The organism is Paenarthrobacter sp. UW852, from assembly GCF_024608385.1.
Taxonomy (GTDB): Bacteria; Actinomycetota; Actinomycetes; order Actinomycetales; family Micrococcaceae; genus Arthrobacter.
Genome location: NZ_JAMSGY010000005.1, coordinates 55,372 through 111,265 on the forward strand (window position 1 = coordinate 55,372; position 55,894 = coordinate 111,265).

General features: G+C 62.7%; 56 protein-coding genes (2 of these 56 running past the window's edge). 24 read left to right on the plus strand and 32 right to left on the minus strand.

Annotation, left to right across the window (positions count from 1 at the left end; translation table 11 throughout):
* A protein-coding gene (locus NEK97_RS10265; RefSeq protein WP_257369816.1) for a hypothetical protein crosses the window boundary here: on the plus strand, positions 1-60 show its final stretch. 177 nt of this gene lie to the left of the window's left edge; only the last 60 of its 237 coding nucleotides appear in the window; its start codon lies off the left edge, out of view; the stop codon is at positions 58-60.
* Positions 61-83: 23 nt separating this feature from the next.
* Here NEK97_RS10265 and NEK97_RS10270 read toward each other — a convergent pair whose 3' ends face one another.
* Positions 84-371 carry a MoaD/ThiS family protein gene (locus NEK97_RS10270; RefSeq protein WP_257369818.1) on the minus strand — a complete coding sequence of 96 codons (288 nt, stop codon included), beginning with the start codon at positions 369-371 and terminating at the stop codon, positions 84-86.
* A 7-nt stretch (positions 372-378) separates the two neighbouring features.
* The gene (locus tag NEK97_RS10275) at positions 379-1,605 is read right to left on the minus strand and encodes an exo-alpha-sialidase (RefSeq protein ID WP_257369819.1); all 1,227 of its coding nucleotides are present in this window, start codon (positions 1,603-1,605) and stop codon (positions 379-381) included.
* A 255-nt stretch (positions 1,606-1,860) separates the two neighbouring features.
* Between NEK97_RS10275 and NEK97_RS10280 the strand changes: the two genes are divergently transcribed.
* Complete coding sequence (locus NEK97_RS10280; RefSeq protein WP_257369820.1) at positions 1,861-3,066, plus strand: GGDEF domain-containing protein; 1,206 nt, start codon at positions 1,861-1,863, stop codon at positions 3,064-3,066.
* Positions 3,067-3,118: 52 nt separating this feature from the next.
* Here NEK97_RS10280 and NEK97_RS10285 read toward each other — a convergent pair whose 3' ends face one another.
* Positions 3,119-4,114, minus strand: a complete 996-nt coding sequence (locus NEK97_RS10285; RefSeq protein ID WP_257369821.1) for a S1C family serine protease — start codon at positions 4,112-4,114, stop codon at positions 3,119-3,121.
* Between the two features lie 223 nt (positions 4,115-4,337).
* Here NEK97_RS10285 and NEK97_RS10290 point away from each other — a divergent pair, with 223 nt between their 5' ends.
* Positions 4,338-4,481, plus strand: a complete 144-nt coding sequence (locus tag NEK97_RS10290; protein WP_257369822.1) for a hypothetical protein — start codon at positions 4,338-4,340, stop codon at positions 4,479-4,481.
* A gap of 177 nt (positions 4,482-4,658) precedes the next feature.
* Positions 4,659-5,438: an isocitrate lyase/phosphoenolpyruvate mutase family protein gene (locus NEK97_RS10295; protein ID WP_257369823.1), complete on the plus strand. Its 780-nt coding sequence runs from the start codon at positions 4,659-4,661 to the stop codon at positions 5,436-5,438.
* A gap of 60 nt (positions 5,439-5,498) precedes the next feature.
* Here the strand turns inward: NEK97_RS10295 and NEK97_RS10300 are convergent, their stop codons facing one another.
* Complete coding sequence (locus NEK97_RS10300; RefSeq protein ID WP_235518296.1) at positions 5,499-6,422, minus strand: LysR family transcriptional regulator; 924 nt, start codon at positions 6,420-6,422, stop codon at positions 5,499-5,501.
* Positions 6,423-6,601: 179 nt separating this feature from the next.
* On the opposite strand from NEK97_RS10300, the gene NEK97_RS10305 reads away from it, so the two are divergent.
* Positions 6,602-6,943, plus strand: a complete 342-nt coding sequence (locus NEK97_RS10305) for a hypothetical protein (protein ID WP_257369824.1) — start codon at positions 6,602-6,604, stop codon at positions 6,941-6,943.
* Between the two features lie 95 nt (positions 6,944-7,038).
* Entirely contained in the window at positions 7,039-8,073 is a 1,035-nt protein-coding gene (locus tag NEK97_RS10310) for an LLM class flavin-dependent oxidoreductase (RefSeq protein WP_257369826.1), read from the plus strand.
* Here NEK97_RS10310 and NEK97_RS10315 read toward each other — a convergent pair.
* Complete coding sequence (locus NEK97_RS10315; RefSeq protein WP_235518290.1) at positions 8,070-8,270, minus strand: hypothetical protein; 201 nt, start codon at positions 8,268-8,270, stop codon at positions 8,070-8,072. The genes NEK97_RS10310 and NEK97_RS10315 overlap by 4 nt on opposite strands.
* 111 nt (positions 8,271-8,381) lie before the next feature.
* Here NEK97_RS10315 and NEK97_RS10320 point away from each other — a divergent pair, with 111 nt between their 5' ends.
* Positions 8,382-8,882, plus strand: a complete 501-nt coding sequence (locus tag NEK97_RS10320; RefSeq protein ID WP_257369828.1) for a universal stress protein — start codon at positions 8,382-8,384, stop codon at positions 8,880-8,882.
* A gap of 315 nt (positions 8,883-9,197) precedes the next feature.
* On the opposite strand, the gene NEK97_RS10325 is transcribed toward NEK97_RS10320, so the two are convergent.
* Genes NEK97_RS10325 through NEK97_RS10340 form a run of 4 tightly spaced genes read right to left on the minus strand, consistent with a single transcriptional unit; the run spans position 9,198 to position 14,208 of the window.
* On the minus strand, positions 9,198-10,589 hold the full coding sequence (locus tag NEK97_RS10325; protein ID WP_257369830.1) for a GntP family permease: 1,392 nt from the start codon (positions 10,587-10,589) through the stop codon (positions 9,198-9,200).
* A 23-nt stretch (positions 10,590-10,612) separates the two neighbouring features.
* On the minus strand, positions 10,613-11,248 hold the full coding sequence (locus tag NEK97_RS10330; protein WP_257369831.1) for a bifunctional 4-hydroxy-2-oxoglutarate aldolase/2-dehydro-3-deoxy-phosphogluconate aldolase: 636 nt from the start codon (positions 11,246-11,248) through the stop codon (positions 10,613-10,615).
* Positions 11,245-12,888, minus strand: coding sequence for an amidohydrolase family protein (locus NEK97_RS10335; protein ID WP_257369833.1), 1,644 nt, complete (start codon positions 12,886-12,888; stop codon positions 11,245-11,247). The genes NEK97_RS10330 and NEK97_RS10335 overlap by 4 nt, the downstream gene beginning before the upstream one ends.
* 6 nt (positions 12,889-12,894) lie before the next feature.
* Entirely contained in the window at positions 12,895-14,208 is a 1,314-nt protein-coding gene (locus tag NEK97_RS10340; protein WP_257369834.1) for an alanine racemase, read from the minus strand.
* Between the two features lie 171 nt (positions 14,209-14,379).
* Here NEK97_RS10340 and NEK97_RS10345 point away from each other — a divergent pair, with 171 nt between their 5' ends.
* The 3 genes from NEK97_RS10345 to NEK97_RS10355 are packed head-to-tail and all read left to right on the plus strand — an operon-like array spanning position 14,380 to position 16,564.
* Positions 14,380-15,405 (plus strand): sugar kinase, encoded by a 1,026-nt coding sequence (locus NEK97_RS10345; RefSeq protein WP_257369836.1) that lies wholly within the window; start codon positions 14,380-14,382, stop codon positions 15,403-15,405.
* Entirely contained in the window at positions 15,402-16,163 is a 762-nt protein-coding gene (locus NEK97_RS10350) for an IclR family transcriptional regulator (protein WP_257369837.1), read from the plus strand. The genes NEK97_RS10345 and NEK97_RS10350 overlap by 4 nt, the downstream gene beginning before the upstream one ends.
* Positions 16,160-16,564: a RidA family protein gene (locus NEK97_RS10355; protein WP_211710100.1), complete on the plus strand. Its 405-nt coding sequence runs from the start codon at positions 16,160-16,162 to the stop codon at positions 16,562-16,564. The genes NEK97_RS10350 and NEK97_RS10355 overlap by 4 nt, the downstream gene beginning before the upstream one ends.
* Positions 16,565-16,662: 98 nt before the next feature.
* Here the strand turns inward: NEK97_RS10355 and NEK97_RS10360 are convergent, their stop codons facing one another.
* The 3 genes from NEK97_RS10360 to NEK97_RS10370 form a co-directional block, all read right to left on the minus strand.
* A complete protein-coding gene (locus NEK97_RS10360; RefSeq protein WP_306672971.1) occupies positions 16,663-17,463 on the minus strand; it encodes a polyprenol monophosphomannose synthase in 801 nt (266 codons plus the stop codon).
* 41 nt (positions 17,464-17,504) lie between these two features.
* Positions 17,505-18,818 (minus strand): LssY C-terminal domain-containing protein, encoded by a 1,314-nt coding sequence (locus NEK97_RS10365; protein WP_257369838.1) that lies wholly within the window; start codon positions 18,816-18,818, stop codon positions 17,505-17,507.
* 67 nt (positions 18,819-18,885) lie between these two features.
* Positions 18,886-19,863 carry an NAD(P)-dependent oxidoreductase gene (locus tag NEK97_RS10370; protein WP_257369839.1) on the minus strand — a complete coding sequence of 326 codons (978 nt, stop codon included), beginning with the start codon at positions 19,861-19,863 and terminating at the stop codon, positions 18,886-18,888.
* A 125-nt stretch (positions 19,864-19,988) separates the two neighbouring features.
* On the opposite strand from NEK97_RS10370, the gene mtr reads away from it, so the two are divergent.
* Entirely contained in the window at positions 19,989-21,413 is a 1,425-nt protein-coding gene (mtr, locus tag NEK97_RS10375) for a mycothione reductase (protein WP_257369840.1), read from the plus strand.
* 80 nt (positions 21,414-21,493) lie between these two features.
* Here mtr and NEK97_RS10380 read toward each other — a convergent pair whose 3' ends face one another.
* The gene (locus tag NEK97_RS10380; protein WP_257369842.1) at positions 21,494-21,898 is read right to left on the minus strand and encodes a DUF1801 domain-containing protein; all 405 of its coding nucleotides are present in this window, start codon (positions 21,896-21,898) and stop codon (positions 21,494-21,496) included.
* A 278-nt stretch (positions 21,899-22,176) separates the two neighbouring features.
* Between NEK97_RS10380 and treS the strand changes: the two genes are divergently transcribed.
* The gene (gene treS / locus NEK97_RS10385) at positions 22,177-24,456 is read left to right on the plus strand and encodes a maltose alpha-D-glucosyltransferase (RefSeq protein ID WP_257369844.1); all 2,280 of its coding nucleotides are present in this window, start codon (positions 22,177-22,179) and stop codon (positions 24,454-24,456) included.
* 68 nt (positions 24,457-24,524) lie between these two features.
* Here the strand turns inward: treS and NEK97_RS10390 are convergent, their stop codons facing one another.
* The 3 genes from NEK97_RS10390 to NEK97_RS10400 form a co-directional block, all read right to left on the minus strand.
* On the minus strand, positions 24,525-25,190 hold the full coding sequence (locus NEK97_RS10390; protein WP_257369846.1) for a hypothetical protein: 666 nt from the start codon (positions 25,188-25,190) through the stop codon (positions 24,525-24,527).
* A complete protein-coding gene (locus NEK97_RS10395) occupies positions 25,187-25,711 on the minus strand; it encodes an RNA polymerase sigma factor (protein WP_257369847.1) in 525 nt (174 codons plus the stop codon). The genes NEK97_RS10390 and NEK97_RS10395 overlap by 4 nt, the downstream gene beginning before the upstream one ends.
* Positions 25,712-25,883: 172 nt before the next feature.
* Entirely contained in the window at positions 25,884-26,420 is a 537-nt protein-coding gene (locus tag NEK97_RS10400; RefSeq protein ID WP_257369849.1) for a GNAT family N-acetyltransferase, read from the minus strand.
* A gap of 151 nt (positions 26,421-26,571) precedes the next feature.
* Here NEK97_RS10400 and NEK97_RS10405 point away from each other — a divergent pair, with 151 nt between their 5' ends.
* Positions 26,572-28,590, plus strand: coding sequence for a glycoside hydrolase family 3 protein (locus tag NEK97_RS10405; RefSeq protein WP_257369851.1), 2,019 nt, complete (start codon positions 26,572-26,574; stop codon positions 28,588-28,590).
* On the opposite strand, the gene NEK97_RS10410 is transcribed toward NEK97_RS10405, so the two are convergent.
* The 5 genes from NEK97_RS10410 to NEK97_RS10430 form a co-directional block, all read right to left on the minus strand.
* Positions 28,587-29,597 carry a YdcF family protein gene (locus NEK97_RS10410; protein ID WP_257369852.1) on the minus strand — a complete coding sequence of 337 codons (1,011 nt, stop codon included), beginning with the start codon at positions 29,595-29,597 and terminating at the stop codon, positions 28,587-28,589. The two genes, NEK97_RS10405 and NEK97_RS10410, sit on opposite strands and share 4 nt — an antisense overlap.
* A gap of 25 nt (positions 29,598-29,622) precedes the next feature.
* On the minus strand, positions 29,623-30,633 hold the full coding sequence (locus NEK97_RS10415) for a LacI family DNA-binding transcriptional regulator (protein WP_257369853.1): 1,011 nt from the start codon (positions 30,631-30,633) through the stop codon (positions 29,623-29,625).
* A gap of 19 nt (positions 30,634-30,652) precedes the next feature.
* Positions 30,653-31,552 (minus strand): carbohydrate ABC transporter permease, encoded by a 900-nt coding sequence (locus NEK97_RS10420; RefSeq protein WP_257369855.1) that lies wholly within the window; start codon positions 31,550-31,552, stop codon positions 30,653-30,655.
* Positions 31,553-31,554: 2 nt separating this feature from the next.
* Positions 31,555-32,520: a carbohydrate ABC transporter permease gene (locus tag NEK97_RS10425; protein ID WP_257370072.1), complete on the minus strand. Its 966-nt coding sequence runs from the start codon at positions 32,518-32,520 to the stop codon at positions 31,555-31,557.
* 87 nt (positions 32,521-32,607) lie between these two features.
* Positions 32,608-33,933 carry an ABC transporter substrate-binding protein gene (locus tag NEK97_RS10430; protein WP_257369856.1) on the minus strand — a complete coding sequence of 442 codons (1,326 nt, stop codon included), beginning with the start codon at positions 33,931-33,933 and terminating at the stop codon, positions 32,608-32,610.
* A 191-nt stretch (positions 33,934-34,124) separates the two neighbouring features.
* Between NEK97_RS10430 and NEK97_RS10435 the strand changes: the two genes are divergently transcribed.
* The 3 genes from NEK97_RS10435 to NEK97_RS10445 all read left to right on the plus strand — a co-directional run bounded on the left by NEK97_RS10435 (position 34,125) and on the right by NEK97_RS10445 (position 36,983).
* Positions 34,125-36,167, plus strand: coding sequence for a beta-galactosidase (locus tag NEK97_RS10435; RefSeq protein WP_257369857.1), 2,043 nt, complete (start codon positions 34,125-34,127; stop codon positions 36,165-36,167).
* A gap of 128 nt (positions 36,168-36,295) precedes the next feature.
* Positions 36,296-36,505 carry a hypothetical protein gene (locus NEK97_RS10440; protein WP_257369858.1) on the plus strand — a complete coding sequence of 70 codons (210 nt, stop codon included), beginning with the start codon at positions 36,296-36,298 and terminating at the stop codon, positions 36,503-36,505.
* Between the two features lie 40 nt (positions 36,506-36,545).
* A complete protein-coding gene (locus NEK97_RS10445; protein WP_257369860.1) occupies positions 36,546-36,983 on the plus strand; it encodes a VOC family protein in 438 nt (145 codons plus the stop codon).
* Positions 36,984-37,000: 17 nt separating this feature from the next.
* Here the strand turns inward: NEK97_RS10445 and NEK97_RS10450 are convergent, their stop codons facing one another.
* The 6 genes from NEK97_RS10450 to NEK97_RS10475 are packed head-to-tail and all read right to left on the minus strand — an operon-like array spanning position 37,001 to position 43,064.
* The gene (locus NEK97_RS10450; protein ID WP_257369861.1) at positions 37,001-37,405 is read right to left on the minus strand and encodes a rhodanese-like domain-containing protein; all 405 of its coding nucleotides are present in this window, start codon (positions 37,403-37,405) and stop codon (positions 37,001-37,003) included.
* A complete protein-coding gene (locus tag NEK97_RS10455) occupies positions 37,402-38,217 on the minus strand; it encodes an IclR family transcriptional regulator (protein WP_257369863.1) in 816 nt (271 codons plus the stop codon). Before NEK97_RS10455 ends, NEK97_RS10450 begins: the two co-directional genes overlap by 4 nt.
* Complete coding sequence (locus NEK97_RS10460) at positions 38,218-39,840, minus strand: beta-N-acetylhexosaminidase (RefSeq protein WP_257369864.1); 1,623 nt, start codon at positions 39,838-39,840, stop codon at positions 38,218-38,220.
* The gene (locus NEK97_RS10465) at positions 39,837-40,748 is read right to left on the minus strand and encodes a carbohydrate ABC transporter permease (RefSeq protein WP_257369866.1); all 912 of its coding nucleotides are present in this window, start codon (positions 40,746-40,748) and stop codon (positions 39,837-39,839) included. Before NEK97_RS10465 ends, NEK97_RS10460 begins: the two co-directional genes overlap by 4 nt.
* Positions 40,745-41,737: a carbohydrate ABC transporter permease gene (locus NEK97_RS10470; RefSeq protein WP_257369867.1), complete on the minus strand. Its 993-nt coding sequence runs from the start codon at positions 41,735-41,737 to the stop codon at positions 40,745-40,747. Before NEK97_RS10470 ends, NEK97_RS10465 begins: the two co-directional genes overlap by 4 nt.
* Positions 41,738-41,771: 34 nt before the next feature.
* On the minus strand, positions 41,772-43,064 hold the full coding sequence (locus NEK97_RS10475; RefSeq protein ID WP_257369868.1) for an extracellular solute-binding protein: 1,293 nt from the start codon (positions 43,062-43,064) through the stop codon (positions 41,772-41,774).
* A 280-nt stretch (positions 43,065-43,344) separates the two neighbouring features.
* Between NEK97_RS10475 and NEK97_RS10480 the strand changes: the two genes are divergently transcribed.
* The 3 genes from NEK97_RS10480 to NEK97_RS10490 are packed head-to-tail and all read left to right on the plus strand — an operon-like array spanning position 43,345 to position 46,306.
* Positions 43,345-43,710, plus strand: coding sequence for a metal-sensitive transcriptional regulator (locus tag NEK97_RS10480; RefSeq protein WP_257369870.1), 366 nt, complete (start codon positions 43,345-43,347; stop codon positions 43,708-43,710).
* Between the two features lie 49 nt (positions 43,711-43,759).
* Positions 43,760-43,993 (plus strand): heavy-metal-associated domain-containing protein, encoded by a 234-nt coding sequence (locus NEK97_RS10485; RefSeq protein WP_026541102.1) that lies wholly within the window; start codon positions 43,760-43,762, stop codon positions 43,991-43,993.
* Between the two features lie 9 nt (positions 43,994-44,002).
* The gene (locus NEK97_RS10490; protein ID WP_257369871.1) at positions 44,003-46,306 is read left to right on the plus strand and encodes a cation-translocating P-type ATPase; all 2,304 of its coding nucleotides are present in this window, start codon (positions 44,003-44,005) and stop codon (positions 46,304-46,306) included.
* 27 nt (positions 46,307-46,333) lie between these two features.
* Here the strand turns inward: NEK97_RS10490 and NEK97_RS10495 are convergent, their stop codons facing one another.
* Positions 46,334-46,606: a DUF2277 domain-containing protein gene (locus NEK97_RS10495; RefSeq protein WP_257369872.1), complete on the minus strand. Its 273-nt coding sequence runs from the start codon at positions 46,604-46,606 to the stop codon at positions 46,334-46,336.
* Positions 46,607-46,763: 157 nt separating this feature from the next.
* On the opposite strand from NEK97_RS10495, the gene NEK97_RS10500 reads away from it, so the two are divergent.
* Positions 46,764-47,027: a WXG100 family type VII secretion target gene (locus tag NEK97_RS10500; RefSeq protein ID WP_018779397.1), complete on the plus strand. Its 264-nt coding sequence runs from the start codon at positions 46,764-46,766 to the stop codon at positions 47,025-47,027.
* A 68-nt stretch (positions 47,028-47,095) separates the two neighbouring features.
* Here the strand turns inward: NEK97_RS10500 and NEK97_RS10505 are convergent, their stop codons facing one another.
* Positions 47,096-48,130 carry a DMT family transporter gene (locus NEK97_RS10505; RefSeq protein WP_257369874.1) on the minus strand — a complete coding sequence of 345 codons (1,035 nt, stop codon included), beginning with the start codon at positions 48,128-48,130 and terminating at the stop codon, positions 47,096-47,098.
* 71 nt (positions 48,131-48,201) lie between these two features.
* On the opposite strand from NEK97_RS10505, the gene NEK97_RS10510 reads away from it, so the two are divergent.
* From NEK97_RS10510 to NEK97_RS10525, 4 genes are all read left to right on the plus strand, one after another.
* The gene (locus NEK97_RS10510) at positions 48,202-48,750 is read left to right on the plus strand and encodes a CGNR zinc finger domain-containing protein (RefSeq protein ID WP_257369875.1); all 549 of its coding nucleotides are present in this window, start codon (positions 48,202-48,204) and stop codon (positions 48,748-48,750) included.
* A 269-nt stretch (positions 48,751-49,019) separates the two neighbouring features.
* Entirely contained in the window at positions 49,020-51,650 is a 2,631-nt protein-coding gene (locus NEK97_RS10515; RefSeq protein ID WP_257369876.1) for a SpaA isopeptide-forming pilin-related protein, read from the plus strand.
* An 89-nt stretch (positions 51,651-51,739) separates the two neighbouring features.
* Positions 51,740-53,224, plus strand: a complete 1,485-nt coding sequence (locus NEK97_RS10520; RefSeq protein WP_257369877.1) for a SpaH/EbpB family LPXTG-anchored major pilin — start codon at positions 51,740-51,742, stop codon at positions 53,222-53,224.
* A gap of 109 nt (positions 53,225-53,333) precedes the next feature.
* A complete protein-coding gene (locus NEK97_RS10525) occupies positions 53,334-54,290 on the plus strand; it encodes a class C sortase (protein ID WP_257369878.1) in 957 nt (318 codons plus the stop codon).
* Here NEK97_RS10525 and NEK97_RS10530 read toward each other — a convergent pair.
* The 3 genes from NEK97_RS10530 to NEK97_RS10540 all read right to left on the minus strand — a co-directional run.
* Positions 54,287-54,736 (minus strand): hypothetical protein, encoded by a 450-nt coding sequence (locus NEK97_RS10530; protein WP_257369879.1) that lies wholly within the window; start codon positions 54,734-54,736, stop codon positions 54,287-54,289. The genes NEK97_RS10525 and NEK97_RS10530 overlap by 4 nt on opposite strands.
* Positions 54,737-54,916: 180 nt before the next feature.
* Positions 54,917-55,264, minus strand: coding sequence for a hypothetical protein (locus NEK97_RS10535; protein WP_257369880.1), 348 nt, complete (start codon positions 55,262-55,264; stop codon positions 54,917-54,919).
* A 69-nt stretch (positions 55,265-55,333) separates the two neighbouring features.
* Positions 55,334-55,894: the 3' portion of a DUF308 domain-containing protein gene (locus NEK97_RS10540; RefSeq protein WP_257369881.1), read on the minus strand. It continues 24 nt past the right edge of the window; 561 of the gene's 585 nt are visible here — the last part of the coding sequence; its start codon lies off the right edge, out of view; the stop codon is at positions 55,334-55,336.

Genomic DNA, 55,894 nt, shown 5'->3' on the forward strand with positions numbered 1-55,894 from the left:
GTTTCAGGCATGAGAAAAGCAATCAATACCGATGAATGCAGTGTTTGGCGCGTCGCCTGAACAGGGCTGGACCCCAACGCTCCTCAGCCGCCGGCCACGGACTGGATAATCAAGACCTCCTGGCCAGCCGCAACCTCCGTATCAAGCCCCTTCAGACGCCGGACTTCATCCCCGTTCACGTATATATTCACGAAACGGCGAAGCGCACCGGTCTCATCACGCAAGCGCCTGGCCAGCACCGGATACTCTCCGGTGACTGAGTCCAGCAACTGTCCCACGGTCACAGCCCCGTCGGCGGACGCAGTCAGATAGGACTGTCCGCCGACGAGCGGCTGCAGGACGCCAGGCAACAGGACCCTAAATTCAGCCACAGCGGACCTAACCAGGTACCGGGGCGTCGGGTTGGTCTTCGGGAGACGCAGCCGTCTCGGCAGCCGCATCCACAATGACCGCGGCCTCCGCCAGCACTGTCGCTTCCGCTGCAGCCAGCGGGGCTTCCGCCCCTGCCGGGTTTCCAACCACGACGGCGGCACGCACGCTAAGTACGTCCGGCAAGTGTGCTGCCACTTCAGTAAAGGTCACGCCCTCATCGTCGCTGGCGTAGACGGTGCCGCCGCGGGTGCCGAAATACACGCCAACAGGCTCGGCCGTGTCCACCGATGCGGCGTCACGGAGGACCGCGTTGTATTCGTGGTCCGGGAGTCCGGCGTGGAGTTCAGTCCACGTATTTCCTGCGTCATGGGTCCGGTGCACGCTGAGCTTGCTGTCCGGTGGGATACGTTCGCCGTCGGCTTTGAGGGGAATCACCCAGGCCGTACCCTCGCGCCGGGGATGCGTCAGCATCACGAACCCGAAGTCCGCGGGGAGGCCCTCGGCAATGGAATTCCAGTTCTCGCCGTCATCATCGGTCCGGTACACGCCGTGATGGTTCTGCGCATAAAGACGACCGTCGACGGCGGCGTCCGCAGCAATCTTGTGGACGCACTGGCCGAACTCGGGGTTGGGATCCGGCATGAAGTAGGCCGATATCCCCTTGTTCCGGGGCTCCCAGGACGCACCGCCGTCGAGCGATCTGTAAACGCCACCCGTGCTCATGGCTACGTGGACCTTCTCGCCGCTCGGGTCCACCACGATCGAGTGTGCCGCCGCGCCACCGTAGCCTGCGCCCCACTCACTGCGGTGGGGGTGTTCCCACAGTCCGCGGTTCAGTTCGAAGTGCTGGCCGCCGTCGGTCGATTTCCACAGCGAAATCGGCTCGCAACCGGCCCACACGACGCCTGGCCGGGAGTCGGCGTCGGGGTGGATCTGCCAAATGCGTTCCAGGGCCGCGTCAGTGTCTTCGGGGAATTTGATGGCACCTTGTTCGGGCTCGGTCCATGTGGCGCCAAGGTCGTCGGAATGGACGACGGTGGGACCCCAATGTTCGGAGCGCACCCCCACCATGATCCGTGTTTTGCCGTCCCGGGTGTCTATTCCGATGCTTGGTATCTCACTCATCAGGAAATGTGGGCCGGAGAGGGACCATTCCTCGCGGTCCGTGCTGGTTGCCAGCCACAGGCCTTTCTTGGTCCCGATCGCTAAGAGGTATCTCTCTGGGGTAGCCATGAACCCATGCAACCATCCGCTGGATGGGGAGGGCAATGGTTTTTTGGAGGGAGGGCGCCTCTCCAGGCAGCGGAACTACAGAGCGGCGCGCCGGGCTTATTCACTGTTGGGGAAAAACATGCTTGACTGATGACTTTGCGGCCGAATTCGGTCGCAGCAACAATCTTGGGGGATTAAATGAATCACGGAGATGGCAGCCAATGAGAATTCTGACTGGGAGCTCCTTGGTTACTGACCGGTAGCGGGACGGCGTTTATGAATTCGCTTGCATTGCAAGAGGGAACCATCGTCCTGGATCCCTTCGCCGTCCGAGTCGTCCTTGCTTTGGTGACTTTGGCACTGATTGTCATCTCGTGCCTTACGTCGCAACGGAAACGCACCCCCTACGCCGACTGGTGGCGGGCGGCCCTCTTCCTGTTTTTCGTGGGAAACGGAGCTTTCCTGTTGAACGGCACGCCTTTCCAATGGTGGGCCAGCCCTGCGGGTAAGTTCCTGGTGGTGGCGGGTGCCTTCTGCGTCTGGGCAGGAGCGCGCACCCTCCGCGACCGAAAGGCCGCATTATGGCAGCTGCTCCCGGGACCCCTGCTGGCAGGAGCGGCCTCCATTCTGGATGACCCAGCTTCAAGCGTGTGGTCCGGCGGGATGGCTTACCTGGCGATGACCACCGCCGGAATCGCCTTTGCCGCAATTGAACTGTGGTTCACAAAATCAGCCCGGTCCAGAATCACCAGGTTTCTGTCCATCATGGCGGGGCTGACGGCCGCCTATTACCTGCTGCGCACCCTTACTTACATTTTGTACGGCACTGAAAGCTGGCTGTTCCAGACATATTTCGGTTACGCTCCTGCAGCTTTGGTGCATCTCATGCTGCTGGTCGCAGTGTCATCCACCATGAATACCCTGAGCAACAGGCAACTCATCCGGCGCCTACGCGAGCGCGCGGAACGGGACCATTTGACGGGACTGCTCAACAGGGGCGCTTTCCTGGATTTGGCCGCCCGGGAACTTGCCCGCTCTTCGCAGGACCGCGGCGCTGCCTTGATCCTGGCCGACCTGGACAACTTCAAGGCCGTCAATGACGAATATGGACATTCGGCGGGGGACGCCGCCCTCCGCGCCTTCGCCAAGGCCAGCTCAGCCGCCGTCAGGTCAACGGACCTTATTGGACGCTACGGAGGGGAGGAGTTCATCCTCTTCCTGCCTGGAGCCTCGCAACAACGGGCCGAGGCCATCGCCTCGGATATCAGCGAGCGCCTGGCTGCGATGGACGGCACCGATGGCCTGCCATTCCCGACGGTCAGCTACGGCGTAACCTCCACGGGAGCGGGGCCTCCGGACCTGGCGTTCATGATCAACGTGGCGGACGCCGCCCTGTACAGCGCCAAAGCCCAAGGCAGGAACCGGGTTGTGGGAGCGGACCCCTTGGACGCTGAATCGGCGGAGGACAAGGCAACACCGTAGGCATCGGCTCTGGTGAGCTGCGCGCACCCATGGATGCGCGCCGTTCGCCGCCCTAGCAGGCAGTCGGTTCCCCGAACGGCAGTGAGGTTCCGGCTATGCGCCAGAGGGAACCGTCCCAATGCATCGCATACTGGATCCGCCAATTCGAGCAGGTCTGGGCGTTCCTGCCATGGGCCGCGTCCTGGATGGTCTGAAGGACCACATTGGCGTTCAGGTCATCCGGGGACTGTGTATTGGTGACGTTGTAAAGCTCGGCCTTGGTCCAGTAGGACGAACCCAGCCCTTCGCTCCACTTAACCGAGTCTCCAAAGGTGGCCTGGAGTTCGGGGGTGAGAATCTTGAACGCAGCGGCGTAAGCACCTTGGTTAATGCCCTGCCCGTGCAGAATCAGGCTCTGCCCTACGCTGCGGGCCTGATCGTGATTCGCCGAGACAGTGAAGGGGAAGAACCCGGAACCCGGTGCCGGTGCATTTCCGCATTCGTCGAAGGCCACTGGTGTGGACCGGGATTTCCATTCGTTGACCGCTGCGGAAACACGGGGCGCTGTTACTGCATAGGCGATTCCTTCTGCCCTGCCGTAGCCTTCGGGCTCAATGGTGACCACCACACCGGAAACCTTCCCGTCCTGGGTGATGAGCGGCCCTCCACTGTTGCCATGATTGATGGCAGCGTCTGTCTGGATAAGGTTCGGGAGAGTTCGGTCACCGATGTGTTGCTCGACGTCGAGCGCGCTCACCGTTCCCCTGGTCAAGGTGAACGGATGACCCAGGGGGAATCCGAGTGCGGCCACATCGCTCCCGACCGGGGGCTCGCTGCTTCGTAGTTGAAACTGATGGCCTTCCACAGGGCTTCGGGTTTTAACCACCGCGATGTCCGCCACGTCATTCTTGCCGAGAACCGTGGCATCTACGGAGGTCCGGCCGAAGGCGATGCTGATCGCGGATGCGTCACGAACAACATGGGCGGCTGTGACCACCAGGTCCGGGCCCACAAGGAACCCCGTACCCGTGTAACCGGCGTCGCACGTAGTGACGGTCAACTGCCCCACGCCCGACTGCACTTGGGCAACCACGTCAGGCCAAGTACTCGGCTCAGGAGACTTACTGGCGCCGGTGTCGGCAGCAGCGCTTTCGTTTGGGCTTGGCGTGCTCGGGGAAGGGGTGGGGACTTCCTGGCTGGTTGCTTGAGATGGTGAAGAAGCTTGCGGGGACGGACTGGAGCCGGCGTTACAGCCCGTTGCCACAAGACACAGGCTTAGGGACGCTATGACAGTGCAGCGGACAAAGGGGTTTGGGGTGCTGTTCATCAAGGACCTCCTGACGCTGAGGGCGAGCAGCGGCATGAGCGGGTTCCCGTTCCGGATCGCTCCTGCAACTGCGCCCTCAAAAGAAAAGTCGGGTAAGCCGCCGTCGTAAGGGATTGATCATGGAATGGATATGCGAGACCCATGATGCAAATCGACGGCCGTTTACTCGACTCGTTTTTCCCAGCAAGCACATCGTAACCCCGGAAAAGCCGACCAAGGAGAAACCGCCACGCCTTAGGCCTAGGCTGAACGTGGCAAGATTCCCAGCCCACGACGGAGGAAACCCATGACAGAAACAACCACCAACTCACGTGCGCAGCAGTTGAAGGCCCTGCACGAGGCTCCGGAAATCCTCAGTGTTGTCAATGTGTGGGATGCCATCAGTGCCTCCACAGTTGCAGCCCTTCCGGAGACCAAAGCCATCGCGACGGCCGGCCATTCCATTGCCGCCGCCTACGGCTACGCCGATGGGACCATGCCGCTGGATGTGGCGCTCAGCGGGGTGGAGCGGATCGTCAAAGCCGTGGACCTTCCAGTCACAGCTGACCTGGACGACGGATACGAGGACCCTGCCGAGACGATCCGCCGGGCCATCGCCATTGGTGTTGTCGGCGCGAACGTCGAGGACCGGCTGCGCCCCTTCGACGACGCCGTTGCCCGGGTTCAGGCGATCATCAAGGCCGCCGAGGAGGAGGGCATCGCCTTCCAGCTGAACGCACGCACTGACGCGATCGTCCGCGGCGGCGACCGCCCCATCAAGGACAGCCTCGACGACGCCATCGCGCGCGGCCGGGCGTTCCTCGACGCCGGTGCTGCTTTGGTTTTCGTTCCGGGCGCACTGAACCGTGAAACCATCGAGCCCCTGGTTGAAGGCCTGGGACACGGAAAGCTCTCCGTGATTGGCGCACCGGGAGCCCTTCCGGCGAACGAATTGCAGGAGCTCGGCGTTGCCCGCGTCTCCTACGGCCCGTTCACGCAACGCGTCGCCTTGCGCGCTCTCCAGGACCTGGCCACTGACCTCTACGGATCGGGAGTCATCCCTGCTGACACTCCTGCCCTGAACTAACCGCAGCGGGAAAAAGCAACAACCGGGTCCCGCCGCATCACCACGCGGCGGGACCCGTCTTCATGAGCCGGCCCGGGTATCGAATGCGGCCGCTGATTCCCGGAGAAGTCGAGCAACGGTGTCCAGGGGCAAACTCGTTGCCCTTCGCCGGTCGAACCTGCGCAAGGCAATGTGCCGGGTACCCAAACCAGGGACATCCAGGATGTCCACGTTGTCCTGGACCACGCCGGTCAGTGCCAAAGTGGGAACAATCGCGACACCCTCGCCGGCGGCCACCAGTGCGAATGCGGTGAGTGTGTCCTGGTACTGATGGACCGTCTCAATACGCGCCCCGGTGGTGTGGCGAAGACGCCCCAGCACGGCATCGTTGGCTGCGGACGGCTCCACCCCAAGCCACGGCAGATGCAGCCGGCTGAGGTCGATGCTGTCCGTGGCCAGCAAGGATCCGGCCGGCACCACCAACTTCCACGGCTCATCGAGCAACGGCTCCTCGACCATACCGGCAGCAAGCGGGTGCTGGACGGCGGCCGCCGAATCCTGCTCGATGACCACGGCGTCGAGCTGCCGTTGCCTGAACAGGCGCATGAGGGCTGGAAAACTGTCTTCCACGATCCTGATCTGCAATTCGGGGTACTGGCTGCGCCACTCGGGCAAGCGTGGAATCACCACAGTGCGCATGAAACTGGTGAATCCGCCGATGCGCACCACGCCCGCCACCTGGGCTTCCCCTTGCATCCGTGCCCGGGCAACATTGAGCGCGCGTTCGATCTCTTCGCCGGCTTCTGCCACCGCCAGTCCAGCTGGAGTCAGGACAGAGCCTTTGGGGGTTCGCATGACCAATGCCTGCCCTGCTTCGCTCTCAAGTTTGCTGAGTTGCTGGGACACTGCGGACGGCGTGATCCGCAGTTCATCGGCAGCGGCAAGAACGCCTCCAGTGCGCGCAACAGCAAGGAGGACAAGCAGCCGACGCGGGTCCATTTCCATGTTAAGAAATCCTAAATACGGGATTCAGCGGAATGCAATTGATCTAAAGAAGAATCTCCAGCAATATCTATCTCAGAGCTGCTGTTCAGTCCAACGAAGGATGAACCAGGGCAGCCCCAAATCCTAAAAATTACGCCACCGGCAACCCCAGCCGGGCGCTTCATCCTGAAAGGAATCCGATGGAACTGCTGTGGGAAATGACCGGTTGGGCTGGCGCTGCCGCGATGCTCGGTTCGTACCTGTCGGTGTCCATGGGTTGGTTGAAGCCGGGCATCAGCTTCCAGACCGCGAACCTCTTCGGATCATGCGCTTTCATCATCAATGGCACCCTGCACGGAGCCTGGCCGTCGGTAGCCACCAACGTGGCGTGGTTCCTCATCTCAGCGGTGGCACTGCACCGCCTGCGGGCAGCGCAACAGCCTGCCCGCATTGAGGTTCCGGAGCAGCGATCACCGCTGACATCCGACACTGGCACCCACCTGGTCATTCCGGTCCCCCAAGCAGCGGTGAACTGCTCCTAGCTTGCGGCATCACACAAGGTAACCTCCCGCCGTCGTCGTACTGTCCACCGCATAAGGTGGGCAATAACCGCTGACCGACAGCTAAGGAGAGCCCCATGCCCGCCCCCGAACGCCCGTTGAAAAAGCTGGGATTCCTCACCATCGGACTGTTCGATCCCGCGGACCCGGCTGCAGGTCACCAGTCCACGCTGGACATCATCGAACTGGGCGAGAAATTGGGCTTCGACAGTGCCTGGCTGCGGCACCGCCACCTGCAGTTCGGTATCTCCTCGCCCGTCGCAGTGATGGCTGCGGCCAGCCAGCGCACCTCCAGGATAGAACTCGGTACCGCCGTCACTCCGCTGGGGTGGGAAAACCCCTTGCGACTCGCTGAAGACCTGGCAACTGTGGACATCCTCGCGGGCGGGCGCATCAATCCGGGGCTGAGCGTGGGCGAACCCATGAACTTCGACACCATAAAGCATGAGCTCTACCCCGACTCTGCGGACGTCGAAGACTTCAGCTATGCCCGCGTCGAACGGCTGGCACGGCTGATCGCAGGGGAAAAGGTCCGGGAGTTTTCCGGTAAGCAGGGTGTGGTGGAGGAGTTCTCCAACCGCGTGGAGCCGCACTCCCCCGGGTTGCGGGACCGTCTTTGGTACGGAGCGGCCAGCCTGAAATCGGCCCTGTGGGCCGGCGAAAACGGCTTCAATTTGCTCTCCAGCAGCGTGGTCTTTCCCTCCCCCGATGAAGAGCCGGACTTCGCCCGCGTCCAGCAAAAGCAGATCCGCTCCTACCGTGAGGCCGCCGCGGCACAGGGGCACAAGCCGGCGCGGGTCTCGCAGGGCCTGGTGGTGATCCCCACCGATTCGGCATCGGCAACGCAGCGGGAGAAATACCAGCGCTACGTCGATGAGCGCACACCCCGCACCAGTGCGCCGCAAGGGCCCAAGGGCATGCTGTTCGCGAAGGACCTCATAGGCACCAGTGAGCATATCGCCGAGCAGCTGTACGCGCACGCCGGCTTCCAGGAAGTCGACGAAGTCGCGTTTGCCCTGCCATTCAGCTTCGACCACGAGGACTATGTCCAGATCCTCACCGATATTGCAGGCACGCTCGCCCCGGCACTTGGATGGCGCCCGGAAGGCTAGTCCACGAACTCCGACTGCGTCTGGATGAACGTCCAATCGGCGTCGGTGAGCACTCCGCTCACCTTGTCCGGATGCGGGCCGCCCGCCTCGGCAATGTGCTGCAGCACCTGCAAGGGGAGTTCGTCGGCGCGCAGGTTCTCGCGCAGCCACTCCTTGCTGTCCAGGTGCAGATCAAGCCACCACATGTAAATTTCCATCGCAGACCACCCTCCTAGAATTAACCGTAGGCCCGGGCAAACAGTGTCTACAAGAGCCAACGGCGTCCGGATGACCTGTTCAACGCCACGCTGCGGCGCAACAATGAGGGTATGGCTGCGGAAGATTTCAGCGGACCGATTCCCTTGGTGGTGGGAGTGCTGCCGGACCAGCATGTGGAGGTCCTCCAGACGGCACGGACCTTGGCCGAACAGCTCGGCGTGCCGCTTGTCTGTGCGTACGTGGACGAGGCCAGCTACCTCGTCGAGTGGGATCCGGCCCGTGACGCGCACCGGATGTCGTTGCACCCCGAAAAGGACCAGGCCGACGTCGAGGCGGTTCGCGGGGACTTGGGCAAGGTCATCGGCGACGCGCTGGACGGTGGCACCGCTGACTGGACCCTGCGTCTTCTCGCGGGGGATCCTGCCCGCGCCCTTGGTCGGCTCGCGGAGGACATCAAAGCGTCGATGATCATTGTGGGCACCCCAGAGCCTGGTTTGGGGCACCGCATTTCCGAGGCCCTCAACGGTTCTGTGGCCGCTTGGCTCAGCCACCACCAGCGCCGCCCGGTGCTGATCGTGCCGCAGAAAAAGAGGCCGGAAGGGGGCCGTTGAAACTAAAGCGAAAGTAGTTATTCGAGGTGGTGGCAATGGGGTCCCGGGCAACGTAGAGTAATTACTGCAGGTCGGTGAAAGCCCCTGCTCAAAGGCTGCTCCGGAGTGCGTATCCCCCAATAACGCACTCCGGAGCTCTTTTGTTTAAGCCCGGGTTTTCTGCCCGTGCGGCCACCGCCTTCTTTGACGCAGAAACGGCCCCGACACACGCTTGAGCAGGTGTGTCGGGGCCGTTTTGGTCTCAAAGTTGGTGGGGCCGGCACGGCTCGCAGGATGAAGAGCACGACGCCGGCACCCACCTTGGGTGAGGAAAGGTCACCTCACGAAGGTGTACAGCAATGCCGCCATCCCGAAGCCCACAATGGACAGCACGGTCTCCAGCACGGTCCACGTTTTCAAGGTGTCCTTGACGGACATGTTGAAGTACTTGGAAATGATCCAGAACCCGCCGTCGTTCACGTGGCTGGCGATGATGGAGCCGGAGGAGATGGCCACCACGATCAGCGCGAGCTGCGGCTGCGAGTAGCCGGTGGCCAGGCTGGGCGCCAGGATGCCGCCCGTGGTCACGATCGCCACCGTTGCCGAGCCCTGCGCGATGCGCATCCCTGCGCTGATCACGAACGCGGACAGGATGATCGGCAGGCCGGCCTGGGACAGCGAATCCGCCACGGCCTTGCCCACACCGGTGGCCGACAGCACCGCTCCAAAGAACGCACCGGCGCCAACAACCAGCAGGATCATGCCCACGGGCCGCAACGACGAGCCCGTGATTTCGCTGAGCTCGGTGGAGGTCATGCCGCGGCGAATGCCCAACAACCACATGGCCAGGAGCACGGCGACGGTGAGAGCGATGGCCGGGTTGCCGAAGAACTGCAGGATGTCCCGGAAAACACCGGCGGGAGCGAAGATGTTGCCGAACGTGCCGCCGAGGATGAGGATCATGGGCAAGCCGATGGCAAGCAGGACCAGGCCGATGGACGGTTCGTTGCCCTTGGCGGTGTCCGATTCGGCAACGATCCGGTCCTCGGGCACGTTCACCATGACGCGCTTGCCGATGTAGGTGCCCCACAAAATACCGGAGGCGAACCAGGCAGGGATACCGCAGATCAGGCCCATGAGGATGATCCAACCAAGGTCAACGTGGAACAACCCGGCAGCGGCCACAGGACCGGGGTGCGGGGGCAGGAAAGCGTGCGTCACTGACAGCCCTGCCAGCAAAGGCAGCGCGTACAGGGCCAAGGACTTGCCGCCGCGGATAGCCGCGACGTACACCAGCGGCGCCAGGACGAAGATGCCGATATCGAAGAACACCGGGATACCCAACACGAAGCCGGTGATGCCCATGGCCAGCGGGGTGCCCTTTTCGCCGAAGATCTTCACGAGCCTCGCCAGCAGCACCTCTGCACCGCCGGACCGTTCCAGGATGGCACCAAGGACGGTACCCAGGCCAATGATCACTGTGATGTGGCCGAGGATGCCCGCGAAACCCTTTTCAATCAGGGCGTCACTGCTCTTGGTGGCCGAACCGACCAGTGCCTCCACGGAGATCCCACCAACCAAGGCCACGATCACACCCGTTCCCACCAGGGCGATGAACGGCTCGAGCTTGACCTTGATGATCAGGAACAGCAGAAGGGCGATGCCTGCGCCCGCCAGGAGCAGCAGGCCGGCGGTGTCGTGCCGCAGCCATTCAAGGAATTCATTCATGGGCGTATCTTTCTGGGTGAGTCCTACTTGAGGGTGCCGGTGAAGGCGGCGGCACGTGCCGCGATGTCTGCCCAGTCGCCTGCGGCAACTGCCGCGGGCGGGACTACGCTGGTGCCGCAGCAGACTGCGGCAGCACCGGCGTCGAGGTAGCTCTTGGCGTTGGAGGCATCGATGCCCCCCGAAGGCAGCAGGCGGATCCCGGGGTAGGGGCCCTGCAAGTCCTTCAAATACGCCGGTCCGAGCTGCCGGGCGGGGAAAATCTTGACGGCGGCAGAACCCAGATCCAGGGCCTGCGCCACCTCGGTGGGGGTCATGGCGCCGAGGCTGAACGGGATTCCCGCAGCCGCAGCGACGGCGGCGACCTCGGGCCTCAGGCCCGGCGTCACCAGGAACTGCGCGCCGGCGTCGATCGCTGCACGGGCCTGGTCGGCGGTCATCACCGTTCCGATTCCGACGGCGGCACCGTGATCCGCCGCGGTTTCCGCCGCGCGCTTGACATGCTTGAGCGCATCGGGGGTGGTGAAGGTCAGCTCAACACTGCGGATGCCGCCGTCGGCCAGTGCCCTGCAGAGGTCCGCCGCGTCCGTGATGGAGGGTGCGCGAACCACGGCAAGGGTGCGATCTGATTCAAGCTGCTGGAGGAACTGTTCGGGGGTCATAGCTGTCCTTCTCGGGTGAGGCCGTCGCTGTGGCGGCGGAGGGCTCGTCCGGCGCGGGCACCGGTAGGCTGGCCGCCGTCGATCGCGGCCGCGCCGTTCACGAAGACGTACTGGATGCCGCTGGCGGCTTGGCGGGGGTTCTCGAAAGTGGCTTCGTCCCGGATTGTTTCCGCGTCAAAGAGCACGACGTCGGCCACGTAGCCTTCGCGGACAAGTCCCCTGTTGTGGAGCTTGAGTCGTGCGGCAGGCCGGCCACTGAGGTGATGGACCATTTCCTCGAGCCCCAGCAGCCCCAGGTCGCGGGAGTAATGTCCGAGGTAGCGGGGGAACGTACCCCAGGCACGCGGATGCGGCTTGGCACCGACCAGGAGGCCGTCGCTGCCGCCGGTGTGGGTGCGATGCTTCATGATTGCCTGCACGTTTTCTTCGTGGCCCACATGTTGCAGGATGCCGGTGCCCAGGCGGTCTTCCATGAGGATGTGCACGAAGACGTCGAAAGGCTCCTGCCCCGTTGCCGTTGCGATGTCCCTGATGGTCTGGCCCACGAAGCCTGCGAGCGCCGGGTTCTGGACGCCGCTGATTTCCAGGGTGTCCCACTCGGCAACCACGCCGTGGCAGCCGTCGGATCCGTAGATCTCCACGGCCTCACGGATTCGTGCGCGGGTTTCCGGGTCGGCCAGCCGGGCCAGGGTGGCATCGGTCCCGCCGGAGGACGCCCAACTGGGCAGGATGGCGCTCAGCGTGGTGGCACCCGGGAGGTACGGGTAGGTGTCCAGGGTGATGTCCACGCCTTGGTCCAGGGCTTCATCGATCAGGTCCAGGAGCTCCCCTGCACGGCCTTTGTTCTCCGCGAAGTTCATGGTGGCGTGGGAAAGGTGCAACGCGCAGCCGGTGTCGCGGCTCAGACCGATCATCTCGGCGTAGGCGTCCAATGCACCCTTGCCGTAGGAGCGGTGGTGCGGCGCGTAGAAGCCACCCAGCTCACCTACTGTCCGGCAGAGCCCGGCGAGTTCTTCGGTCTGCGCGTACATGCCCGGGGTGTAGGTCAGCCCGGAGCTCATGCCCACGGCTCCGTCCTCCATCGCCGTGCGGATGACGTCCTGCATCTTCTGCTGTTGCTCCGGGGTGGGGTCACCCTCGGCGAAGCCCATCACCATGGCCCGGACGGTTCCTTGGGGCACCAGGTAGGCGGCGTTGGTGGCGATGCGGCCACCGTCGTGTTCAGCGTCCAGGCGGTCCAGGTACTCGCCCACGGTCCGCCAGTTCCAGTCGAAGTCGGCAGGGTTGTCGTTCCAGCCGGCAATTTTCTCCCGGACACCGGCCAGCGTTGCGTCATCAACCGGCGCGTAGGACAGTCCGTCCTGGCCCAGCAGTTCCGTGGTGACGCCCTGGCTGAGCTTGGCGTAGTGCTCCCTGTTGACCAGCAGCTGCAGGTCCGAGTGCGCGTGCATGTCGATGAAACCGGGGCTGAGGACCAGTCCCGTGGCATCGATGACACGGTCCGCGCCGGTTTCCCCAACGGTGAGGGTCCCGGCGTCGACGATCGCGGCAATCACCCCACCGTCCAGCACGACGTCTGCGGGGCGGCGTTCCGCTCCCGTTCCGTCCACCAGGGTGGCATTGCTGATCAAGGTCTTCATGGCGTCCTAGAAGAAGGTATGGATGAGGTCGACGACGGCCTGGTCGCCATTGGTCCGGGACGGGCCTGTGTCAGCCAGAACGGGGATGACGGTCCACTTATCGAACGCAGTGCACGGGTGGGACAGGCCCAGGCGGACGACGTCGCCGGGGCGGACGGTGGTGGTGTTGGCGTCGAAGGTCATGAAGGAATGCTGGTCGTTGACCGAGGTGATTTCTGCGCCAACCAGGGGTTCCATGGCGCCGCCAAGCACGGGTCCGATGAGCTGCGGCTCGGGCAGTCCTTCGTCGAACGGAAGGTCGCGCTTGCCGGCGTCGAGGATGGCCAAGCCGGGCTCGGTCTGCGAAACTACGCGGGCCCAACCGTACATTCCGGCTGTGAAAGGCTGGTCGCCTTCCCGGGAAAAGGGCGAGATTCCGCGGTAGAAACCGTCGTCGTGGATGATGTAGGCGCCGCTGCGGATCATGAGGTCCACACTCGGTCCACCGGTTTCGGCCCCGGCGCTGATGCATGGGGACAGCACAGTGACGACGTCGTCAAAGTACGCGCTGCCGCCGGCAGTGAGGATCACTGAGTCGGCGCCGTAGAACCCGTCTGCGAGCAGTTGCTCGTGAAGCAGCCGCATCTGGGCGAGGTAGCCGCGGACGGCGGCCAGGCCGGCGTCGTCCGCTGTGTGCGCGAGTGAGCCTTCATAGCCGCTGACACCTACCAGGCGCAGGTTGGGCGAGGCCGAAATAGCGCGGGCCACGTCCATGGCAGCGTCCACACCGCGTGCACCCGTCCTGCCGCCGTGGGCACCGAGCTCCACCAGAACATCCAGCACGGAATCGCTACCGGCGAGGGTTCGGTTGATGACGTCCACGGTTCCCAGGGAGTCGATCCAGGACAAGATCGTGGAGCCCTGGGCAGCGACCCACTCGATGGCCCGTGGGTCCGTGAGGCTGTTGGCGAGCTGCAGGTTCCGGACTCCAAATCCGCGGGCCACGCGAAGCTGGGCGAAATTGGCCAACGTGATGCCCCATGCGCCGCGGTTCAGCTGCTCGCACCAGAGCTGCGGGGCCATGGTGGTTTTTCCGTGCGGGGCAAGGAGCACACCCTTTTCGGCGCACCAGCTGGCAAGACGGTCGGCGTTGGCAGTCAGCGCCGCTGCGTCGAGGGTCAGGAGCGGGGTCTGGAGGTCTGCCAGTGTGTGATTGGCGGCGAGGAAGTCGGCGTGGGTGGTCCCGTTTTCGCTTGCCGGCACGGCTTTGTGGCGCCAGTCGAGGCGGCGTTCGGCAAGGTCCTTCACGGCGGAGGCCGAGATGGCTTCGGAGGTGTTCACGCGTTTCGTTCCCTTCGCGGTGCTGCGTTAGTGCGGCTGCGGGATGGTGACCGCTTGTTTATGCGTTGCGTATTTTGCAACGCTGGTTGCAAACCTGATGGTGATATGTCTAACATGGTGGCGGATCGAGAGTCAAGGCCGCCTGGCGGCACGAACAAGTGCGGGAGAACGATGCTTTCAGCTGTATGCGTTGGCGAAACCATGGCCATGCTTACCCCTGTCAACGCCGTTCCGCTGCACCTCGCAACCGAACTGCACTTCGGGATTGGCGGCGCTGAATCCAACGTCGCCATGGGCCTCGCAGCCATGGGCCTGGACACGCATTGGGTCAGCCGCGTGGGCCGCGACGGCTTCGGCACCCGCATCCTGGACGAACTCCGCGACCACTACGTCGGGGTTTCCGGCGTCGAGATTGACCCCGTGCGCCCCACCGGCCTGTACGTCAAAGTCCCTGCGCAGGACTCAGCGCCCGACGGCGGCAGTTCGGTTTTGTACTACCGGCAAGGCTCTGCGGCTTCGGCCATGGGACGGGACACGCTCTCCAACCCTGACGTGTCCTCACTGCTGGAGAACGCCGCACTCATTCATTTGAGCGGGATCACCGCGGCCCTCTCCCCCGAATGCCTTTCGCTGCTGGAAGCCATCCTGACCGCGCCCCGGAACGGCCGGACCATCAGCTTCGACGTCAACTGGCGTTCCGCCCTGTGGGCCGGCCAGGACCGCTCCGTCCTGCAACGATTGTCGAACCTCGCCGACGTCGTGCTTGTGGGCAAGGACGAGGCCGAGCATGCCTTCGGCACCACCGACGAAGCCGAACTCCGCCACATGATGCCGGATCCTCACGTGTTGGTCATCAAGAACGAGGCCATCAGTGCCATCGCGCTCACCCGTTCGGACACTGAGCCAGGCGGCACCCGGGAAGAGGTGCCCGCCTTGTCCGTTGCCGTCGTCGAGCCCGTAGGCGCCGGCGACTCGTTCGCCGCCGGATACCTCAGCGGCATGCTGTTCGGACTCGGCCAAAAGGAGAGCCTTCGCCGCGGCCACGTCGCCGCGGCCTGCACCCTGACCGTCCACGGCGACCGCGGCCCGCTCCCCGACGCCGCCGAACTCGCAGCCATCCTCGATTCTTCGGATGACGCCTGGGCTGCTATCCATGTTGAAGACGGACAATTCAGCAAACGGAGCGTGACACCTTGAGCCAGAGCCTCATGCGGGCCATCGACCTGCTCGGCGAACTCGCCGCCAAACCCGCAACCCTGGACGAACTCGCGTCCAAGGCCGCCGTGCACAAAACCACCGTGATGCGGCTCCTGCACGCCATGGAAGAGAAGCGCTTCGTGGTCCGCGACGAGGACCAGCGCTTCATGCTCGGCTCCAAGCTGTTCGAACTGTCCTCGCTGGCACTGGAACAACGGGACATCCGCAAGGTAGCGCACCCGCACCTGGCCGAGCTCAACGGAAAAACGGGGCACACTGTGCACCTCGCCGCCTTCGAAGGGAGCGAGGTGGTGTACATCGACAAGTTCGAGTCGCACCACCCCGTCCGCATGTACTCGCGCATCGGCCTGACTGCATCGCTGCACTCGGCCGCCGTGTCCAAAGTCCTCCTCGCCGACATGCCGCGCAGCCGGCAGGAAAAGATCGCGGCAGGGCTGGACTACGTCAAAGTTACCGAGAACACCCTGACCTCGCCGGAGGCCTTGCTGGCCGAACTCGAGCGGGTCAAGGAACAGGGCTGGGCCCACGACAACGCCGAGCACGAAGCATTCGTGCACTGCATCGCGGCCCCCATCCGCGATGCCAGCGGAGCCGTCGTAGCCGCAGCATCTTGTTCGGTACCGGTAGTCATGCTCAGCTATGAAGGCCTGCTTGAGCTGCTGCCCGACCTCAAAGCCAGCACCGAGGCCATCTCCAACGACCTCGGCTGGATCAGCCACGAAAGGAACTCAGCATGAGTGAAAAGACCGTAGTACTGACCGAAAACGCCCCCGCCCCGGCGCACGTATTCTCGCAGGGCATCAAGAAGGGCGGCATGTTCCAGGTTTCCGGCCAGGGCCCCATGGACCCCGCCACCAACCAGTACATCGGCGAGGGCGACGTCCGCGTCCAGACTCGTCGCACCCTGGACAACGTCAAGGCCATCCTCGAAGCCGGCGGATCCTCCGTTGAAGACGTCCTCATGTTCCGCGTCTACCTCACCACCCGCGACGATTTCGCCGCCATGAACGAGGTCTACGGTGAGTTCATCCGCGAGAACGTCCCCTCCGGCCAGCTGCCGAGCCGCACCACGGTATTCGTGGACCTGCCGCACGAGGTCATGCTGGTTGAGATCGACGCCCTGGCCGTCACCGCCTAGCTCTACTCCGTTGCTGCCCCGCTTTTCCGTCGTTGCCCAGCAACGCCGTAGCGGGGCAGCAACGTCCGACGGCGGCACTCACCTTAGCGCCGGCCGCCCTACCTTTGAAAGCGAAGCTTCCACGGCGTGAGCGCGGACTCCAACTGCTCGCGGAGGTTCATCTTGGAAGCACCTTCCACGCGTTCTTCAAAGTGGATAGGTACCTCGGCGATCTTCAGTCCTTGACGGACGGCTCGGTGGTTCATCTCTACCTGGAATGAGTAGCCGTCGCTGCGAACGGTTGCGACGTCAATCCGGTTCAAGGCATCAGCAGTCCAGGCTTTGAAACCCGCCGTTGCGTCCTTGATCTTCAAGCCCAGGATCGCACTCACATAGAAGTTGGCCCAAGCCGAGAGTGACTTGCGATGCCACGGCCATTCCGCGGCCGTAGACCCTCCAGCGACATAGCGCGAGCCGATGACCAGCGCGGCGCCGGAGGTGCGGATGCGGTCAAACATCGTGGGGATGGCCGAGACGGGGTGGGAGAGGTCTGCGTCCATTTGGATGACAATGTCCGAGTTCTCGGCCAAGGCCTTGGTCATTCCCGCGACGTAAGCCCTGCCGAGCCCATCTTTTTCTTTACGGTGCAGGACGGACACGCTGCCCTTGGAATCCGATGCCAGTTGGTCAGCCACTGCCCCGGTGCCATCAGGAGAGTTGTCATCCACCACCAGGACATTGAGATTCGTGATCCCAAGTGCATCGAGCTGGGCAACAAGAACCGGCAAGTTCTCCCGCTCATTGTAGGTAGGCACAACAACGGTGATTTTCGGATTTTCTGCAGTCAAAACGAGGGTCCCCAATTCAGTGTTCGGCCCCGGCATGGTGCACATGGCGGGCCCAGCCAGTCTATTGACCATTTCTGTGCGGCTTACTATTTCTCCGTCGGCGGCACTCACCGTCAGGAAGGCACGCGCCGCCCAACGACGGACGCCGGGACCGCTGGAACCCGCTGCCGTTTGGCGTACACGCGGGCCCGTTGGCTCGACAACGCCAGGAGCACCAGGATGTCCGTTGCCAGACCGGACAGGCCGGCTTCGAGCGTGAGGTTGGCGCTCCCCGTGGAGTAGTCGACCGCTTGGGCCAGGATGGAGATGGAGCTCAGGCCCATCGCGATCACACGGGCACCATTGCTGCCCAGGAAGATCCGCCACGCAAGGAATACTTCGCCGAGTCCGAAAAGCAGCACCACAACCGCCACGGTGACCAGTGCCGCCGTCGTGGTTTGTGGGTCTGTTGAACCGTCATCAAAAGTGATGCCGTCAACGTCACCGCCCGAGGCCAGCAGGATGAAGGCCAGCACGAAGGCTGCCAATGACCTGGCTACGACCAACGCTGCGCCCACCATGGTTGGCGCGGGACGCCTGTCGCGGCTGTCCGTCTGACGAGGCAGCTGATCGGTGGGAGCCCGGACGTTGCGGGCGTCGACAATGGGAAGGTCGCCGTCCGTGGAAATCGAATCGCCGCCGCCGTTGCGCGAGTGGTAACCCGTGGAAAAGTCCTCGATGACCTGCACCTCAACGGCCGGCGACGCAGCCGAAACTGTCGAGACAATATGGTCCCGTTCCACGTCGGTGTTCTGCTCGATCTTGTGCGTGATCTGCAGCGTGAAGAGCGAGAAGCCGACGCTGCGGTCGTAGGTTCCGGCGGCGAGCCATTCCACTTTGTGCCCTCCCGGGAGGAGCCACCCTTCGGGGCAGCGCCAGAACCGGACGTGGTGACGTTTGCCCGGATTGTTGTCCACTTCCTGCTGGTAGGCGAAGTCCTGCTGGCGGTCGAACAGGTAGAGGGGGCTCACCGGGGCTTCGGTGTAGCTCTGCCGGAAGATGGTCGAACTGATGATGCGGCGGCTGCTCTGCAGCGTGACGTCGTCCGCCTTCGTCCAGCCGGCGGCCCGCATGATGGCGTGGATCTGGGGTTCGGCGCCCAATAACGCTACGTTCACGGGATCGCCCAGCAGTCCGTCGCTGGTCCTGGCGCGCCCAATGAAATAGCCGGGAACGTAGATCGTGGTGAGGATGCGGTGCAGCCGCGGCAAGAGCAAGTACGCAAGGAACGCCCAGAAGAGGATGTAGAACCAGATCTGGCCCCACCCCAGCTGGAAGCTTTCGCCCACCAACAGGAAAGCAAGCCAAATAGTCGCCGCACCGCCCAGGACGAAGAACGCGTGATCCAGCCAGCTGTCGGTCACGTTGAGGCGTGGTGTCTTAGCCATGCAGCTCCCCCTTTTGCTACTTAAGCTTCGGGGTTGGGGCACGGGTTGTACATGGGGGTGGGCGGGTTTAGGCCATGATTGGGCTCTCAACATGCAGCTTGTTGTTCTTGATGAGCCACTGCACGGACTCGCGGACAGCCTGTTCCGGTTCATAACTTGGCGCATAGCCCAGCAGTGCCTTGGCCTTTTCGATGCTGACGCAGTGGTTGCGGGAGAGGTGGGCCCAGCTGGTGTCCGCGTGTTCCGGCGTCGTCGTCCCCCGGAAGTCGTCCCAACTGACCATGTCCGAGTGTGGCTCCTGACCGAACCACGACGCCGCAATCTCCAGGTAGCCGCGAACAGTCAGGGCGGATGGAGCAACGATGTTGAAGTCCTCCCCGGCCGCCGCCTCACGCCGGTCGATGGCCTTTTCAAACGCCTGGGCGAGGTCGTCTGCATGCACATGGTGCATCAGCTCCGTGCCGCCACCCGGAATCTGGAGGGGCTGTCCGGCGGAGATCCTTTCCCACACAGAGGGATCGAAATTCCCCAGCGGGCCAACCGGATGCCAGCCCGGGCCTACGATATGTCCGGGGTGCAGGGACGTGGTGACCAAACCGCCGTCGGCCGTTTCTTCCTTCAGCATCCGTGCGATGTCGCGTTTTTGGATACCGTATTCGTCCAGCGGCTCCGCGGTGGAGTGCGAGCCCTCAGAGATGGGCAGCTTCCGACTGGCGCCGTAACGCCAAATGGACCCGCAATGCAGCAGATGCCCCGCCTCGCCCCGGAGCCGGTTCACCAAGTGGATGGCTGAGTCGAGCGTGAAACACAGCAGGTCAACCACGACGTCGGCACTTAAGTCCGCGATGCGGTCACCAAAAGCGCCCTCCCGGTCCTCCTGCGCGCGGTCCGCGGTGACCTGGTGGACGTGCTGCCACTCGGGGGAATCCGTGTAGGGCGTACTGGTGCCGCGGCTGACGTTGACCACTTCGTGTCCCCCGCGTACCAGCCTGGGAACGAGGAACGAGCCGATGTGGCCACTGCCACCGATGACGACGATTTTCATGGTTCTCCTGCGCTGGGTGGGGCGTGGGTGTTCACTGTACGTGACCGGATCTTGGCGCGCGATCCCCCGGTCCATTCGCCATCGGTTCACTAGGGTGGAGAGAAGCCCAGAGTGAGGATCACCAAATGGACAGCCCTACCAGCGACATCGCCGTGGACCGGCACTATGACCTGATCATCATCGGCACAGGGTCCGGGAACTCGATTCCCGGACCGGAGTTCGAAGACCGGTCGATCGCGATCATCGAAGAAGGAACATTCGGCGGTACCTGCCTGAATGTCGGCTGCATCCCGTCGAAGATGTACGTTCACACTGCCGACACCGCACTGGACATTGCCGACTCCAAGCAGCTGGGCCTCGACGCCCAGGTCAACTCGGTGGATTGGCCGGGCATAGTCAACCGAATCTTTGAAAAACGGATCGACCCCATTGCCGCTTCAGGCGAGGATTACCGCCGTGGCCCGCGGAGCCCCAACATCGACGTCTACGACCACCACGCCGTTTTCGTCGGAGAACGTACTCTGCGTATAGGCGACGGCGCCCACCAAGAAACCATCTCAGGTGACCAGGTGGTCATCGCCGCCGGCTCCAGGCCCATGATTCCCGATGCCATCCCAGCTTCAGGCGTGCGGTATTACACCAACGAGGACATCATGCGGCTGCCGGAGTTGCCCAAATCCTTGGTGATCATTGGCGGGGGCTACATCGCCATGGAGTTCGGCCACGTGTTCGACGCCCTCGGCAGCGACGTCACCATCATTCCCCGCTCGACGCTCCTGCGGCATCTGGACCACGACCTCCACGACCGGTTCAACGCCCTGGCCGCCAAACGCTTCGACATCCGGCCTGGCCGGACCACCATAGGTGCCGAGCAGACAGACCACGGCATAACAGTCAGGCTCGACGACGGCACCTCCGCGACGGGGGAGGTCCTGCTGGTTGCCACGGGGCGCATCCCCAACGGGGACCTACTGAACCTGGCCGCTGGCGGGATCGAGATGACCGGGAATGGCCGCATCAAGGTGGACGAATACGGCCGGTCAACCTCCGCGCCAGGTGTCTGGGCCCTTGGTGACGTCTCCTCCCCGTACATGCTCAAGCACGTCGCCAACGCTGAGATGCGCTCTGTGCGCCACAATCTACTGAACCCGGACAACCTCCGAAAAATGCCGCACGACCATGTTCCCTCGGCCACGTTCACCAACCCGCAAATCGCCACCGTGGGCATGACCGAAGCCCAAGCCCGCGAAAACGGCTACAACGTGACCGTCAAAATCCAGGACTACGGAGACGTCGCATACGGGTGGGCTTTGGAAGACACCACCGGGATCTGCAAACTCATCGCCGACCGCGACACCGGCAAACTCCTCGGCGCCCACTACATGGGGCCCCAGGCGTCCACCCTCATCCAACAGATGATCACCGTCCTGGCCTTCGACCTCGATGTGCGCGATTTCGCCGCCAAGCAATACTGGATCCACCCCGCACTGCCCGAAGTCACCGAAAACGCGTTGCTCGGCCTCACGTTCAACGGGACGGGAGCGGGGTGATGTGGGCGGCGGCTTGAACGATTCGGGTCGGTGATCCCAGGAGGAACTGAACGTGCCACGATCCAGTTCGTAGTCGGACGCTATTGCGTGGCTTCGGGTGGCCGGATGGCTTTGATCTTTCGCCAGCCACCGGCACGGTTATTGGCGATGATGGCCCTGAACATGTCACCAAGTGCCTGGACGTTCACTGCTTCACCCTCGCGGTAGGAGACGGTGCGGGCCGTTTTGTTGTTGTGTCCGGCCGTGATGATGCCCTGGGGGTCCGGGACAATGCCACCGTCATAAAGGAATACATTGACGTGGTCCTTGGCCGCGAGGAGGGCGCAGATATTGCCATCCAGGACGAAATACGGCTGGATGGTGCGTTTGATGGTTTCCTGGACGTCCGGATTTGCGGCGAGCACCAACTCCCTGACTGCTTGGCAGATTGCCTGCTGCCATTCCGGCAGGGACTCGATGTAGCTGTCAACGCGGGGGTCAGCCATGTCCGAAAGTATGCGCCAGCAATCCCGGAAATTGAAGGGTGCGTGGGCCGTTCGAATGTGAACCACGGTTGCAGGAGTAACTCCAAAGTCCGGGCTGGATCCGGTGGTCGCCATCCGCCGTCGGGCCTCAACCGGCGCGACTCACTTCTCCCCGAGGTCGACAAACAGCTGCCAAGGATGCTTAGCATGATTACGCCGGGTACGCCCGGGTACGTGACCTCTTGAATGACCCCTCAGACGGTCGGCGCAGCTGCGGCGACCACGTAAAGGAGAATGCTGTGCGGGAGCCTGTAGTCAACGAGAGCGCGGCAGAAGTCGGCTCTGATCCAGCCGAAACGCAGGAAGAAACACAGGAAGCGGTCACCGAATCACCTGAGCCCGAGATCACTTTCGACGAGCAGTTCTATCCCGCCCGCCCCAAAGCGCTGAGGCCCATAGCCCGGCGTCGGCAGTTTTTCGCGGCCCGGCCGTCGCTGGAATTCGACGGCCTTAACAAGACCTATGTGGATTGGCTGCGCAACCAGTCGATGCTGGGGGACGCCAACACCATGGCACGGCAGCTCTCCGGGCAGGCCAGCATGTGGCAGAACTCCTATGCAAGGCCCAATCCGCGGGCAGCTGTGGAGCGCGCGCCCGTCTGGTTCACGGCGTATCCGCTGTCCTTCATCACCAAGGACGGCCAGTCTTTCCTGTCGGCACTCGGTGATCCGGAGCTGTGGGATGCCTTCCGGGAAATCGGCATCCGCGGACTGCACACAGGGCCCGTGAAGTTGGCCGGCGGCATCAGCGGCTGGTCGCAAACACCCAGTGTTGACGGGCACTTTGACCGGATCTCCATGGCGATCGATCCCGCTTTCGGCACCGAGGAGGAGTTCCGACAGATGTGTGAGGTCGCCGTGGACCACGGCGGCACGGTCATTGACGACATCGTTCCCGGTCACACCGGTAAGGGCGCCGACTTCCGGCTGGCCGAAATGAATTTCCGGGACTACCCGGGCATCTACCACATGGTCGATATCCCGGAAGAAGACTGGCACCTGTTGCCGGATGTTCCGGAGAATGCGGATTCGGTCAACATCAGCCCTGAGGCGGAGAAGGCCCTCCAAGAGGCGGGTTACATCATCGGCCGGCTCCAGCGCGTGATTTTCTACGAGCCCGGGGTCAAGGAAACCAACTGGAGTGCCACCAAGCCGATCATTGACACCACAGGCAAGAAGCGCCGTTGGGTGTACCTCCACTACTTCAAGTCCGGCCAACCCTCCATCAACTGGCTGGACCCCACGTTCGCAGGCATGCGCCTGGTGGTGGGCGATGCCCTGCACTCGTTGCTGGACTTGGGCACCGGTGCCCTGCGCCTTGACGCCAACGGCTTCCTTGGCGTTGAGAAGAGCGCGGAGGAAGAGCCGGGCTGGTCCGAAGGACACCCGTTGTCGGAGGCAGCCAACCAGCTGATCGGCTCGATGATCCGCAAGGTGGGCGGGTTCTCCTTCCAGGAGCTCAACCTCACCATTGATGACATCAAGTCCCAGTCTGAGTCCGGCCCGGACCTCTCCTACGACTTCATCACCAGGCCCGCGTACCACTACGCGCTGGTCACCGGCGACACCGAGTTCCTCCGCCTTACGCTCAAGCTGGCCATGGAGATCGGCGTGGACCAGGCCTCATTGGTCCACGCACTCCAGAACCACGACGAACTCACCTACGAGCTGCTTCACTTCGCAGCCGGCCACCGGGACGACGTCTTTGAGCTCGGCGGCGAAGAGCTGACGGGCGCTGAGGTTGCCGAGAAGGTCCAGAACACCATGCGGGAACGCCTCACAGGTGAGAACGGACCGTACAACGCGGTCTTCACCACCAACGGCATTGCCTGCACCACAGTGAGCTTCCTGATGGCAGCGTTGGGCGTCAAGGACCCGGAGGCCATCACTCCCGAGCAGGAATCCCAGGTCCTGGACGCGCATGTGCTCCTGTCCATGTACAACGCGCTGCAGCCGGGTGTTTTCGCTTTGTCCGGCTGGGATCTCACCGGTGTCACGGCACTGGACCGCCAGACAGTGGGCGAGCTGACCTCGCAGGGCGATACCCGTTGGATTAACCGTGGCGCCCACGACCTGATGGGCACCAGCCCGGACGCTACAACCTCGCTGGCGGGGATGCCTCGGGCCCGGAGCCTCTACGGTCCACTTCCCGAGCAGCTGAAGGACTCCAACTCCTATGCGCGGCGGCTCCAGCAGATCCTCGCGGTTCGGGAAGAGTCGGGGATTGCCACCAGCACACTCCTGGACGTGCCGGACGTGTCGAACAAGGGATTGCTGGTCCTGGTGAACCAGCTCGCTGACGATGCACTGCAAGTCACGGTCCTGAACTTCTCGGACCAGGACATCGCGGGCAGCATTCAGTCCTCACACCTTGTTCCGGGCGCGACTGTCCACGATCTGTTCAGCGGCGAGGACATCAGCCAGGTCGATGACCTCTGCAGCTTCTTCCTCGAACTCCGCCCGTTCCAAGGCACGGCACTGCTGCTGAAGGACCCCGTGGAGGAAGAAGTCACCGAATAGGAGGCCCGAGATGGCAGTTAATGCCAATGTTTCCCAAATACATTGGCATTAACTGCCACTTCGCGAGCCTACTTCGAGGGAAGCGCGTCCCAGTTCTGGACCAGGAAAGCCGTGCCGGTTGGGGCGCACTCTCCCAGCTCCGTGTTTTCCGGTGAGTTGCCTCCACCGAATGCGAATTGCTGCCCAAGGCTGATGGCTGTTCCGTCGGGCAGAACCACCCCGGTCCCTGTGATGAGGGTTCCGCGGGGGAAAATGAGGCCGCTGGAACTGCCGTCGGGGTCCACACGGGCTATGCATCCGCCACCGTTCAGGCCGAGCGTTCCCGTGTTGAGGGCATCCATCTGGTTCTCCGCTTCCGGGTCCGTAGCCACGGCCGCTTTGTTGCCGTTGGCGCCGGTGACGATCCGGGCTTCGAAAGTCGGCATCCGGACGCCCGTGACTTCAGGCAGGGGGGAGCTGACGGCGGGCTCCGCCGGCTGGACCACTTGCGAGGATGTCTCGGTGACCGCCACCCCAACGATCACGGCAGCGGCAACGGCTACCAGGCCGAGCCCTGCCACCAGCCTGAGCCGACGGGAAGGCGACTGCTCTCCGGAGCTGCCGACGGCGAGTTGTTCCGCATCAGTGCGCATGACTGCGAGGCTTCTTTCCCGGCTTCGGGCCAGGTCTTCTTCGGTGACTGCCAAGGCGGGGTCGGCTGCGGAGAGGCGAGCCAGCGTTTCCTTGCTGTTCATTGCTGCACATCCTCTATGGCTGGATCTGTCCGAAGTAGCTGGCCTAGTGACTTCCGCGCCCTGTAGAGACGCATCCGGACGGCCGTGCCACTGACACCGAGGAGCGCTGAAACCTCGACCGAGCTGAACCCGTCCCAATAGGTCAGGAGGAGTACCTCCCGCTCCTCCGGCTTGAGCTGGTCCAACGCCTCAGTGAGGGCGCCGCCTTCAGAACCCGGGAGGGGGATCCGCTGTTGCCCCAGCTGCTGGGTGAGGTTAAGGGAGCGCAGGTTTGAACGGTAGTGGTTGCGGAGGACGTTCCGGGCTATGCCGAACACCATCAGGACGGATAGTTCCTGGTCAAGGGACTTCTCCCATGCGATCCGAAAAACCTCTGCGCATAGGTCCTCCGCCGCGGCTACCCCTTCCGTTCGACGAAGGAAGTACCGGTAAACCTGGTCATGGCAGGCCGCGTGTGCTGCCAGGAAATGCTCTTGCCTGGCCGACTCCACACGATCCCCCTGCTCCGTTTGCGAGCTCATACCCGGTTAATGTCCGGCAGTAGGAAGAATGTAACCAACTTCCGAAAAATAGGCGGAAGGCACGACGTCGGCACCCAGTGGGATTGCCTCCGTCATGCGGTCCTCCTGGTCAGCCGGGTAGTGCCGGGCAGCCTAACAGCGCCGGGTGACGGGAGGGTGAACAGGCCCCGGATCAGCTAAGCGACGCCGGTATCCCGATCCAGTAGCGCCGGAAGTCCCGTCCGTCCGTTCCGGTCCGGACGTCCTCAAGTACTCCACCGCAGCGCTCAATTGTCCTGGCGGAAGCTTCGTTGGCGTAATCACAGGTCAGGAGGACGCGTTCCGGCTCCCCCTGCACCCACAACCGGTCACAGACCTCCCGCAAAGCCCACGACGCCGCTCCCCTCCCCCTATCGGACGGCCGCACGCCATAGCCTATGTGGCCCCCGGAGTTAAGGAGGTACGGGGTGAGGTAGTGACGGAAGGCAATGGCTCCCACATACCTTTCGCCCTCGATAATCCAGCGGTAGGTGCACGGAACAATGCCGTCCTTCTCGGGTGCATGCTCGGCATCGGTCAGCCGTTTCACCCATGCCGCAAAGCCTTCCCGGGTGCTGACGTTGTCGTCCGGGAACAGTCCCGCGCCGTCCTGGTGGGCGCCGTCCCATTCGCCGTGGGACTCAATGAAGGACTGATGGAAGGACACGTCGGGAGCTACGAGTTCGAACATGCAGACGACTCTATACGGAGAGCAATCCCCCCGCCGACCCACCCTTTGGAGACAAATCTACTTTCTTGTCATATACATGACTTATCCCGTAAATACATCGCAGCTCCACTAACCGATCGGAATGCAGATGCCCGGAAAAGGAACTACCCTCTTGACGGCGGCCACCACAGTACTGCTCATGACGGCCGCAGGCACTGCGGTTGCGGCCGTGCCCACCACGGCGGAACGCACGGCGGAACCCACGACGGCGGCCAGCACCGCACCAGACATCGAGGCACTGATTTCGGGAATGTCCCTGGACGATAAGATCGGCCAGATGACCTGGACCCACGTCTACGGCTCGTCCGCGGATGACACGTCCATGGCGGCAAGCAACCAGGAACGGTACGGCGTCAACACCCCAGGCGAAGTCGTGGAAAAGTACAACCTCGGCGGCGTCCTCTACTTCGCATGGTCCGGAAACACTAACAACCCCCAGCAAGTGGCGGGACTCTCCAATGGCCTGCAGAAACGGGCGGTGGGGGCTGACGGTAGCGGTATTCCCCTAGCGGTGACCATCGACCAGGAAGGCGGCCCCGTTGCCCGCATCGGACCCCCTGCCACGGTCCTCCCCGGGAATATGGCCCTTGGCGCCACGGCAGACAAGGACCTCGCTCAGGCACAGGGAACCATTCTCGGGTCTGAGATGCGGGCCATGGGCATCAATGTTGACTTCGCCCCGGTGCTGGACCTGAACTCCAACCCCGACAACCCGGTCATCGGAATCCGCTCCATGGGTGAGGACCCCGCCCTTGTCAGCTCCTTGGGCGTCGCGCAAATCAATGGGATGCAATCGCAGGACGTCGGAGCCGCCGCGAAGCACTTCCCCGGGCATGGCGACACCTCAGTGGACTCCCACTACGGTCTTCCCACGGTCACCTATAACCGCGAAACGCTGAACAAGCACCTTCAACCGTTCAAGGCGGCCATCGACGCCGGCGTGGACATGGTCATGACAGCCCACATCATCGTCCAGGCCATCGATCCGGACATGCCCGGAACCCTTTCGCATAAGGTACTGACCGGATTACTCCGCGATGAACTCGGGTTCAAGGGCCTGGTCACCACGGACGCCCTGGACATGGCAGCCATGGCAGCGGAGTGGCCTCAGGAAGAAATAGCGGTCAAAGCCATCCAGGCCGGCTCGGACATCCTCCTGAACTCCCCCGATGTGGACGCGTCGTTCGCAGGGGTTCGCGCCGCCGTCGTGTCCGGTGAACTGAGCGAAAGCCGCCTCGACGAATCCGTCCGGCGGATCCTCGAATGGAAGGTCAAGCGGGGAGTCTTCAAGCAACCCCTTACGGATACCGCCAGCGTGGACAGTCTGGTCGGCACGGCAGGGAATCTGGCAACGGCCAACCAGATCTCGGACCGCGCCGTTACCTTGCTGCGGAACCAGGATCGCGTGTTGCCGCTGGCCCCGGGCACTTCGGTACTGATGGTGGGGTCCGGTTCAGGTTGGCCCGAACTGGTAGGGCCCAAACTGAAGGACCAGGGATTTGCTGTCACCGAAGACTACGAAAACGGGAGTTCGCCCTCCAACGCATATAGGGCGCGGGCTGTAGCGGCGGCCAACAAGGTGGACGCAGTCGTCTTCACCTCGTACAACGCAACGTCCAACGCGGCCCAGCAACAGATGGTGGCCGAGCTCGCCGGGACCGGTAAACCCGTCATCGTCATCGCCACCCGTAATCCCTATGACATCAGCGTTTTTCCGGGAGCTGCGGCCGTGCTGAACAGCTACGGGACAACGAACGTCAATTTCCACGGGGTGGTGCGGGCCATCGCCGGCACAGTGAACCCCGCCGGCAAACTGCCGGTCAACATACCAGCAGCCGACGGCGGCGGCGTCCTTCTGCCGCTGGGCTTCGGTTTGAGTTACGACACCGCGACGCCGGCAGCCGTCACGTTTACGGACAAGCCCGGTCGCGGACAGGACTCCTACGCCATCCCCGCGGCGGTGGGGGTCAACTACGTGATTGATGGCAAGGTGATCGCCGCCGGGACCTACAGGAAGCCCGACGGAACGGTGACCGTCACGGCAGTTCCCGTGAAGGGCTACGTCTTTACCGAGGGCGCCGTGACCCGGTGGAACCACACGTTCACCACGGGACGCCCAACCCGTAGCTAAACCACGGAAGAGTTTGCCAGTGCCACCGTGATGAGCAGGGCAATCCCGAACATCGGCAGGCAAAGGACCATGTTTGTCAGGCGGTTGTCCCTCATCACGGCCACGAACTCCCGGAGGAAAGCACTGGGAACGAAGTATCTGGCCGTCGGGGCACCCACCACTTCCGCGTCGATCTTCTGCCGACGGGAAAGGAGCGCCGCGCGGAGCACATGGTAGTTGTTGGTGCACACCAGCAACGGTCCGTGGATGCCCTTTGCCGCCAGGAGTGCGACGGAATTTGCCAGGTTTTCGCGGGTCGTGGTGGCCTGGTTTTCCTCCAGGACGTCACCGTCCGCGGCACCTTTCGATACCAGGTACTCCTTCATTGCCGCAGACTCCGGCCGGGGTTCGTCCGGGCCTTGGCCCCCGGAAGGCACCAGTACAGGCCTGACGGGAGTGACGCCGTCGTAGATTTCCAGGGCCTTGTTCAAGCGCGCGGCGAGAAGCGGCGGGACCTTGCCGTCGATCAGGCCGGAACCCAGGACGATCACAGCTGCCGGGTTGGGACTGAAACGCATCCTCGAGTACACCAAGGCGTATCCAAGGAACACCAGGAACGCACAGCCAAGGTAGGCGCAGAGGAAGAACGCCAAGGCGGCGATACCGGCCAGGACGGGTTGCCCGCTCAGCACAAAAAGGAAGGCGATCACCGGGGCCAGGAACACCGCCAACCCCACGGCGATCGGGAGGAAGCTGGTGATACCTGGACCTTCCCTGCGGACCATCGTCAGGCCGTTGGCGATCAGGAAGGCCGCGAACACGAAGATGCTCACGACGGGGACCACCAAAACCACGAGGTTCAGCCACTCGAACCAAGGGTTAAGGGCGACCAGGAAGTCCAGGATCGTCTGGAGGAGGAACCAGATGGATACCAGCAGCAGCACGCCATTACGCAGCCTCCGGCGGTCCGACTGGTAGGAGGCGAGGAAGAGGCCCGCGAAAAGAAGTCCAAGGACCAGGTTCAGCATGCTCCAAGCCTATTCGGTGCCGTGGCTAGGCCGTTTCGCGGATGATCAGCTCCGTGGGAATCGTGACTGCGGCCGGCCGTTTGCCGCTGATGACGTCCAGCAGGAGGCGGACCATCTCTTCGCTGATGCGATCGAACGGCTGGCGAACCGTGGTGAGCGCTGTTTCCCGGGAGTCATTGATGTCGTCAAAGCCGACGACGGCGATATCACCCGGAGTTGTTAGGCCGGCTTCACGTAGTACGTCCATCGCGCCAAGCGCCATGAGGTCATTCGCGGCGAAGACGGCGTCAATGTCCTTTGCCCGGGCCAGGAGTTCGCTCATCGCCTTCGCTCCGCTTTCACGGCTGTAGTCGCCCTGGGCGATGAGAGCCTCATCAACACCTTCACCATGGTGGTCGCGGTACGCTTCCAGGCGTCGGGTTCCACCCGAAGTGTCCGCAGGGCCGGCGATGGTGGCAATCCGCTGCCGACCGCCGTCGCGCAGGTAACGCAAAACGTCCCGGGCGCCCTCGTAGTCGTCGGCCGACACGTAGCCCATCTTCTTTTCGAACCCCAAGGGAACGCCACAGGCGATCGCCGGAATACCAGCAGAAATGATGTCGGCAATGATGCCCTTCCGGCTTCCATGGGAGGAGACCAGCAGGACACCATCCACATGGCCGGCTGTGAGGAAGTCCGTGGCGCGGCGCTGTTCGTCGTCGGTGCCGGCCAGGATCAGGACCATCGGAATATCGTGCACTGCCAGCGCGTCCGCCGCACCGCGCATCAACACAGCGAAGTTGGGGTCTTCAAAGAGCCGTTCCTGGGTCTCGGTGAGTAGGAAAGCCACGGAATTGGCCCGGTTGGTTGCAAGGTTCCGGGCATGGGGATTGACCCGGTATCCCGTCTTCTTGATGGCTGCGTTGACAGCCGCGAGGGCTGACGGGCTGACCCAGTGCCCACCGTTGAGAACCCGTGAAACAGTACCTCGGGAAACGCCGGCTTCTGCGGCCACATCGTCGATCTTGGGCCGCGGCTTGGGGGTGGCGTGAGTCATGACCACAGCCTACCTATCGCTAGGCCTTCACGGCGCCAGCGGCAAGATCCACCTTCCAATAGCGTTGCAGGAGAAGGAACATGATCACCAACGGAACGATGGATAGCAGGGCACCCGCAAGAACCAAGGTATAGAGCGCGGGCGCGGAGGCCCCCTGGTTCAGCAGCCCGTTAAGCCCAACCGTGATGGGAAACAGGTGGTCGTCGCCAAGCATGATGTACGGCAGCATGAAGTTGTTCCAGATCGCCACGAATTGGAACAGGAAGATGGTAACCAGGCCCGGGAGCATCATGGGGACGGCTATGCGGTTGAATATGTACATTTCCTTGGCACCCTCTGTCCGCGCGGCCTCGATGACATCGCCCGGAACCGAAGCAGCAGCGTAGATGCGGGCCAGGTAGATGCCGTAAGGGCTGATGATCTGGGGGAGGAGCACCGACCAGTAAGTATTGGTGAGCCCGGCCTGGGCGAGCATCAGGTACTGCGGGATGGCCAGGATCACGCCCGGGACCAGCACACCCATGAGCAGGACCTTGAAGACCCCGGATTTGCCGGGAAAGTCGTATTTGGCCAGGACGTAGCCCGATAGCGCCGACACCCACGTTGACACGATGGCTCCGACGCCCGCGTAGAGGGCAGTGTTGAGCATCCAGCGCCAGAACAGGCCGTCGCGGTATCCGGTGAGCTCCACAATGTTGTCCCAGAGATGCGTACTGGGCGCCAATGTGAAGGTGGAGAACAGTTCGGTGCCGTCCTTGCTGGCGGCAGCCACCACCCAGACCACGGGGAACAGGCAGTAGAGCGCACCAAGGATCAGGATGCCGGTGGACAGATAGCTCGGCTTTTCCTTGGCGTACTCCGCCCTGCCGGGCGTGGCAAGGGCGCGGCGGCTTTTCGGGGGCGTAGCCAGGGCAGTCATGGTCAGTTCTCCTGTCCAAAGGCCCGCTTCTGCACAATGCGCAGGAACAGGAAGGAAATGATGAAGGTTGCCAGGGCAATCACGATGCTGGTGGCGGCAGCTGAGAAGACATCGTTCCGTGTGAACGCATCACGGTAAACGAGCATCAGCGGGGACCAACTCGTGGAAAGGCTGTTGGCCAGCGGACGCAGCGTGGTGGGCTCGGCGAAGACTTGGAGCGTTGCGATCATCGAGAACAGCGCGGTCATCACAAGGGAAGGGGCAATGATGGGGATTTTGATCCTGATGGCGGTCTGGATTTCAGAGCAGCCGTCCAGCTTGGCCGCCTCATAGATTTCGCTGGGAACTGCCTTGAGCGAGGTGTACATGACAATCATGTTGAAGCCCACGCCGCCCCACAGGGCGATGTTGCAGATGGCGAACGTGACCAGGTTGGGATCCAGCAGCGAGGGCAGTTCCATGCCGAATTGGCGGGCCAGGAAGTGGAAAGGGCTGACACCGGGCAGGTAAAGGAAACCCCACAGGAGCGAGCTGATCACTGCCGGGACCGCGTACGGCAGGAAGATCGCCGTGCGAGAGAAGCTACCTGCCCTGGTGCGGCGGGAATCGAGAAGGAGCGCGAATAGCAAGGCAAAGCCGAGCATCAAGGGAATAAGGATGAGCCCGTAGGTCAGGACACGAAGAACACTTCCCAGGAACTCAGGATCCGTCAGAGCACCGACGTAATTGTCCAGGCCGGCGAAAGCCGTACTCTGCGAACCTTTCCCGAGGCCCAGGCCGCTGACTTTCTTTTTCTGGAAGCTGAGCACCAGCGTGTAGATGATGGGCGCTGCCATAAAGACAAGGAACAGGACGATGCCCGGGGCGAGCATCGCGTATGGGATGAGCACCCGGGACTTGAAATTCTTGGCCCGCCTGGGGGTTTCGGATGTTCTGCCGGCCGCCGGACCGGGCTTGGTTGCGGTCATTGCCACGGGTGCACTTCCTTGTTTTCGAAGAGGTTGACGAGCGTTGCTGCGGGAGGACGTTTGTCCGTCCTCCCGCAGCTGAGGCGGCTACTTGACGGTGAAGCCGGTCTTCTTCAGGTCCTCGACGGTGACCTGCTGCATCTTGGCGACGGCATCCAGGAAAGCACTCTTCTGCTTCGACTGGGCGGCCTTGGCGAACTGGTCGTTGTAGGCGTTGTAGGCAACGTTGACGTTGGGGCCGTAGGTGAAGGAACCCACGTTCTGCGCAGCCTCGCCCACCACCTTGTAGAAATCCGGCTGGTTGGAGAAGAAGGCAGGGGCCTCAGTGAGCGAAGATTCGGCGCCCGCAGTGTCCGCGGGATAGATCCCTGTCTCCTTGACCAAGGCCTTAACGGCCTCGGGATCAGTGTTGAGCCAAGTGGCGAACTTGGCCGCGGCGTCCAGGTTCTTGGATTGCGAGGTGACCGCTGTTGACGAGCCACCCCAGTTCCCTGTGGATGGCTTGGATGCATCCCATTGCGGCATGGGCGCTGCTTTCCACTTGCCCGCCGTGGCACCCGCGTTGCCTGAAAGAACACCCGGACCCCACGCTGCGCTCAGCCAGCCAACCTGCTTGCCGGTGTTGAGCGCAGTGTTCCACTCCGGTGTGTACATGGGCTTGTTGTCGATGATGCCCTCTTCTACGAGGCCACCCCAGTAGCCTGCCACCTTCTGGGTGGGTTCTTCGGCAATTTTGACGTTCCAGGCGTCGCCCTCAACGCCCCACCAGGAAGCTCCAGCCTGTTGTGCCATGCCGGTGAACCAGCCGGCGTCGTTGGACGAGAACGTTCCCAGGTAGGCCTCGGGGTCGGCTGCGTGAACAGCTTTGGCGGCTGCAGCGTACTCTTCCCACGTAGCGGGGACTGCGATGCCCAGCTTCTCGAAGATGTCAGCACGGTAGTAGAAGACCATCGGACCGGTGTCCTGCGGAACCGAGTACAGCGCCTCGCCGCCCAGGGTCACGGAGTTCCATACGCCTTCGGGGAAGTGGCTCTTGGTTTCGTTCGCGGCAGTACCCGAAAGGTCGGCGAGCGCATCTGCTGCCACCAATGTGGGGATCTTCTGGTATTCGGCTTGGATGAGGTCCGGAGCCCCGCTGCCTGCTTTGACGGCGGTGAGCAGCTTGGTGACGGCCGGGTCGCCGCCGTCCTGCTTGTTGACGGTCACGTGGATGTTGGGGTTCTTCTCATTCCAAAGCTCCACCACCTTGTCCAGGTTCGGGGCCCAGGCCCAGTAGGTCAATTCCACCTTCTGGTTGGGGTCGCTGGCAGCAGATTCCTGGTTGCCGGCGGTGGATCCTCCGGAACATCCTGCGGCGAGCATAGTGGCCGCTGCGAGCATGGCTACGGCGCCTGCACGAAATGACTTGCGCATTTCGTCCTCCTTGTCGAAAAGCTGAATGGGTCTGACTGGTTTCACCGCTCATCCGAACTGGAGTCGCATGACTGTGAGCGGTTCCAGTAATTCACAGCATTGTGATCCATGTCAACAATGTTTTCTCTGTGGTGCACAGAATTTGTCTGTGATATTACTGGGAGCGCACACAGTTCTAAGGAGATCACTCGATGACAGACGTCCTGCAGGCCCCCGCCGTCCAACGCGCGGCGGCGCCTTGGCTCCAGCGCCCGGCAGGCCTTTGCTACGGCGGGGACTACAACCCCGAGCAATGGCCCCGCGAGGTCTGGACGGAGGACATCGCGCTGATGAAAGAGGCCGGGATCAACCTGGTCAGCGTCGGCATCTTCTCCTGGGTCCTCCTGGAACCTCGTGAGGGCGAATACGACTTTGAGTGGCTGGACCACCTCATGGACATGCTCGCCGATGCGGGGATCAGCGTGGACCTTGGCACCCCCACCGCAGCACCCCCTGCCTGGTTCTGGAAGAAGTACCCACAGGCACGGCCCGTGACCCGGGAAGGGGTGACCTTGGGTATCGGATCGCGAGGCATGGCCAGTCCCAGCTCGCCGGAGTACCGCCGCGCCGCCACCAACATCACCGAACAGCTCGCGCGCCGGTACGCCTCCCACCCCGCCCTGGTTCTCTGGCATGTCCACAACGAATACGGCGCACCCGTCAGCGACTCCTACGATGAGCAGTCCGTTTTGGCCTTCCGCGACTGGCTTCGCAACCGGTACGGGACCCTGGATGCACTCAATCAAGCGTGGGGCACCCTCTTCTGGGGTCAGAAGTACGGGGAATGGGACGAAATTGATGCTCCACGGCTTTCAGCCAGCGTCAGCAACCAGACCCAGCGCCTGGACTTCCACCGTTTCACTTCGGACGCCATGCTGCAGTGCTTCGTTGCCGAGCGGGATGTCATCAAGAAGTACACACCGGACCTGCCGGTGACTACCAACTTCATGGCAACCAACTGCCTGTCCCCCAACTACTGGGCATGGGCCAAAGAAGTGGACATCGTTGCGAACGACCACTACCTCGTTGCCCAGCGCACGGACAATCACGTCCTCCTCGCGATGGACGCCGACCTCACCCGCTCATTGGCAGGCAACCGGCCATGGATGCTGATGGAGCATTCCACTGGTGCGGTGAACTGGCAGGGCAGGAACATCGCCAAGCGCCACGGCGAGCTTGCCCGCAACAGCCTTTCCCATCTGGCCCGCGGCGCGGACGCTGTGATGTTCTTCCAGTTCCGTGCGTCACGCTACGGCGCGGAGAAATTCCACTCAGCCATGCTTCCGCACGCCGGAACAGGGACCCGCATTTGGCGGGAGGTGTTGGACTTGGGAGATGACCTCCGAAAGCTCGCACCGGTCAAAGGCTCCACCGTGTCCTCGAGGGTGGCCATCCTTTGGGACGTCGAATCGTTCTGGGCGCAGGACCTTGAATGGCGCCCCAGTAGCGACCTCGACCATCGCGAACGGATTGAGTCCTTCTACTCAGTGCTGTGGAACCGTGGCATCAGTGTCGACTTCGCCCACCCCGAAGCAGACCTCTCCGCCTACGACCTGGTCCTGGCCCCGGCGCTCTACTTGGTGGGAGACAAGGCCGCTGCCAACCTGAGCCGCTACGTTGGTGACGGCGGCCATCTTATGGTTTCCTACTTTTCCGGGATCGTGAACGTCAATGACACCCTCCCCTCCGGAGCTTCCCCAGGTGGGCTCCGCGATGTCCTTGGACTCGAGATCCACGAATTCCTTCCGCTTCGGAAGTCGGAAATCGTGACCCTGGAGAACGGCGCCAGGGGATCGGTCTGGTCTGAGGAAATCCGTCCCGTCACCGCTTCGGTCCTGAGCCGCTACGTTGATGGCCCAGCGGCCTCCGGCCCGGCCATTACCCGTAACGCATTCGGCAAGGGGCTGGCTTGGTATGTCTCCACAAAGCTCGACGGCGGTCACCTCGCCGACGTCGTACTGGACGCCGTGCGGGCTGCGGGGATCGAACTGGGAGCACAGCCTCCTGCCGGGTTGGAGATTGCATCACGCAGCTCAGAGAAAGGAGCTTTCACGTTCCTCATCAATCACGCTGACACAGATGCTGAATATCCGGCGACCGGGCTCAACCTCCTCTCGGGGGAAACAGTGGACGGAATCGCCCACATCCCAGCCGGCACCATCTGCGCTATCCATACCCCGGCCGAACGGAACTAGCTCCGCTTTACCCACAGGCCGCCGGTCCGGACCTCGGTCCGGGCCGGCTCTCCAGTGGCCTCCGTGGAAATCCGATCCCCGCCGGGCTCCACTGCCCGCCTGCACCACCGTCCCAAGAAAGGTGCCCCATGAATAACGCCAATGACGCTTCGGTCGAAGTCCGGGTTGATACCGCATCACAGATCGAAAGCATGCTTGAGGCCGCCATCGAGAAGCTACAGCCGATGGCCACACTGAGCCGCCAAGGCATTCTGGTGACTCGCCTGGACCCTGGGCACTTCAGCATCTCCGTGAGCGACGCGGTCCCCTTCGGCGTGACCCGCGAGCGCACACGCTAAAGCGCTGGAGCTAGTCGCAGTGCGTTGGTAGCTTCGACCTATGGCCATCAAACTTGAAAACGTCGGTATTGCGGTTCGGGATATCGAAGAAACCATCGCCTTCTTCACGGACCTCGGCCTTTCGGTGGTCGGCCGTGACACGGTCAGCGGTGAGTGGGCTGATACCGCCGTCGGACTTGACGGCAACCACGCGAAAATCGCGGTGCTCCAAACGCCGGACGGCGAGGGACAACTGGAACTCTTCGAGTACATCCATCCGGATGCGATCGAAACAGAACCGACGCTGCCGAACGAGATCGGGATGCATCGGGTGGCCTTCTCCGTTGACGACATCGACCAAGCCCTGGAAGTAGCCGCCAAGCACGGATGCACTCCGCTGCGGGGCGTGGCCACGTACGGGGACGTCTACAAACTCACCTATCTCCGCGGGCCCAGCGGCATTCTGGTGATGCTTGCCCAGGAACTGAAGAAGGGCTGAAGTTTCGCCCTGGGCGCTCAGCTTTGGTGTGCAGTCACCCTTGGGTCGGGCTCACTGGGATGAATCCCCGCGTCCGTTTCCACCGGCAGTCCATTCCGGACCCAGTACTCGATGCCACCGATCATTTCCTTCACGAAGTAACCGAGTTCGGCGAAGGCGAGTGCTGCGAAGGTACTGCCGTTGCATCCGGGACCCCAGGAGTACACAACCACAAGCGAATCCGTCGGGATCAGCTCGGCTGCCAGCTCCGGGACCTGGGCTGTCGGGATATGTACCGCACCCGGAATATGTCCGTGGTCCCAGGAAGATCGGCGGCGGGTGTCCACGACAACCAGCGATCCCGGTGGGGCTTCGGCGACATCCATGACGTCAATCTCGCACTGCAGCTTTGCCCGGAAATACGCTGCGGGATCCAGTGTCATGCGAGCTTCGCCAGCTTTGCGCTTGCCCTGCGGGAACCCAGTTTCGCGGAAATGCGAAGGCTTGTTTCGGCGGCCATCGGTCCCACTTCACGTACGCGCTTGGCGGTCATGCGTGACGACAAGGAAGACACCGACAAAGCGGCGACTACGTGGTCATCATGGCCAAAGATGGGGGCTGCGACGCAGCGGACCTCCGGCTCGTTCTCACGGTCATCAACAGAGTAGCCCCGGCGCCTTATCGCTTCGAAGTCGGCACGCAACAGGGCCGGATCGGTGATGGTCTTATCCGTGAGCGGCACCAAATCCCCCGCGAGGATGGGACCCACCACCTCCTCTGGACTGAACGCCAGCATGGCCTTCCCGACGGCGGTGCAATACGCCGGCATGGTGGCCCCCACCCTCGACGCCATGCGAACGGTGGCCTCATCCTCCACCTTGTCCAGATAGACAACGTCGTGCCCGGAAAGCACCACCAGATGGCAGGTGCTTTCCGTGGCACGCATGAGGGCGCGGAGTTCTCCGTTGGCAACGCTGCGCAGGTCAACCCGGTCAAGGTAGGACTGCCCCAGGCGGAGGCAGCCGTGGCCCAGCCGGAACTTGCCCGTCTCATGGTCACGCTCCAACAGGTTTTCCTCGAGCAGCGGAGCGGCCAAACGCAGCAAGGTGCTCTTATTCAAGCCGGATAGCCGGGCAAGCTCCACCAACGCAAGGCCATCACCGTTGCCGGGCTCCTCGGCCACCACCGTCAGCAGGGCCAGTGCCTTGCGCAGCGAGGCCGAGGAGTTGCGGATCTCTTTGCCTTCAGTAGTCACTCAGTTCCTCACGAGCTGCTCTGCGTCGTAATCGCGTTTCCAGCCCTCAACACCAGGGCGCTTCTGCCATGGCGCGGGGCCCTCCAAAGGACGGTACTCCACACCCATGGCCTCGAGCCGTGCGAGGTGTGCACCTGTGAGCCGGTTCAGGAACTCATCGTAGTCCCGGTTTTCCGGGTTGGACCAGAACACTTCGGCGATGGCGCTAAGGCGGGGAAACGCTGCGAACTGCACGCGGCGCGGTGAGTCCAGATGCTCGGTCCAGATGTTGGCTTGCGCTCCCAGCAGGCGGCCGGGGAGGTCCTCGTTCCCAACTCCGGGCAGCGGCTCGAACTCATAGACGGCCTGCAGCGTCGTCACAAAACCAACGGGCACCGGCTCGTCGTCGCCATCGGCTTGCCGGTGGTCCAGGTACAGCTTGTGCTCAGGGCACATCACTACGTCATAGCCCTTGCGGAGGGCATCAATCCCGCCCTCGTATCCCCGCCAGGACGCCACGAGTGCGCCGTCCGGCAGTCCGCCGTCGCCGATTTCATCCCAGACCGAGGTGGCGCGGCCATGGTTTTGCAGGTGCAATGCGAGCTGCCCGACGAACCAGCTGTGCAGGCCCGAAACATCCTCCAGGCCCAACGCGGCAGCCTTGGCTTGCGCCTGCGCGCTGGCTTGCCATTGGGTGAGCGGCACTTCGTCTCCGCCAAGGCTTATCCACGGTGAGGGGAAGATGTCCACCACTTCGTCGAGGACGTTGCGGTAGAACTCCAGCGAGGTCTCAGAAACTTCCAGCACCGTCTCGTTGATACCCCAGCGCGTCCACACCTCCACAGGCGCTGAACCCTCGGCCGGGCCCGCCCCAAGCTCCGGGTACGCAGCGATCGCGGCTTGGCTGTGCCCCGGAACATCGATCTCCGGAATGACCGTGATGTGCCTGTCAGCGGCGAAAGCCACGATCTCACGGAGGTCATCCTGCGTATAGAAACCGCCGTGCGGACGGCCGTCGAAAACACCGGCACGCCAGGATCCCAGCGACGACTCGCGGCGCCAAGCACCCGTCTCAGTCAGCTTTGGATAGCGGTTGATCTGAATCCGCCACCCTTGGTCATCCGTCAGGTGAAGGTGCAGGATGTTCAACTTGTGAGCAGCCATCACCTCGATGAACCGCAGCAGGTTGTCCTTGGGCATGAAGTGCCGTGCGACGTCCAACATGGTCCCGCGGTAACCGAAGCGTGGCTTGTCCTCCACCTGTACCCGCGGCAGTGGCCACGCTTCGGCAGGAGCAACCGGGGCCTGGCGCAAGGCTGCCGGCCCCATCAGCTGCAGGAGGGTTTGAGCAGCATAGAAGGCGCCAGCGGCCCCGCCCGCGGAAATCACGACGGCGCCGCCCACCTCCAGGCGGTACGCCTCGGCGTCGAGTGCGGGGTCAAGCAGGAGTCGAATGGACGCGCTCTGGGTGGGTGCAGGCGCCACGTCCCAGCCGGTCGCTGCCCCCAAAGCCCGGGAGAGCCAACGCCTTGCGCCGCTCAGTTCCGGGTCGGCACCCAAAGTGGTACCGGCGTCGAGCACCAGTTCGCCTGTCCCCACGGAGAAAGACCACGGCGCAGGGACCAACTGATGAACCGCACTCATCCCTTCACCGCCCCAGCCAAGCCGGATACCAACTTGCGCTGGACCGATACGAAGAAGATCAGTACAGGAATGGTCATGATGACCGAGCCGGCCATGATGGCTCCCCAATCGTTTTGGTCCGGCTTGAAGAACGTCAGCAGTGCCATGGGCAGCGTCTGGTTCTCCTGCGCGGAAATGATGAAGGTCTTGGCGAAGAGGAAGTCGTTCCACGTGGAAATGAACGAGAACACCGAACACGCCACCACACCCGGCGCCACCAGGGGGAACAGGATGGAGCGGACAAACCGGAAGCTGCTGGCGCCGTCCAAGCGGGCCGCCTCTTCAACTTCCAGCGGAACAGCGGCCACGAAACCGCGCAGCATCCAGATGGCGAACGGAATACTGAAACCGACGTGGACAAGGACCAGCGAACCCAGCTGGTTCAGGCCAACCAACGGGATGGCCTCGCCGGCGTTGCGCAGCAGGAAGAACAGCGGAATCGTCAGGGCTTCAACAGGCACCATCTGTGAGACCAGGATGATGATCAGCAGCTTGGTGCGCATCTTGAAGTTGTAGCGGGTCAACGCCACAGCCGCGAGGAACGCGAGGATGGTGGAGAGCACCACAACCACCAAGGCCACGATCACGCTGTTCAGGAAGTACTGGCCAAAATTGTTCACACCAAGGACGCGCCCGAACGAGTCCAGCGACGGTTCCAGCGTGTACGGAGCTGCATCGCCGGCGTCGAGCGCTGTCTTGGGCTTCAACGCGGACAGCACCATCCAAAACAGCGGGAAGGCGACGATCAACGCGATGACGATCGCGGCCGCATCGGCGCCGAAACGGCGTTTGCCCTGCTTGCGCAGCTTCTGCGGGGCGCCGGCCTTGGTATTTCGGCGTGCGGGCGATGAAATGTCGACGGCGGTCACAGGGCCTCTCCTGTTCGCTTGAGGATGCGGAGGTAAACGAGCGTGATGACCATGAGCAACGCGGTCATGATCACGCCGAGCGCGGAGCCGAGGCCATAGAGGCTCGCCGCGAACGCCTGCTGGTAGCCGTAGACGTTGAGCACCAGGTTCTGGCCTGCAATGCCACCACCGTTGGTCATGATGTAGATCTGCGAGAAGATCTTGAAGTTCCAGATGATGGACTGGATGGTCACCACGATCACGATCGGACGCAGCATCGGGAGCATGATGCTGCGGGCAATGCGCGGCATGGAAGCACCATCGATCCTGGCAGCCTCAATGACCTCGGCGGGGATTGCCTGGATGCCCGCGTAGACAGTGACAAGGACGAACGGGAACGAGCACCACACCACTTCGCTGGCCACGAGTCCGAAAGCCGACCATTTGTCGTACGTCCACGAGTAGCCCTGGAACTGCGTCAGGCCGATCGAGACCAGCGTCTTGTTGACCAAGCCGAGAGTGGGCTCGAACAGGAACAACCACACGGCACTGCCCGTAACTGCAGGGGTGGCCCAGGCCCCGAGCGACACTACGAAAAGCATCGAACGGACCCAGGGACGCAACCTTGTTGCCAGCACAGCCAGCGAACTGCCCACCAACAACGTGAAGACCACGCAGGCGGTAGCGAACACCACGGTGTTGCCCAGGACGGTCCAGAACTGCGGATCAGCGAAGAGCTTCTGGTAGTTCCCGAGGCCAACGAAGTTCAGTGGTGCTTTGCCGCTGACCTGGGCTTGGCGGTAGTCGTACAGCGAGACGTTGATCAGCTGGAAGATCGGATAGCCCAGCAGTGCGATCAGGACAATGAAGGCCGGGGCCAGGTAGAGCCAAGGCTCCAGCCCACGCTTTCCGTTGGAGAAACGCTGGGACTTGCGTGCCGCCGTCGTCGATCCTTTTTCCGGTGTACCGCCCTGGGGCGCATCGGGCAGGACCGGGGTGAGCGCTGTCATGCTGCGCCTCCGGGATGTGATGGGGTGCAGCGCATTACTTTGACCCGAATGCCGTATTCATGGCTGATGCAGCCTCGGTGGTAGCGGTGTTGACGTCAGCCTTGCCCGTCACGACCTTCTGGTACATGCCGGTGAAGACACCCTGGGCATCGATCGTGGACCAGTTCTCCGTGACCGGGACAAACTTGGTGCCCGCGCCCAGGGTGTTGATGAACGGTTCAACCTGCTTGTTGTTCTCCGCCACTGATTTCTGGACGTCGCTGAACGTGGGGAGGTTGCCCATGGAGTCGAACATCTTCTGCTGGTACTTCTTGCTGGCGAGCAGCTTCACGAAGTCGGCGGCGAGCGTGCGCCGTTCGCTGCTGTTGAAGACGCCCAGATTGTTGCCACCGGCGAACGCCGGGGCGATGGAGCCAGCCGTCTTGCCGGGAACCGGAACGACGGCGAACTTGTCCTTAATGGCGCTGGCGGCAACGGCCTTGTAGTTGAAGTCGCCGCCGATGGTCATTGCGGACTTGCCGGCGATGAACTGCTGGACGCTGGCATTACCGCCGAACTCCGCGCAGGTCTGGGCCGGGCAGATGTCGTCCTTGAGGAGGCGGGCATAAGCGGCAACACCTTCGCGGGATGCAGCGGAGTCCAACTTTGAGACGAACTTGTCGCCTTCCTTGGAGGCGATCTCGCCGCCATTGGCCCACAGGTACGGCATGGCGGAGAACTGCGCGGCTCCACCTACGGAGATTCCCAGCAGGTCCGGATTGGCTGCCCGGATTGCGCGGGCAACGGTTTCGACCTCATCCAAGGTCTTAGGTACCTGAAGGCCGAGCTGCTGCAGGAGATCCGTGCGGTAATAGAGGGCACGGACGCCGACGAACCACGGAACTCCATAGTTCTTGCCGTCGATTTCGGTGGTGTCCAGGATCTTTTGGTCAAGGTCCTTGGCCTCATCCCAGGACTTGATGTCCTCCGTGACATCCGCCAAGCCGCCGGAGGCGACATAGCTGGCCAGGTCCGTGTTGCCGAACTCGGCGACATCCGGCGCGCTGGAAGGATCATTGAACGCGGCCTTGAACCGTTCGGCGCGGCTGTCCACTGGGATGTACTGGACGTCGATCTTGGCACCATTGTGTGCCGCTTCGAACTCAGTGACGGCTTCCTTCACTACGGCGGACTTGGGATCCTGGTTGACCTCGGAGAACAGCCAGACACGGACGGTGCCGGTCCGCTCGTCCGAGCTTGATGCAGCGTTGTTCGAGGTGGGTGGAGCGCAGGCGGTCAGTGCGAGCGCTGCGAAGGCGATTGCCGCGGCGGAGCGTGCGAGTTTCAAGTGTCCTCCATGGAGAAAGTTGGGTTCCGCGGGACTTCCCCCTCCGCGGCTATGAGACCAAACACTATGAACGCCAGCGTGTGGGCGGAAGCACATTTACCGAATGGTTTGCATTGCAAAACAAGAATCCAAATTTTGGGCTTTTTGGTCTATACCTAACGAGGTAGTTGGTCTAGTCCTTTGCCCATGGGGCCAGCGCGTAGAGCCTTAATCCGATTTCGTCACTTATACCCCCTGGGGGTACTTGACCCGATACCCCCTATGGGTATAGGTTCGATTTATGAGCACCCCAGATCTGACAATGAGCCATCCGGATGAGCCCGTCATCGAGGCGGATCTGGAAACTGTGGCACCTCACGGGTACACCAGCAATAAGGACGCGTACCTCAAACGCTTGAAAAGGATTGAGGGGCAAGTCCGCGGTATCGCACGCATGGTTGAGGAGGACAAATACTGCATTGACATCCTCACCCAGGTAGCCGCTGCCACCAAGGCCCTCCATGCGGTCAGCCTCGGGCTTGTAGAGGAGCACATCGGCCACTGCGTCGTCGGTGCCGCCTCCGAGCCAAACCCCGAAACCAGGGCCGAACAGATCGACGCCAAGGTAAAGGAAGCCACCGATGCCATCGGGCGCCTGCTGCGGTAACTCCGGCACCAAACACCATCCCATCCAACTCGTCACCAGGGAGAGCACCATGAGCCAGACCATCCAGACCAACGTCAACGTATCCGGCATGACCTGCGGCCACTGCGTCTCAAGCGTGAGCGAAGAACTCGAGTCGCTCAACGGCGTCGAAAACGTGGCCGTTGACCTCAACCCCGGCGGATTGTCCACCGTGACCATCACATCAACCAAGGAGCTCTCGCCGTCTGAAATAGGCGAGGCCGTGGCAGAAGCCGGCTACCTGGTGGTAGCCAACGAAGCTTAGGAGTCCCTTTTGAGTCACCAGGAGACTTTCAACCAACCCGCACCCCGGGTTATCGAACTGGACATCGAGGGCATGACCTGCGCCTCGTGCGTCAACCGGGTGGAACGAAAACTGGGGAAGCTCGAAGGCGTCGAGGCCACCGTCAACCTGCCCCTCGAATCGGCCCACGTAACCGTCCCTCCCGACGTGACGGATCAGCAAATCGTGGACACGGTCAACGCAACGGGCTACAAAGCCACCATCAGGCAGGCTCCGGTCCCGCATAGCCATACCCATACCCATACCCATACCCACACCGAGGATCACGACACCCACGAAAACCACATGGAGCATGGTCCGTCCGCCTCAACGCTCCGCCCGCGCCTGATCGTTGCCACGGTGCTGACCATTCCCGTCTTCGCGATCTCAATGATCCCCGCCCTTCAGTTTGCCAACTGGGGTTGGGTAGTCGGAGCCCTGGCACTGCCGGTGGTGAGTTGGGCGGCTTGGCCCTTCCATAGGGCCGCAGCCATCAACGCCCGGCACTTCGCTTCCACCATGGACACCTTGGTTTCCATCGGTGTCATCGCCGCATACCTGTACTCGGCCTGGCAGCTGTTCGCTGACCCGCGGATGACCGAACACCCCGGCATGGAAAGCATGTCGGACGGGGGACTTTACTTCGAAGTCGCGGCAGTGGTCACCTCATTCCTGCTCCTGGGCCGGTACCTTGAGGCCAACGCCAAAGCAAAAGCCGGCGATGCCCTGAAAGCACTCCTGAATCTTGGCGCCAAGGACGCAACCATCCTTGTCAACGGCCGGGAGCAAAAGATACCCGCGGACCAGCTTCTTGTGGGTGACGTCATCGTCGTCCGTCCCGGCGAGAAAATTGCCACCGATGGCGTTGTCACAGATGGCGCATCGGCCGTTGACGCTTCACTGGTGACCGGGGAATCCGTGCCGGTCGAGGTGGGGCCCGGAAGCGCAGTAACCGGCGCAACGATCAACACATCAGGGCGCTTGTTGGTCCGGGCCACGCGCGTCGGCTCAGATACGACACTGGCGCAGATGGGACGCCTGGTCAGCCAGGCTCAGACGGGCAAGGCTCCCATAGCCAGGCTCGCCGACAGGATCAGCTCGGTCTTCGTGCCGATTGTCCTCGTCATCGCCTTGGTGACATTCCTTCTGTGGCTGTTCTTCACCGGCGACCTCAACGCAGCTTTCACCGCCGCTGTTGCCGTCCTGGTCATCGCCTGCCCTTGCGCTTTGGGCTTGGCCACACCAGTGGGCCTCCTGACCGGAACGGGTCGCGGCGCCCAGCTTGGCATCCTGATCAAAGGCCCGCAGGTTCTTGAAGACACCCGGCATGTAGACACCATCCTGCTGGATAAGACAGGCACCGTCACCAGTGGCAAGCTCTCCGTGGACCACACTGTGGCCCTGAATGGCTACTCCCATGAAACGATCCTCACGTTGGCGGGGGCAGTTGAGTCAGCGTCCGAGCACCCGATCGCCCATGCGATCGCCTCCGCAGCCAAGGAGGCAATGTCCGACGCCGGCGCACTTCCACGCGTTGACGGCTTCAGTTCCGCTCCCGGCGGCGGAGTCCGGGGAACCGTGGGTCTCGACGGCACCACCCGGACGGTGGTGGTTGGGCGCTCGGGCTGGCTCGAGGAGAACGGCATCTCCCTCGACTCGAATCAGCGGGAAGTCCTGCTGGCCGAGGAAAACGGCGGCGCCACCGCAATTTGGGTCGCAGTGGATGGACAGCCTGCCGGAATTGTGAGCTTGAGCGACACCATCAAGCCGGGCTCGGCCGCAGCCATCCTGAGATTGAAGGAGTTGGGCATCCGCCCCATTCTGTTGACCGGCGATAACGCTGCCGTAGCCGCGCAGGTGGCTGCCGCCGTCGGAATTTCACCTGACGACGTTTACGCGGGAGTGCTGCCCCAGGGCAAGGTCGAGGCCGTTCGTAAGCTCCAGGAGTCGGGGGCAACAGTGGCCATGGCCGGGGACGGCGTCAATGACGCTGCAGCCCTGGCGCAGTCTGACCTGGGAATCGCCATGGGCTCAGGGACTGACGTCGCCATTGAGGCCTCTGACCTGACGGTGATGGGAAGCGACCTTGGCCAACTGGTTCAGGCCATCGAGCTCTCGCGCAAGACCCTGTCCACCATCAAGACCAACCTGTTCTGGGCCTTCTTCTACAACGCGATCGGCATCCCGGTGGCAGCGCTGGGCTTCCTGAACCCGATGATTGCCGGCGCGGCCATGGCCGCCAGCTCGGTGCTGGTCGTGGCCAACTCGCTGCGGCTGCGGTCCTTCGGCAAGTAGCCCAAGACAGGCAGCCGGAAACCAGACCTACGCGGTGCCGAAGCGGATCGCTGCCCTGGCCCTGGCCTTGGCTGCTTCCTCGTCACGGTTCTTCGCCGGGGCGTGGCTCACCAGGGAGTCCAGGAGATGTTGCGTAATGTGCGCGATCTCGTGGACGGCCTCGGCGAAGGCTTCCTCGTTGTCTTTGGACGGCTTGGTGGATCCGCTGATTTTGCGCACATACTGCAGCGCTGCGGCCTCCACTTCAGCGGTCGTGGCATGCGGTTCAAAGTTATGGAGGGTCCTGATGTTGCGGCACATAACCCCATGCTAACTATGGGCAGTGCTGCATGGGGAGGGGTGCCCATCGACGGGTTTGCGATTGCCGGGATAGGTTTTAGCTATTGGATCTTCCGGATGAGCCGGAGGCCGCTGGGGATGCCGAAGAGCTCGGGTCCGAACAATGAAGGAGAATCTCATGGCTATTTGGGGTGCAGATGTTGATCAGCTTCGTCAGCTCGGTAACAAGCTGAAGGCCGGTGCTGAGCACATCGAGCAGCAGCGTTCCCAGCTCAAGGGTGCCCTTGACGGCACCGACTGGAAGGGCCCGGACGCTGACAAGTTCCGCGGTGAGTGGGACAGCCAGCACGCTTCGAACCTGAAGAAGGTTGCCGACGCACTTCGCGAAGCCGGCGATCGCGCTCAGAAGAACGCTGAGCAGCAGCAGCAGGCTTCCAACTAAGACAGTTGGAGAATGGCCCGGACGCATACGCGTCCGGGCCTTTTGCTCTTAAGCCGACGTGCTTCCGGTTAGTTCCGTGGCGACTCGGTGACCGATCCGGAGGGAACAGCTTCGACGTCGTTCGGATGGTCCAGGACGGACGGCAACTGTGCGCGGGTCGCCCTGCGGTCACCACGCAACTCGTCCACGCGGACCAGCACTACCCCGCCCACAATGAGGACTCCCCCCAGCAACTGGACTGGCCCGGGGAGCTCCCCCAGAAGCAGCCAGGCCCAAATCACGGCGAACAGCACTTCTGTCAGGGACACGAAGGACGCCACCTTGGACCCGAGGCTGCGGGCGGCCATGATGCCGGAAACATACGCGAGCACCGTGGCCAGGATGATGAGGCCCACGGCGGACACCCACCAAGGCGTGGTCCACGGTCCCAGGGTGGTGTCCGCAGCACTGAAGGTCATGGGGAGTACTCCAGAAAGGCCCACCAGCCACATCACAATGGCCCCGACCAGGAGCCCGCCTGAAGCGAGTACCAGCGGCGGGAGTGTTTCATTTTCCTTGGCGGTAATAAAGAAATAGATCACCAGGCAAACAGCGGCGGCCATGCCCCAGAGGACACCAATAAAGTCCACCTTCACAGAACCCGTCAGGTCGAGTACCAGAACCAGGCCACCCAACGACAACAAGGCGCCCGCAGCAGTGAGGGCGCGCGGGCGTCGTCGGCTGGCGATCCACAACCACAGCACGATCATCACCGGGGCAAGGTACTCAAGCAGCAGGGCCACCCCCACGGACAGGCGGGCAACGGCGTTGAAATAGAAGAGCTGGCAGCCTGCGACTCCGATAAGCCCGAAAAGCAGGATGGTGAGCCAGTTGTCCTTGAGTTGGTGCCAACGGCCGCGAAGAACCACGACGGCGGGAATCACCAGGATCAGGGCGGCGCCGGTCAGTCGCACGGCAACCGCGGCCCCGGGTGACCATCCGGTCTCCAGCATGGATTTCGCGAACGATCCGGATGTACCGAAAACGGCGGAAGAAAAGAGCGCGATGCCGAGTCCTGATGCCAGGAATCCCTTTGCATCAGCCTTCGTCGTTGGAGCTGACACAGCAGCCTCCTGTCAGGAGTAAAGTGGGCTTATGGTCATGACAGTACTCCCGAGCCTTGTAAGGAGTCAAAGTGCTTTTTGCGCCTGACACCGAGGTTGCCCTGCGTAGCGTCGTCAATCTGATCAATACCGCGGCCAACGGTGAAGAAGCGCTGGCTACATTGGAGGACCTCGACGCGTTCCTGGACGCCGAAGAATTCACGGGCTCCCGCACCAACTCACCCGCGGAACTGAGCAGCATCAAACGGCTCCGGAGCGAGTTGGCTGCACTCTGGAGTTCCGACGAAGACACGGCGGCCAAGTCCGTCAACAAGCTTCTCACCGACGCCAAAGCACTCCCCCAACTGGTGAAGCATGACCATTGGGATTGGCACCTCCACGCCACCACCCCGGAAGCTCCCCTGGCCGACCGAATGGGGACCGAGGCCGCCATGGCCATCATTGATGTGATCCGCAGCAAGGAAATGGAGCGGATGCGGGTGTGCGCAGCAGAGGACTGCGACGCTGCCGTGCTGGACCTTAGCCGCAACCGCTCCAAGCTCTACTGCGATACGGGCAATTGCGCCAACCGCGCCCATGTTGCGGCGTATCGGGCGCGTAAGGCCGCCGGAAGCGATTAGGTCCCGGCGGGGGTCAAACCGACCTCTCTCACCTGTGACCAAGGTCACATTTATTACTGCATCACGATTCCCCACCCCGCCCTACCTACCCCTCAGAAAGAAAATTCGGGCGGCTCCCAGAAGCGCGCCCGGCGAGGGTGCCAGGGAAAAGGAATCGTATGCGGAAGCAATCGGAGCACACACATGCTCGCGTTCGGGGCAGGCGGGGTGGTGAGACTGCGCATGCGGTGCTTGGCTTCCTTGCCTGCCTGCTTCTCGTCCTTGTAGGGATGACAGCGTACGGAGTGGTCAACCCGTCCGTGCCCGCGTCGGCGGCCCCTGGCTCGCCCGGGGTCACCCAACCGGGCAGCCTCATCTACAGCGAAGACTTTTCCAACCAGAACGCAGCCGCAGCCCCCATCCCCCTCGGTTCCTATGCCGGCGGGACTGCCGCGGGTAACGAGCAATACACGGCAGATGCGGCATGGCTTCCGGGGGCACAGGCGTGTAACGGCTGGATCCTGCGGCAAGGTACGCCCGTGCCAACCAACGGCGGCCTCCTGAACATCCTGACGAACGACCAGTGCGCGCGCAACAGCGCCTTCACTATTTTGGGCAACATGGCCTTCGCCATGGGCAAGTACCAGGGCATGACCGACGCCCAGGCTGCCCAGAACCAGATCCTCAGCGAGTACACGAACAGCACCACTGGCATCCAAACCGCAGGCCTGCAGCTTCAAACAACCAAGAACAGCATCCCCACCATTGCCGGCCATTTCTACGCGGTCTCCGGCATCTTTGGCGAAACAAATTGCTTCTCCAACCACGCCCGCCAGGAGTTCTCCATCCTGGTCAACGGCGTGGCCACGGTGGTCGGCACCAACTTGGACCCCTGCACGGACCCCAGCCGCCAGACCATCACCATCAACGCAACCGATTTCAGCATCGCGAAGCTCCAGTCCGGGGCCATCCAGGTACCGGTCACCGGCACCACGCCCACCCTGGGCATCCGGGTGCGGAACCTGACCGCCAACGGCAACGGCAACGACGTCGGCTTCGATCTCCCGCAATTGGTTGACGTCACGCCGCAACTGGACAAGGCGTTCAACCCGACGAGCATGTACCAAGGTCAAAACACCACCTTGACCTACACGGTGACCAACACCAGCGACTTGATGGCCAAGAACGGCTGGCACTTCGTTGATACGCTCCCCACCGGCCTGACGGCTGTTGGCTCGCTCGGTGGCACCTGTGTGCGCACAGCCGGAACCGTCTCGGGCCGCACCGTCGATGTGACCGGAAACCTGGCTCAGGGCAGCGCTTCCTGCACCATTACGGTGACGGTCACCAGCAACACCCCCGGCGTTTACAACAACTCCGGATGCGTGGCCAACAACGGCTCCGCCGTTCCCAACTGCACCAACAACTTCCCCACCATCACGGGGCTGTACTCCCCAGGAACCGCGCCCCTTACGGTTCTTCCCGTGGTTGACCTGTCCATCACCAAGAGCGTCAACCTGACGGCATACATCCCGGGCCAGCCCATCACGTACACCGTTGTTGTCCACAACAATGGGCCCAGCGATGCCGTCAACGCCGTGTTTACTGATCCCCTGCCCGCTTCCATAACCGGCGCTGCGTGGACCTGTGCCGTGACGGCAGCAGGAACCTCGAACCTGCCGCCGGCCGGTCCCACAGCCTGCAATGCGCCCAACGGCACCGGCAGCATCTCCGGCACGGTTCGGATCAACATCGGCGGAACCCTGACATACACCGTCAAGGGAACCGTGGCACCCGGCACAACGGGAACCATTTCCAATACAGCCACGATTGTTCCGGCCGCGACGACAGCCGTGCCGAACATGCCGGGCGGCGGCCCCATTCCCGTTGCGGGTTCGACCACCAACGTTCCCACAGTCGACACCGCCTGCCCGCCTTCACCCGGCGTGGGCTGTTCAGCGACCGTGACCACTCCGGTAGATCCGCAGTGGACCATCGCTAAGACGGCCACCGTCAACGGAACCACCTCCGACAACCCGTCCGTGAAGCCCGGCGACACGATCACGTACACCGTGACCGCCACCAGCAACCGCGGGCAAATCAACAACGTCGTCCTCACCGATAACCTGGCCGATGTCCTGGACCAGGCAACCTTTGTTCCCGGCTCCGCTGTCCTGACCATCGGTACGGCCGCCCCGGTGCCGGTAGCAAACCCGGTAGCGCCTTCGACCACCCTGACGACACAACCGTTCACGCTTCCTGCCGGGCAGGTCGCCACTCTCACCTACAAGGTGACCGTCAAGCAGGATGCCTGGAGCTCCCAGCTGGTCAACTTCGCCACCGGGTCAGGCAGCGTCACCCCGGCCCGATGCGCCACTGGCAGCACCCCCTTGGCACCTGAGTGCTCCACCACGCACCACACCCCAGCCAAGATCCTCATCGAGAAAGTCGGCGAGTCATCCGCTGGAACGTGGCTGCCGATGTCTGGTTCCACGTGGGCCATCTTCAATGACGCGGCCGGGGCTCCCGGCACCGTCATCAACAGCTACACGGTGTCACCCATCGCGGCCCAGACCGGGCAGTTCCAACTCGAAGGCATCGAGCCAGGCGTCTATTGGCTGGAAGAAACAGCTGCCCCGAAGGGATTCAGCCTGCTGGCGGAGGCCGTGCAGTTCACGGTGGCTGCCAACGGTTCCGTGACGCTGGGCCAAGGCAGCGGATCCGGTGTCGTTACAGCGAGCGATACCGACGCCAACGGCATCTACCTGGTAACCGTCCGGGACGTGCCGGCCCTGAAACTGCCGGAATCAGGAGGGATTGGGTGGTGGCCCTTCACTGCGGGCGGAGCGTCCCTGCTTCTGGTCGCCGTCGCCCTGGCTTACCGGAACCTGCGCCGCACCCGAATCCACAACTCAGCATGACTTCAATCACGGCCCGCCGCAGATAGGCGTGGCCACCACCCCGGAATGTTCGCTCCCGAGCATCGCACCATCACAAGAAAGAGGAAAAAGTGAGTAATCACAGCTCCCGGCGTCTTTGGAAGACCGCCGCCGCCACCATTGCCGGGGCGGTGTTGGCAATCTCCTTCTCCGTGGCTCCCGCAACGGCGGCACCACTGGTTGACAACACCAAGACCGGCTCAATCACCGTCCACAAGTTTGAGCGCCCTTCCACGCCCACCGGACTCCCCAACAATGGCACGGCTGTTGACACCACCGGCCTCAAGCCGTTGGCAGGAATCCAGTTCACCATCCAGCAGGTCAACACCATCGACCTCTCCACCAACGCTGGCTGGGACAAAGCAAACAACCTGAGCAGTTCCTTTACCCCGTCCAACCCCACGGGCTCCATCACCAGCGCCGGCTACACCTTGGGCACGGCTCAGGCCAAGACCACCGACGCCGCGGGAACCGCGGCATTCGGCACCCTGCCGCTGGGCCTCTACCTCGTCACTGAAACCAACTACCCTGCCGGCGTAACGCCGTCAGCTCCGTTCTTGGTTTCCGTGCCGTTGACGGACCCGAACAACAAGAACAACTGGATCTACGACGTCAACGTCTACCCGAAAAACTCCGTGACCGGTGCACAGAAGACCGTCACCGATGCCCCCGCGGTCAAGTTCGGCGACCAGGTCAACTTCACCATCACAGGTGACATCCCCAACGAGGCCGTCATCGACGGTTACAAGGTCACGGATAAGCTTGATTCCAAACTGACCTACGTCGGCGCTACCGCCACTCTGGTTGACGGAACCGTCATCACCAACGGGACCGATTACACCGTTGCTTTCGACGCTGCCACCAACACCGTCTCGGTTGTGTTCACCCCCGCAGGCCGCCTGATCCTCGCAGCCCACAACACCACCAGCGTTCAGGTTGTTGTCAACACCACCGTCAACACCATCGGTGAAATCGAAAACGTCGCTGTGGTCTACCCCAATGCGGGTAGCTTCACCGGGACCCCGGGCCAGCCCGGCGGCCCCATCGTCACTCCCCCGGTCGTCACCAAGTGGGGTGCCCTGACTCTCCAGAAGGTCGACCAGAACGGGGCAGCCCTGTCCGGCGCTTCCTTCTCGGTGTACGCCAACCAGGCTGACGCCAAGGCAGGCACCAACCCCATCAACCTCGGCGGCAAGACCACGTTCACCGTGGCCGCTGACGGCACGCTGACCCTGACCGGCCTGCGTTACTCGGACTGGGCCAACGGCGCTGCTGTAGCTCCGGGCTCCGCCGATTACCGGACCTACTACCTGGTTGAAACCACCGCCCCGGCAGGATATGAACTGCTCGCTGAGCCGATCTCCTTCCTGATCAACCAGGCTTCCACCGCCGTCGGCGTTGACCTGCAGGTCAAGAACATCCCGTCCAACGGCGGCTTCCAGCTGCCGCTGACCGGTGGCGTCGGTACCGGTGTCCTGTATGCCGCTGGCGCACTCCTTGTCGTCGGCGCGGCTCTCCTGCTGGTTCGTTCACGCCGGAGCACCAATAACAGCTAGTAACTGAGGACCGTGGGTCCCCAGCCTGAACACCAAAGTGGGGAAGAACGCCGGTTAAGCGCTCTTCCCCACTTTGCTTCCCCAGAGCACAACCCTCCCCAGGATCTTCATGTCAAAGCCTCAAACCTCCAAGCCGCGGGCGCGGCGGACCCTCCGCGACACGTGGAGCACACAGCGAATCCTCATCGTGGCGGCCGCGATGTTGGGCGTCGGGATCCTTCTGTATCCCACTGCTGCCGCCTGGTTCTCGGACCGCGTCCACGCCACGGAGATCAGCGGCTACGTGAACACCGTGGAAAGCCTGTCGCCGTCCGCGCAGGAAGCCCTTCTGGATGAGGCACGACAGTTCAACAAGGAACTGCCTTCAGGACCACTCCGTGATCCCTACTCACTGAATGAAAACGGCGAGCAGACAGTGGTTGGCGCAGGCTCCGAGGCGTATAAGAAACTGCTCGACGTCGGCCCCGAAGGCATGATGGGACGCATCAGCATTCCCTCCATCCACGCAGACCTGCCCATCTTCCACGACACGGATGACGAAACCCTGTCCAAGGGCGCCGGACACCTCTTCGGGTCCGGGCTTCCGGTGGGCGGGCCTGACACGCATAGTGTCCTCACCGCCCACTCCGGTTTCGTCAACGCCACGCTTTTCGACAATTTGGACAAAGTTGTGGAAGGCGACGTCTTCTCTGTGACCGTGCTCGGAGAAACCATCTACTACAAAGTCGATCAAATCCTGAAAGTGCTCCCGGAGGACACCGACGCACTCCGAAAGGTCCCCGGCAAGGATTTGATCACCTTGGTCACGTGCACGCCCAAAGGCATCAACAGCCACCGCCTACTGGTCCGCGGACAGCGCATCGACCCCCCTTCGGGTGACTCCGCGCAAGCGGTTCCCAGCCAGGCGCTGGACCCCGGGTTCCCCTGGTGGGCTCTTGGCCTGCTCGGCAGCTCCATCGTGATGGTGGTGGTTACCAAGCCACGAGAGGCTCCGTCAGAAGAATCGGAGGAATCCTCAACGCCGGACACCCCCACGGATGACCTCGCGGACACGCTGCTGGGCTAAGCCGCATTCTCCGGCCAGGTGACGCGGTCCCCTGCCACCAAGGACATTCGTCCAAGGCTTACGTCCCTGCCTGGAACCAGGAGGTATGGCTGAACCAGTCCCAGAGCAAAGCCGGCTGAGTGTTCCAAGGCAAAATGCATGGCGTCACCGCCCATCCCCGCAAGCCGGACGTCTGAAACAACGACGGCGGCCCGTAGGTCCTCCCGCTGCGCGGCGAGTGCGTCGTAGCACTCCGCGATCACGGACGTGGCCGGTAGGTGCTGATCGGCCAACATTGCTTCCGTGGCAAGGTATACCTGGTCGCCGTCTTCCTTTATCGCTGCCGCGAACGGATACAGCTCCCCGTAGGCAGAGAGACAGCGAACGGCAAATGGAAGGGCAGCACTGAGCAGGCAATCCACATCATCCTGCGCTGTCTGATCTGCGGTTTCCCGCCATGAAGCCATCGGTTCCCCCAAGAAACGTCATCCGGCCGGTTGCCGTGCGGCTCACCCTACTCCCGGTGGTCCTTCAAGAAAATGCCTTGCGGAACCAGGATGTCAGGGCGGGCGCAGATCCAGCCTGCCAAGGGAGATCGTGCGCGCAACAAAAACGCTCCCCCACCTCGGTGGGGAAGCGCTTGAAACTTAGCGTCCGGCGTCGGGCGTTTCCGTGTCATCGGGCGAGTTGGGGACATCGGACACACCGTGGCCCCGTTTGGAACTGAGGTTCACGCCCGAACCCTTGCCGAGATAGTCGGCGTTCTCTTTATGGCTCATGGACAGCATGGCCGCGACAACCAGGCTCACGATGAACGCGATGCCGGCGCCGGTGAAGGCGAGATCGAACCGGGGCGCCCGTGCGCTGCCCCCCGAAGCGAAGATGAGTACGGCAACGAAGGCCAGCACTGCAAAGAACGCGGAGAACATGAGGGGTCCCTTGACCGAGGTCCGCATCTTGCGCGGTTCTCCTGGTGTCTGGTCTGCCACGGTCATTCCTCCAATGGTGGCGGTGGGTGTCCCGCCGGTCTGCAAAAGTTCTACAACGAGTAGAACGTCCAGCTACTAGTTTACGGCCTCCGGCGAAGCTCCCGACGCAGAGGCCGTCGCAGCCCCAGGGTTAGCCGTCCGGGCGTCGTGCCTCAGGGTCAAACCGGAGAGCATCCACAGCACTCCCGAAAGGATGGCGCCGCCCCCGGCCACACCAAGCAACGCGTGGGCACCCAAGGCGGTGAAGAACGGCAGCAGCACAGCGGTGCCGACGGAAATAATGCCGGAAAAGAGCCAGTCGCGGGCCACAACATCCCGCTTACGGAAACCGTGGACCAGCTCAAGCAGGCCCATAACCAGCAACGCCAGCATTGCCGACAAAGCGACGCCCGCATCCGACTGGGTGGCCAACGCACCCGCACCACCAGCAGCGACAACCACGGGTACGGCAATCGGCAGGGCCCGCGACATCCACAGGGCCGCTGCTGTACCCAGCAGGTACAACCCCACCGCCCAGGCAAGGACCTGCACAGACGGCGAAGCCCAGAAGATCGTGACGGCCCCGAAGACCAGCGCAACCGTGGCACGGATCAGCACGGGTTTCCAGAGCCCCGCCGCAGCGTCAGAGGGAGTCTT

Bases quoted from the DNA above. Each gene is read 5' to 3' on its own strand.
- NEK97_RS10275 (WP_257369819.1), bottom strand. From the start codon at position 1,605: ATGGCTACCCCAGAGAGATACCTCTTAGCGATCGGGACCAAGAAAGGC.
- NEK97_RS10280 (WP_257369820.1), top strand. From the start codon at position 1,861: ATGAATTCGCTTGCATTGCAAGAGGGAACCATCGTCCTGGATCCCTTC.
- NEK97_RS10295 (WP_257369823.1), top strand. From the start codon at position 4,659: ATGACAGAAACAACCACCAACTCACGTGCGCAGCAGTTGAAGGCCCTG.
- NEK97_RS10300 (WP_235518296.1), bottom strand. From the start codon at position 6,422: ATGGAAATGGACCCGCGTCGGCTGCTTGTCCTCCTTGCTGTTGCGCGC.
- NEK97_RS10305 (WP_257369824.1), top strand. From the start codon at position 6,602: ATGGAACTGCTGTGGGAAATGACCGGTTGGGCTGGCGCTGCCGCGATG.
- NEK97_RS10310 (WP_257369826.1), top strand. From the start codon at position 7,039: ATGCCCGCCCCCGAACGCCCGTTGAAAAAGCTGGGATTCCTCACCATC.
- NEK97_RS10315 (WP_235518290.1), bottom strand. From the start codon at position 8,270: ATGGAAATTTACATGTGGTGGCTTGATCTGCACCTGGACAGCAAGGAG.
- NEK97_RS10320 (WP_257369828.1), top strand. From the start codon at position 8,382: ATGGCTGCGGAAGATTTCAGCGGACCGATTCCCTTGGTGGTGGGAGTG.
- NEK97_RS10325 (WP_257369830.1), bottom strand. From the start codon at position 10,589: ATGAATGAATTCCTTGAATGGCTGCGGCACGACACCGCCGGCCTGCTG.
- NEK97_RS10330 (WP_257369831.1), bottom strand. From the start codon at position 11,248: ATGACCCCCGAACAGTTCCTCCAGCAGCTTGAATCAGATCGCACCCTT.
- NEK97_RS10335 (WP_257369833.1), bottom strand. From the start codon at position 12,888: ATGAAGACCTTGATCAGCAATGCCACCCTGGTGGACGGAACGGGAGCG.
- NEK97_RS10345 (WP_257369836.1), top strand. From the start codon at position 14,380: ATGCTTTCAGCTGTATGCGTTGGCGAAACCATGGCCATGCTTACCCCT.
- NEK97_RS10355 (WP_211710100.1), top strand. From the start codon at position 16,160: ATGAGTGAAAAGACCGTAGTACTGACCGAAAACGCCCCCGCCCCGGCG.
- NEK97_RS10360 (WP_306672971.1), bottom strand. From the start codon at position 17,463: ATGGTCAATAGACTGGCTGGGCCCGCCATGTGCACCATGCCGGGGCCG.
- NEK97_RS10365 (WP_257369838.1), bottom strand. From the start codon at position 18,818: ATGGCTAAGACACCACGCCTCAACGTGACCGACAGCTGGCTGGATCAC.
- NEK97_RS10370 (WP_257369839.1), bottom strand. From the start codon at position 19,863: ATGAAAATCGTCGTCATCGGTGGCAGTGGCCACATCGGCTCGTTCCTC.
- mtr (WP_257369840.1), top strand. From the start codon at position 19,989: ATGGACAGCCCTACCAGCGACATCGCCGTGGACCGGCACTATGACCTG.
- NEK97_RS10380 (WP_257369842.1), bottom strand. From the start codon at position 21,898: ATGGCTGACCCCCGCGTTGACAGCTACATCGAGTCCCTGCCGGAATGG.
- NEK97_RS10390 (WP_257369846.1), bottom strand. From the start codon at position 25,190: ATGAACAGCAAGGAAACGCTGGCTCGCCTCTCCGCAGCCGACCCCGCC.
- NEK97_RS10395 (WP_257369847.1), bottom strand. From the start codon at position 25,711: ATGAGCTCGCAAACGGAGCAGGGGGATCGTGTGGAGTCGGCCAGGCAA.
- NEK97_RS10400 (WP_257369849.1), bottom strand. From the start codon at position 26,420: ATGTTCGAACTCGTAGCTCCCGACGTGTCCTTCCATCAGTCCTTCATT.
- NEK97_RS10410 (WP_257369852.1), bottom strand. From the start codon at position 29,597: ATGCTGAACCTGGTCCTTGGACTTCTTTTCGCGGGCCTCTTCCTCGCC.
- NEK97_RS10415 (WP_257369853.1), bottom strand. From the start codon at position 30,633: ATGACTCACGCCACCCCCAAGCCGCGGCCCAAGATCGACGATGTGGCC.
- NEK97_RS10420 (WP_257369855.1), bottom strand. From the start codon at position 31,552: ATGACTGCCCTGGCTACGCCCCCGAAAAGCCGCCGCGCCCTTGCCACG.
- NEK97_RS10425 (WP_257370072.1), bottom strand. From the start codon at position 32,520: ATGACCGCAACCAAGCCCGGTCCGGCGGCCGGCAGAACATCCGAAACC.
- NEK97_RS10430 (WP_257369856.1), bottom strand. From the start codon at position 33,933: ATGCGCAAGTCATTTCGTGCAGGCGCCGTAGCCATGCTCGCAGCGGCC.
- NEK97_RS10435 (WP_257369857.1), top strand. From the start codon at position 34,125: ATGACAGACGTCCTGCAGGCCCCCGCCGTCCAACGCGCGGCGGCGCCT.
- NEK97_RS10440 (WP_257369858.1), top strand. From the start codon at position 36,296: ATGAATAACGCCAATGACGCTTCGGTCGAAGTCCGGGTTGATACCGCA.
- NEK97_RS10445 (WP_257369860.1), top strand. From the start codon at position 36,546: ATGGCCATCAAACTTGAAAACGTCGGTATTGCGGTTCGGGATATCGAA.
- NEK97_RS10450 (WP_257369861.1), bottom strand. From the start codon at position 37,405: ATGACACTGGATCCCGCAGCGTATTTCCGGGCAAAGCTGCAGTGCGAG.
- NEK97_RS10460 (WP_257369864.1), bottom strand. From the start codon at position 39,840: ATGAGTGCGGTTCATCAGTTGGTCCCTGCGCCGTGGTCTTTCTCCGTG.
- NEK97_RS10470 (WP_257369867.1), bottom strand. From the start codon at position 41,737: ATGACAGCGCTCACCCCGGTCCTGCCCGATGCGCCCCAGGGCGGTACA.
- NEK97_RS10480 (WP_257369870.1), top strand. From the start codon at position 43,345: ATGAGCACCCCAGATCTGACAATGAGCCATCCGGATGAGCCCGTCATC.
- NEK97_RS10485 (WP_026541102.1), top strand. From the start codon at position 43,760: ATGAGCCAGACCATCCAGACCAACGTCAACGTATCCGGCATGACCTGC.
- NEK97_RS10495 (WP_257369872.1), bottom strand. From the start codon at position 46,606: ATGTGCCGCAACATCAGGACCCTCCATAACTTTGAACCGCATGCCACG.
- NEK97_RS10500 (WP_018779397.1), top strand. From the start codon at position 46,764: ATGGCTATTTGGGGTGCAGATGTTGATCAGCTTCGTCAGCTCGGTAAC.
- NEK97_RS10515 (WP_257369876.1), top strand. From the start codon at position 49,020: ATGACAGCGTACGGAGTGGTCAACCCGTCCGTGCCCGCGTCGGCGGCC.
- NEK97_RS10525 (WP_257369878.1), top strand. From the start codon at position 53,334: ATGTCAAAGCCTCAAACCTCCAAGCCGCGGGCGCGGCGGACCCTCCGC.
- NEK97_RS10530 (WP_257369879.1), bottom strand. From the start codon at position 54,736: ATGGCTTCATGGCGGGAAACCGCAGATCAGACAGCGCAGGATGATGTG.
- NEK97_RS10535 (WP_257369880.1), bottom strand. From the start codon at position 55,264: ATGACCGTGGCAGACCAGACACCAGGAGAACCGCGCAAGATGCGGACC.